The 57,671-nt window shown below is 67.7% G+C and carries 46 protein-coding genes (1 of these 46 running past the window's edge); 13 read left to right on the top strand and 33 right to left on the bottom strand.

The window, feature by feature from the left end; genetic code table 11:
* Both CSC71_RS10615 and CSC71_RS10610 read left to right on the top strand, forming a co-directional pair.
* Positions 1–527: the final stretch of a sensor domain-containing diguanylate cyclase gene (locus tag CSC71_RS10615; protein WP_211367979.1), read on the top strand. 1,312 nt of this gene lie to the left of the window's left edge; the window shows 527 of its 1,839 coding nt (coding positions 1,313–1,839); the start codon falls outside the window, past its left edge; its stop codon occupies positions 525–527.
* Positions 528–651: 124 nt separating this feature from the next.
* Positions 652–921: a hypothetical protein gene (locus CSC71_RS10610; protein ID WP_162374347.1), complete on the top strand. Its 270-nt coding sequence runs from the start codon at positions 652–654 to the stop codon at positions 919–921.
* 18 nt (positions 922–939) lie between these two features.
* On the opposite strand, the gene purD is transcribed toward CSC71_RS10610, so the two are convergent.
* From purD to CSC71_RS10540, 14 genes are all read right to left on the bottom strand, one after another.
* Positions 940–2,226 (bottom strand): phosphoribosylamine--glycine ligase, encoded by a 1,287-nt coding sequence (gene purD / locus CSC71_RS10605; RefSeq protein ID WP_162374346.1) that lies wholly within the window; start codon positions 2,224–2,226, stop codon positions 940–942.
* Positions 2,223–2,639, bottom strand: a complete 417-nt coding sequence (locus CSC71_RS10600) for a YbbD-related protein (RefSeq protein ID WP_162374345.1) — start codon at positions 2,637–2,639, stop codon at positions 2,223–2,225. Before CSC71_RS10600 ends, purD begins: the two co-directional genes overlap by 4 nt.
* 27 nt (positions 2,640–2,666) lie before the next feature.
* Positions 2,667–4,256 (bottom strand): bifunctional phosphoribosylaminoimidazolecarboxamide formyltransferase/IMP cyclohydrolase, encoded by a 1,590-nt coding sequence (purH, locus tag CSC71_RS10595; protein ID WP_162374344.1) that lies wholly within the window; start codon positions 4,254–4,256, stop codon positions 2,667–2,669.
* Between the two features lie 55 nt (positions 4,257–4,311).
* The gene (gene fis, locus CSC71_RS10590; protein ID WP_162374343.1) at positions 4,312–4,584 is read right to left on the bottom strand and encodes a DNA-binding transcriptional regulator Fis; all 273 of its coding nucleotides are present in this window, start codon (positions 4,582–4,584) and stop codon (positions 4,312–4,314) included.
* 142 nt (positions 4,585–4,726) lie between these two features.
* Complete coding sequence (locus CSC71_RS15570) at positions 4,727–5,644, bottom strand: DUF3426 domain-containing protein (protein WP_246192150.1); 918 nt, start codon at positions 5,642–5,644, stop codon at positions 4,727–4,729.
* A 46-nt stretch (positions 5,645–5,690) separates the two neighbouring features.
* Entirely contained in the window at positions 5,691–6,608 is a 918-nt protein-coding gene (prmA, locus tag CSC71_RS10580; RefSeq protein WP_162374342.1) for a 50S ribosomal protein L11 methyltransferase, read from the bottom strand.
* 68 nt (positions 6,609–6,676) lie between these two features.
* Positions 6,677–7,948 carry a hypothetical protein gene (locus CSC71_RS10575; protein ID WP_162374341.1) on the bottom strand — a complete coding sequence of 424 codons (1,272 nt, stop codon included), beginning with the start codon at positions 7,946–7,948 and terminating at the stop codon, positions 6,677–6,679.
* A gap of 96 nt (positions 7,949–8,044) precedes the next feature.
* Positions 8,045–9,412 (bottom strand): acetyl-CoA carboxylase biotin carboxylase subunit, encoded by a 1,368-nt coding sequence (gene accC / locus CSC71_RS10570; RefSeq protein WP_162374340.1) that lies wholly within the window; start codon positions 9,410–9,412, stop codon positions 8,045–8,047.
* 8 nt (positions 9,413–9,420) lie between these two features.
* Positions 9,421–9,891 carry an acetyl-CoA carboxylase biotin carboxyl carrier protein gene (gene accB / locus CSC71_RS10565; RefSeq protein WP_162374339.1) on the bottom strand — a complete coding sequence of 157 codons (471 nt, stop codon included), beginning with the start codon at positions 9,889–9,891 and terminating at the stop codon, positions 9,421–9,423.
* A 34-nt stretch (positions 9,892–9,925) separates the two neighbouring features.
* Positions 9,926–10,366 carry a type II 3-dehydroquinate dehydratase gene (aroQ, locus tag CSC71_RS10560; RefSeq protein ID WP_162374338.1) on the bottom strand — a complete coding sequence of 147 codons (441 nt, stop codon included), beginning with the start codon at positions 10,364–10,366 and terminating at the stop codon, positions 9,926–9,928.
* Between the two features lie 130 nt (positions 10,367–10,496).
* A complete protein-coding gene (locus CSC71_RS10555) occupies positions 10,497–11,024 on the bottom strand; it encodes a TlpA disulfide reductase family protein (RefSeq protein ID WP_246192148.1) in 528 nt (175 codons plus the stop codon).
* A 26-nt stretch (positions 11,025–11,050) separates the two neighbouring features.
* The gene (locus CSC71_RS10550; RefSeq protein ID WP_162374336.1) at positions 11,051–13,291 is read right to left on the bottom strand and encodes a protein-disulfide reductase DsbD family protein; all 2,241 of its coding nucleotides are present in this window, start codon (positions 13,289–13,291) and stop codon (positions 11,051–11,053) included.
* 4 nt (positions 13,292–13,295) lie between these two features.
* Positions 13,296–13,643 (bottom strand): divalent-cation tolerance protein CutA, encoded by a 348-nt coding sequence (gene cutA / locus CSC71_RS10545; protein WP_162374335.1) that lies wholly within the window; start codon positions 13,641–13,643, stop codon positions 13,296–13,298.
* 66 nt (positions 13,644–13,709) lie between these two features.
* Complete coding sequence (locus CSC71_RS10540; RefSeq protein ID WP_162374334.1) at positions 13,710–14,126, bottom strand: helix-turn-helix domain-containing protein; 417 nt, start codon at positions 14,124–14,126, stop codon at positions 13,710–13,712.
* A 606-nt stretch (positions 14,127–14,732) separates the two neighbouring features.
* Between CSC71_RS10540 and groES the strand changes: the two genes are divergently transcribed.
* Together groES and groL are read left to right on the top strand one after the other, a co-directional pair.
* The gene (groES, locus tag CSC71_RS10535) at positions 14,733–15,023 is read left to right on the top strand and encodes a co-chaperone GroES (protein ID WP_162374333.1); all 291 of its coding nucleotides are present in this window, start codon (positions 14,733–14,735) and stop codon (positions 15,021–15,023) included.
* Positions 15,024–15,081: 58 nt separating this feature from the next.
* Positions 15,082–16,719: a chaperonin GroEL gene (gene groL / locus CSC71_RS10530; RefSeq protein WP_162374332.1), complete on the top strand. Its 1,638-nt coding sequence runs from the start codon at positions 15,082–15,084 to the stop codon at positions 16,717–16,719.
* A gap of 164 nt (positions 16,720–16,883) precedes the next feature.
* Here groL and CSC71_RS10525 read toward each other — a convergent pair whose 3' ends face one another.
* The 5 genes from CSC71_RS10525 to CSC71_RS10505 all read right to left on the bottom strand — a co-directional run bounded on the left by CSC71_RS10525 (position 16,884) and on the right by CSC71_RS10505 (position 28,240).
* Positions 16,884–20,333: a GH92 family glycosyl hydrolase gene (locus tag CSC71_RS10525; protein WP_162374331.1), complete on the bottom strand. Its 3,450-nt coding sequence runs from the start codon at positions 20,331–20,333 to the stop codon at positions 16,884–16,886.
* 102 nt (positions 20,334–20,435) lie between these two features.
* Positions 20,436–21,713: an AGE family epimerase/isomerase gene (locus CSC71_RS10520; RefSeq protein ID WP_162374330.1), complete on the bottom strand. Its 1,278-nt coding sequence runs from the start codon at positions 21,711–21,713 to the stop codon at positions 20,436–20,438.
* A 142-nt stretch (positions 21,714–21,855) separates the two neighbouring features.
* On the bottom strand, positions 21,856–24,528 hold the full coding sequence (locus CSC71_RS10515) for a beta-mannosidase (RefSeq protein WP_162374329.1): 2,673 nt from the start codon (positions 24,526–24,528) through the stop codon (positions 21,856–21,858).
* Positions 24,529–24,674: 146 nt separating this feature from the next.
* Positions 24,675–26,978, bottom strand: coding sequence for a family 20 glycosylhydrolase (locus CSC71_RS10510; RefSeq protein ID WP_162374328.1), 2,304 nt, complete (start codon positions 26,976–26,978; stop codon positions 24,675–24,677).
* Positions 26,975–28,240 carry a glycoside hydrolase family 27 protein gene (locus tag CSC71_RS10505; RefSeq protein ID WP_162374327.1) on the bottom strand — a complete coding sequence of 422 codons (1,266 nt, stop codon included), beginning with the start codon at positions 28,238–28,240 and terminating at the stop codon, positions 26,975–26,977. The genes CSC71_RS10510 and CSC71_RS10505 overlap by 4 nt, the downstream gene beginning before the upstream one ends.
* A 430-nt stretch (positions 28,241–28,670) precedes the next feature.
* Here CSC71_RS10505 and CSC71_RS10500 point away from each other — a divergent pair, with 430 nt between their 5' ends.
* The 3 genes from CSC71_RS10500 to CSC71_RS10490 are packed head-to-tail and all read left to right on the top strand — an operon-like array spanning position 28,671 to position 32,922.
* On the top strand, positions 28,671–29,537 hold the full coding sequence (locus CSC71_RS10500) for a glycoside hydrolase family 16 protein (RefSeq protein WP_162374326.1): 867 nt from the start codon (positions 28,671–28,673) through the stop codon (positions 29,535–29,537).
* Positions 29,534–31,045, top strand: coding sequence for an alpha-L-fucosidase (locus tag CSC71_RS10495; RefSeq protein WP_246192146.1), 1,512 nt, complete (start codon positions 29,534–29,536; stop codon positions 31,043–31,045). The genes CSC71_RS10500 and CSC71_RS10495 overlap by 4 nt, the downstream gene beginning before the upstream one ends.
* 20 nt (positions 31,046–31,065) lie before the next feature.
* Entirely contained in the window at positions 31,066–32,922 is a 1,857-nt protein-coding gene (locus CSC71_RS10490) for a glycoside hydrolase family 35 protein (RefSeq protein ID WP_162374325.1), read from the top strand.
* Positions 32,923–32,985: 63 nt separating this feature from the next.
* Here the strand turns inward: CSC71_RS10490 and CSC71_RS10485 are convergent, their stop codons facing one another.
* Genes CSC71_RS10485 through CSC71_RS10475 form a run of 3 tightly spaced genes read right to left on the bottom strand, consistent with a single transcriptional unit; the run spans position 32,986 to position 37,555 of the window.
* A complete protein-coding gene (locus CSC71_RS10485) occupies positions 32,986–34,671 on the bottom strand; it encodes a peptide-N4-asparagine amidase (RefSeq protein WP_162374324.1) in 1,686 nt (561 codons plus the stop codon).
* A 44-nt stretch (positions 34,672–34,715) separates the two neighbouring features.
* A complete protein-coding gene (locus CSC71_RS10480; RefSeq protein ID WP_162374323.1) occupies positions 34,716–36,185 on the bottom strand; it encodes an alpha-L-fucosidase in 1,470 nt (489 codons plus the stop codon).
* A complete protein-coding gene (locus CSC71_RS10475) occupies positions 36,182–37,555 on the bottom strand; it encodes an alpha-L-fucosidase (RefSeq protein ID WP_162374322.1) in 1,374 nt (457 codons plus the stop codon). Before CSC71_RS10475 ends, CSC71_RS10480 begins: the two co-directional genes overlap by 4 nt.
* A gap of 147 nt (positions 37,556–37,702) precedes the next feature.
* Between CSC71_RS10475 and CSC71_RS10470 the strand changes: the two genes are divergently transcribed.
* Positions 37,703–38,464: a copper homeostasis protein CutC gene (locus CSC71_RS10470; protein ID WP_162374321.1), complete on the top strand. Its 762-nt coding sequence runs from the start codon at positions 37,703–37,705 to the stop codon at positions 38,462–38,464.
* Positions 38,461–39,426 carry a glucokinase gene (locus tag CSC71_RS10465; RefSeq protein WP_162374320.1) on the top strand — a complete coding sequence of 322 codons (966 nt, stop codon included), beginning with the start codon at positions 38,461–38,463 and terminating at the stop codon, positions 39,424–39,426. Before CSC71_RS10470 ends, CSC71_RS10465 begins: the two co-directional genes overlap by 4 nt.
* 102 nt (positions 39,427–39,528) lie before the next feature.
* Here the strand turns inward: CSC71_RS10465 and CSC71_RS10460 are convergent, their stop codons facing one another.
* From CSC71_RS10460 to CSC71_RS10450, 3 genes are all read right to left on the bottom strand, one after another.
* Positions 39,529–40,524 (bottom strand): carbohydrate kinase family protein, encoded by a 996-nt coding sequence (locus CSC71_RS10460; RefSeq protein ID WP_162374319.1) that lies wholly within the window; start codon positions 40,522–40,524, stop codon positions 39,529–39,531.
* A gap of 33 nt (positions 40,525–40,557) precedes the next feature.
* The gene (locus CSC71_RS10455; protein WP_162374318.1) at positions 40,558–41,604 is read right to left on the bottom strand and encodes a LacI family DNA-binding transcriptional regulator; all 1,047 of its coding nucleotides are present in this window, start codon (positions 41,602–41,604) and stop codon (positions 40,558–40,560) included.
* A 76-nt stretch (positions 41,605–41,680) separates the two neighbouring features.
* A complete protein-coding gene (locus CSC71_RS10450; protein WP_162374317.1) occupies positions 41,681–42,718 on the bottom strand; it encodes a glycosylasparaginase in 1,038 nt (345 codons plus the stop codon).
* A 384-nt stretch (positions 42,719–43,102) separates the two neighbouring features.
* On the opposite strand from CSC71_RS10450, the gene CSC71_RS10445 reads away from it, so the two are divergent.
* The 4 genes from CSC71_RS10445 to CSC71_RS10430 all read left to right on the top strand — a co-directional run bounded on the left by CSC71_RS10445 (position 43,103) and on the right by CSC71_RS10430 (position 52,662).
* Positions 43,103–46,102 carry a TonB-dependent receptor plug domain-containing protein gene (locus CSC71_RS10445; protein ID WP_162374316.1) on the top strand — a complete coding sequence of 1,000 codons (3,000 nt, stop codon included), beginning with the start codon at positions 43,103–43,105 and terminating at the stop codon, positions 46,100–46,102.
* Between the two features lie 275 nt (positions 46,103–46,377).
* Positions 46,378–48,834, top strand: a complete 2,457-nt coding sequence (locus CSC71_RS10440; RefSeq protein WP_246192144.1) for a GH92 family glycosyl hydrolase — start codon at positions 46,378–46,380, stop codon at positions 48,832–48,834.
* Between the two features lie 715 nt (positions 48,835–49,549).
* The gene (locus tag CSC71_RS10435; protein ID WP_246192142.1) at positions 49,550–50,434 is read left to right on the top strand and encodes an AAA family ATPase; all 885 of its coding nucleotides are present in this window, start codon (positions 49,550–49,552) and stop codon (positions 50,432–50,434) included.
* A 5-nt stretch (positions 50,435–50,439) separates the two neighbouring features.
* Positions 50,440–52,662, top strand: a complete 2,223-nt coding sequence (locus CSC71_RS10430) for a S8 family peptidase (RefSeq protein WP_162374315.1) — start codon at positions 50,440–50,442, stop codon at positions 52,660–52,662.
* Positions 52,663–52,713: 51 nt separating this feature from the next.
* Here CSC71_RS10430 and CSC71_RS10425 read toward each other — a convergent pair whose 3' ends face one another.
* The 8 genes from CSC71_RS10425 to CSC71_RS10390 all read right to left on the bottom strand — a co-directional run.
* On the bottom strand, positions 52,714–53,808 hold the full coding sequence (locus CSC71_RS10425) for a TrbL/VirB6 family protein (protein ID WP_162374314.1): 1,095 nt from the start codon (positions 53,806–53,808) through the stop codon (positions 52,714–52,716).
* Positions 53,809–53,822: 14 nt separating this feature from the next.
* Positions 53,823–54,143, bottom strand: a complete 321-nt coding sequence (locus CSC71_RS10420) for a hypothetical protein (RefSeq protein ID WP_162374313.1) — start codon at positions 54,141–54,143, stop codon at positions 53,823–53,825.
* Complete coding sequence (locus CSC71_RS10415; RefSeq protein WP_162374312.1) at positions 54,125–54,574, bottom strand: hypothetical protein; 450 nt, start codon at positions 54,572–54,574, stop codon at positions 54,125–54,127. The genes CSC71_RS10420 and CSC71_RS10415 overlap by 19 nt, the downstream gene beginning before the upstream one ends.
* Before the next feature lie 124 nt (positions 54,575–54,698).
* Positions 54,699–55,028, bottom strand: a complete 330-nt coding sequence (locus CSC71_RS10410; RefSeq protein ID WP_162374311.1) for a pyocin activator PrtN family protein — start codon at positions 55,026–55,028, stop codon at positions 54,699–54,701.
* Positions 55,003–55,998 (bottom strand): relaxase/mobilization nuclease domain-containing protein, encoded by a 996-nt coding sequence (locus CSC71_RS10405; RefSeq protein WP_162374310.1) that lies wholly within the window; start codon positions 55,996–55,998, stop codon positions 55,003–55,005. The genes CSC71_RS10410 and CSC71_RS10405 overlap by 26 nt, the downstream gene beginning before the upstream one ends.
* Positions 55,995–56,525 carry a hypothetical protein gene (locus CSC71_RS10400; protein ID WP_162374309.1) on the bottom strand — a complete coding sequence of 177 codons (531 nt, stop codon included), beginning with the start codon at positions 56,523–56,525 and terminating at the stop codon, positions 55,995–55,997. The genes CSC71_RS10405 and CSC71_RS10400 overlap by 4 nt, the downstream gene beginning before the upstream one ends.
* Before the next feature lie 175 nt (positions 56,526–56,700).
* Positions 56,701–57,423, bottom strand: coding sequence for a hypothetical protein (locus tag CSC71_RS10395; RefSeq protein WP_162374308.1), 723 nt, complete (start codon positions 57,421–57,423; stop codon positions 56,701–56,703).
* A 32-nt stretch (positions 57,424–57,455) separates the two neighbouring features.
* Positions 57,456–57,671 (bottom strand): IS3 family transposase (locus CSC71_RS10390; protein WP_162373230.1); only part of this gene is annotated, 216 nt, incomplete at its 5' end.

The raw sequence follows: 57,671 nt of genomic DNA, 5'->3' as shown, positions 1-57,671 counted from the left end.
GCGTGGATGCGCTGACCGGCCTGGCCAACCGCCGCCAGTTCAACGAGCGCCTCGAGCTGTCGTTGCTGCGGCTGAAGCGCCATGGCGCGCCGCTCGCCCTGATGTACCTGGACGTGGACCACTTCAAGGGCATCAACGACACCTGGGGCCATGCCGCCGGCGACCAGGTGCTGCGCACCTTCGCCCGGCGGCTGGCCAAATGCGTTCGCGCCACCGATCTGGTGGCGCGCCTGGGCGGCGACGAATTCGTGGTGGTGATCGAGGACGCCGCGTTGCCCGACGCCGCCGAAACGGTGGCGCGCAAGCTGGTCGCCCAGATGCGCCGCGGCATCGACGCCGGCGGAACCTGGGTCGCGGCCACCACCAGCATCGGCATCGCCTACGCGGACGCGCCCACCGAGGCGACGACGCTGCTGGCCGTGGCCGATGCCGCGCTGTACGCCGCCAAGCAGGCCGGGCGCAACACGTGGCGGATCCGGCCGGTCGCGCCGGCCGTGGAGCGCGCGGACGGGCAGGCGGGCGGCTGAGGCATGGCGCCGTGCGGCGCGGCCCTGCGGCCTTCACGAGGCCTTGATCTTCCGCCGCTTCGTTCGGCTGCCAGCCAGCTTTGCGCGACTACCCTGCGCTCGCGACCGAGGCAGGAGGTTTTCCATGTCCGAGGAGATCGTCAAGACGCCGCTGGACCACGTCAACGACACGCTGACCCAGCTCAAGGAGATGCGGCACTACGCCAAGAACAACGTGGAACTGCTGACCGCGAAGTGGATGCAGTTCGACGGCGAGCTGTCCGCGCTGAAGCGCGCGGGGCGCATCGAGGAGCTGATGCAGCGCCAGGGCGAATTGCACGACGCGCTGGAAACGGCGATCGCCGATTTCGAGGAGCTGGCCGCGTCGCTCCGGCCCGAGGAGCCGGCCGGCTGACCGGCCGAGCCTCCGGGCCTAGCCCTGCTCGCGGGCGATCGCCCGCCAGCCGATGTCGTGGCGGTGGAATTCGCCGTGCCAGGAGATGCCGGCGACTTCGGCGTAGGCCTTGCGCTGCGCGTCGGCGACGCTGTCGCCGAGCGCGCAGACGCACAGCACGCGGCCGCCGCTGGTGACGATGTTGCCGTTCTCCAGCTTCGTGCCGGCGTGGAAGACCTTGGTGCCCTCGACGTCGGGCACGTCCCACGAATCGATCACGTCGCCGCTGCGCGGCGACTCCGGGTAGCCCTCGGCGGCCATCACCACGCCCAGCGACGGGCGCGGGTCCCACTCGGCTTCGACTTCGTGCAGGCGGCCGTCGATCGCCGCTTCGACCAGGTCCACCAGGTCGGAGCGCAGGCGCAGCATCACCGGCTGCGTCTCCGGGTCGCCGAAGCGCACGTTGAACTCGATCACCTTCGGTGCGCCGGCCTTGTCGATCATCAGCCCGGCGTAGAGGAAGCCGGTGAACGGCGTGCCTTCGGCGATCATCCCGGCGACGGTCGGCTCGACCACTTCGCGCATGATCCGCGCGTGCACTTCCGGGGTGACCACCGGCGCCGGCGAATACGCGCCCATGCCGCCGGTGTTGGGGCCGGTGTCGCCGTCGCCGACGCGCTTGTGGTCCTGCGAGGTGGCCATCGGCAGCGCGGTGCGGCCGTCGACCATGCTGATGAAGCTGGCTTCCTCGCCGTCGAGGAATTCCTCGATCACCACGCGCGCGCCGGCATCGCCGAAGGCGTTGCCCGACAGCATGTCGCGCACCGCGGCCTCGGCTTCCCCGATGGTCATTGCCACGATCACGCCCTTGCCCGCGGCCAGGCCGTCGGCCTTGATGACGATCGGCGCGCCCTTCCTGCGCACGTAGTCCAGCGCGGCGTCGACGTCGGTGTGCACCGCGTAGAACGCGGTGGGGATGCCGCGGCGGCGCAGGAAATCCTTGGCGAAGGCCTTGCTGCCTTCCAGCTGCGCGGCGGCGGCGGTCGGTCCGAAGATGCGCAGGCCGGCGGCGCGGAACTTGTCGACGACGCCGGCGACCAGCGGCACTTCCGGGCCGACCACGGTCAGCGCCACCGCCTCGTCCCGCGCCAGCGCCAGCAGTCCGTCGAGGTCGGTGACCTTGACCGCGGCGTTGCGGCACTTCGCTTCGGTCGCGGTGCCGGCGTTGCCGGGCGCGACGATCACTTCGCTCACGCGCGGCGACTGCGCGAGCTTCCAGGCGAGGGCGTGTTCGCGGCCGCCGGAACCGATGACGAGGATTTTCATGGGGTTCTCCAAAAGTATGCAGTTTTGCCATCTGCTGATGCGGCAAGAAACCCTGAATTGTCGTCAGGACAGCGGTACAACAAAGGCATGGCCTTCAGTTGTGCGACTGCCGGCCACCAATGTGCGGTAAGGCGGGGAGCGGAAACGCGCTCGGAATCAGTGGCGACACATTCATTTCCGAAAGGGGGCTCGTCTCCAGATGAGTATTCAAACACGAGTACGGTTGCAATCGTGTCTACCTCGTGCTTTTCCCGGATATTTGTGGCGGAATCCGGTAGCCAACGCGGAATCCACCCTTTTTCAAAATATCCGGACTCCGTTATTTCGTTGCGAGAATCGAACTGCTCGTTCCGTTCTTCCAGTACTAGATCGCAACCGCTCACGGCGATTGACATGAACATCGTGATCGCCATGAAAAATGGACGCTTCATGGCTGCCGACTAATGCCGGAAGTGGCGAATGCCGGTGAACACCATCGCGATGCCGTGCTCGTTGGCCGCGGCGATCACTTCGCTGTCGCGCATCGAGCCGCCGGGCTGGATCACCGCCTTGATGCCGGCCTCGGCCGCGGCGTCGATGCCGTCGCGGAACGGGAAGAACGCATCGGAGGCCATCACCGAGCCGGGCACGACCAGGCCGGCGTCGTTGGCCTTGATCCCGGCGATGCGCGCCGAGTACACCCGGCTCATCTGCCCGGCGCCGACGCCGATCGTGCGCTGCTCCTTGGCGTAGACGATCGCATTCGACTTGACGAACTTGGCGACCTTCCATGCGAACAGCAGATCGGCGAACTGCTGCTCGGTTGGCGCGAGCTTCGTCGCCACCTTCAGTTCGTCGCGGGTCACCACGCGGTCGTCGGCGGTCTGCATCAGCAGGCCGGAGCCGACCCGCTTGGTGTCGATGAAACCCTTCGGCGCCGGCGCCAGCGGGATGCGCAGCACGCGCACGTTGGCCTTCTTCTTCGCGTACTCCAGCGCGCCGTCCTCGTAGTCCGGCGCGATCAGCACCTCGACGAACTGGCGGTCGAGGATGACCTTCGCGGTCGCCGCGTCGAGCTTGCGGTTGAAGGCGATGATGCCGCCGAAGGCGCTGGTCGGGTCGGTGGCGTACGCGAGCTCGTAGGCGTCGCCGCAGGCCGCGCCGACCGCGACGCCGCACGGGTTGGCGTGCTTGACGATCACGCAGGCCGGCGCGTCGAACTGGCGCACGCATTCCCACGCCGCGTCGGAGTCGGCGATGTTGTTGTAGCTCAGCTCCTTGCCCTGCAGCTGGGTGAACGTGGCCAGCGAGCCCGGCGCCGGGTACAGGTCGCGGTAGAACGCGGCCTGCTGGTGCGGGTTCTCGCCGTAGCGCAGGTCCATGACCTTGACGAAGTTGCCGTTGGCCTGCGCCGCGAACTGCGCGCGGCGCTTCGCGCCTTCGTCGGACGGTTCGGCGATCGCCGACAGCACGTCGCTGATCCGCGCGTCGTACTGGGCGACGCGGTTGAACGCGGCCGCGGCCAGGTCGAAGCGGGTCTTCGCGGAGAGCTTGCCGTCGTTGGCCTCGAGTTCCCCGACGACGCCGGCGTATTGCGCCGGGTCGGTGGCGACGGCGACGTAGGCGAAGTTCTTCGCCGCCGCGCGCAGCATCGCCGGGCCGCCGATGTCGATGTTCTCGACGATATCGTCGAACTTCGCGTCGGGATTCGCCGTCACCTTCTCGAACGGGTACAGGTTCAGCACCAGCAGGTCGATCGGCGCGATGCCCTGTTCGGCCATCACCGCGTCGTCGATGCCGCGCCGGCCGAGCAGGCCGCCGTGCACTTTCGGATGCAGGGTCTTGACCCGGCCGTCCATGATTTCCGGGAAGCCGGTGATGTCCGAAACATCTTTCACCGGCAGGCCGGCGTCGCGGATCGCCTTGGCGGTGCCGCCGGTGGAAAGCAGTTCGATGCCGCGGGCGGAAAGGGCGCGGGCCAGTTCGACCAGGCCGGTCTTGTCGGAAACGGACAGCAATGCCCGGCGAACGGGCAGGGAATCGGAAGCCATGGGATGGGGTGCTGCGGGATGGGGGCGCAAATTATAGCGGCCCCGGCGGCGGGCCTCAGGCCAGGCCGTAGTCCTTCAGCTTCTTGCGCAGGGTCGCGCGGTGGATGCCGAGCAGCGCGGCGGCGCGGCTCTGGTTGCCTTCGCAATGGTTCAGCACTTCGATGAACAGCGGGATTTCCATCTCGCGCAGCACGGTCTGGTACACGTCGTCGGCGTCGCTGCCGTTGAGGTCGCGCAGGTAGCGGCGCACGGATTGCGCGACGTGCTCGCGCAACGGCGGGCGGTTCTGGCCACGGCTCGCGTCGTGGCGGGTCTGTGCGGCGTTCAACGATGTGCCCCGTACCAGGATGGGAACTGAAACGATGTTCGAACTTGTAATGCCCGGCGAAGCCGAGCGGCATCGACGGGGGGAGCGAGTCTAGCGCGCGACCGGGGCTTGTGCACGCGTTTCCTGCCGCGCGGCCCGGCCTTTAGCGAAAGTCGAAGGTGAATGCGACGGCCGGCGTCTTCGGTTCGCGCAGGCGGAACGAGACTTGCGCGCTTTGTCCGGGAGACAACTCGGTCTGCGTCACCGACTTGTCCAGGTATTCCTTCGCGGTGAATACGCGCGCGCCGACCACGCGGCCGTCGGCATCGGACAACGTCAGCTGCAGGGCCGGCCACGGCTGCGGCCAGCGCGCATCGTTGCGGAACGTGGCCTGCACCAGCAGCGTGCCGGGTGCGTCCGGCACGGGGCGCACGTCGCGGCTCAGCATCGCGAAGGCCTGCGGTTCGCGCCACGGCGGCAATTTGCAGCCCAGCGTCTCGCACGCCGCGCCCAGTACCGGCCGCCAGTTCGCATCGGCAGCGAAGCGTTCGCGGTCGGCGAGCAGGATCTGCACGCCGAGCAACAGGCCGAGCGCCATCAACGCGGCCCATTGCCATGGGTGGGTGCGCACGCGCACCACGGGCGCGTCGTCGCGGGTGAAGCTGGGCGCGGCGTCGGCGGCGATGGCCGCGGATCCGGCGATCGATTCGGCGACGCCTTCGGCCTGCGCTTCCAGTTCCGGCAGTGGTTCGGCCGCATCGCTGCCGGCTTCGGCCTCGCATTCCTGTTCGATCGCTTCCAGCGCGGCTTCGGTGGCGATCGCGTCGTCGAGCGGGGAGGCTTCGGCGCCGGTTTCATCGAGGGCCGGGCCTTCCACCGTCGCGGTCGCTCCGGTTTCGTCCTTCGCACCGTCCGTCGCGGCTTGTTCCGGCGCGGCGGTTTCGGTGGATGCCGCGGTGACCGGCTCCGCGGTCGCATCGTTGCCGATGTCGCCGCCGCAATCCGGGCACAGCGTCAGCGCCGGATTCGCGCGCAACGCGGCGTCGAGCGAATGCCAGCAGTGGGGACAGATACGGGGCACGGCTTATTCAAGCATGCGGCGGAGCGACGAGGAAGGGCGGTGCGCCTCACTTCCGCACGCCGTCGATCCGCATCCAGTCGCCGTCCTGCGTGGCGACCAGGTCGTCGAACCATTCGGCGTAGCGCGCCAGCAGCTCGCCCTCCTGGCCGTGCAGGATGCCGGACAGGGCGATGCGGCCGCCGCGGGCGACGCGCGCGGCCAGGGTCCCGGCCAGCGCGTCCAGCGCCGAGGCCAGGATGTTGGCGACCACCACCGGATAGGTCGAAACCGGTTCGTCCTGCGGCAGGTACACCGCGAGCCTGTCGCCGACGGCATTGCGTTCGGCGTTGTCGCGGCTGGCGATGAGCGCCTGCGGGTCGTTGTCGACGCCGACCGCGCGCGCCGCGCCCAGCTTCAGCGCGGCGAGGGCGAGAATGCCGCTGCCGCAGCCGAAATCGAGCAGCGTGCGGTCCTGCAATTCGCCGTTCGCCGCGAGCTCGTCCAGCCAGCGCAGGCACAGCGCGGTGGTCGGGTGGGTGCCGGAACCGAAAGCCAGGCCGGGGTCGAGCCGCACCACCGCGGCATCGGCGGCCCGCGCCGCGTCCGGCAGTTCGTGGTTCCACGGCACGATGAAAGTGCGCGCGCCGAAGCGCAGCGGCTGGAACTGGTCCAGCCAGGCGCGTTCCCAATCCTGGTCCTCGACGGCGCGGAACGACGCCTGCGCCCAGTCGAGGCCGGGATCGAAGCTTTCCAGCGCGGCCAGCAGCGCCAGCGCGTTAGCGTCGGCCGGGAACAGCGCGGTCAGCACCAGCGATTTCCACAGTGGCGTTTCGCCGACGCCCGGCTCGAGGATCGCCTTTTCGTTCGTGGTGTCGGCGTCGGCGTCGAGCAGGGTCACCGACAGTGCGCCGACGTCCTCCAGCGCGTTCTCGTAGCGCGGCTGTTCGGCTTCGCTGCAACGCAGGGACAGTTCGAGGTAGGGCATGGGCGGATCGTGCGGGAAAGCGCACATCGTAGCCGAAGCGCCGCGTGCGGCGCGTCGGCGCCACCCCGTCAGAAGTTGCGCAGGATGCCTTTCAGCAGCTTCTTGCCCTTGCTTTCCTGTTCCTGCTTCCGGTCGCCGGAATCGGAGTCCTGATCCACCTGCACGCCGGACAAGTCCATGCCGAGCATTGCGCTGGCGGTGGACTTGGTGCGCACGCGCACGTTCCATTCCGGATCCCATTCCAGCGCTTCCTTCGGGTCGGTCGGTTTCGGCGGCCAGACGAGGTTGGTTTCGGGGCCGTAGGCGATCATGCCGAGCATGCCCATTCCCCCCATGCCGCCCTCGCCGGGCGCGTTGCCGGCGGCGGCGAAGATGCCCTTCGGAATCGTGCAGCTGGTGGCGGACGGCGCCAGCAGCACCTTCTCCTTGAGCCAGCGGTCGATGTACGAACCGGTCAGGTACTGCATCAACCCTTGGCCGGCGCCGCCGGTTTCGGCGCTGCTCCACAGCACGATGGTGCTCTTGTCCTGCATCGCGAAGGCGGTGAGGAAGTAGGCCTTGGCGCGGTCCACCGGCTGCCATTCCACCGTGATCGCGTCGCTGGCCTGGCCCCGGGTGCTCAAGGCGATCTTCGGCATGAAATCGGCGTTCCGGCCCAGTTCGAACTTCAGCGAGGCCGGTACGCCGTCGCCGCTGATCTGGTGCGGGCCGGCCAGCGACGCGCCGTCGGGCACGCGCTTGCCGTGCTTGCGGTTCGGCCACACCGCGAAGGCCGGGGTGGCGTCGATGTCGCGGTCGGGCGCGAATTTGCCGGCCGAGATGCCGCCGCTGGCGGTGATGCTGCCGCCCTTGGACTGCACGGTCAGTTGCTTCGGCTGGCCCGGGCGCACCGCGGCGCCGCAGCCCCAGTATTCGAGTACGGTGATCTGCCCTTCGGGCAATTGCCCGGGGGCGCCCGGTTCGCCGCGCGCGGTCGATTGCGGGGTCGGCGGCACCAGCGGCAGCGATTTGCCCAGTTTCAGCCCCGGTGGGATCGCATCCGCCGCCTCGACGCCCGGCTTGAGGCTGTTGTGCAGGGCAATGTCGAGGTACTGGCCGGTCATGGCCGCGTAACGGGCGCTTGGATAGGTCAATTCGGCGCCCTTGCCGCCCATCATCCCCATCGCGAAGCGGCCGAGGCCGCCCATGTCGGGCATGCCGGCCATGTTGTGGGTGGAAACATCGATCCAGACCTGCGTTTCCGGTCCGGATGGCGGCGCGCTGCTGGCGGGAATGGAGATCGCGGCGGCGATCGCGATGACCGGGGCGCTGGCGCGCAGGGATGGTCGGAGGCGGCGCATGGGACGTACCTGTCGGGGGCGACGTTTCCCATTACGCGTAACCAACCGTCGACCGGTCAGGCGGCGGCGCCGGCGCGCTGCCGCCTCCGGGCCGGCTCACCCCAGCGAGATCGGCTTGTTCTTGCGCTCGGCCAGGCGCTTTTCCAGGTAGTGGATGTTCTGTCCGCCGGCGCGGAAGCCCTGGTCGCGCATGATCCGCTGCTGCAGCGGGATGTTGGTCTTGATGCCGTCGACGATGAATTCGCTCAGCGCCACGTGCATGCGCGCGATCGCGGTCTCGCGGTCCGGGCCGTGCACGATCAGCTTGCCGATCATCGAGTCGTAGTTCGGCGGCACGCGGTAGCCGGTGTAGATGTGCGTGTCGACGCGCACGCCGGGGCCGCCCGGCGGGTAGAAGCCGGTGATCGTGCCGGGACTGGGCGCGAAGGTCTCGGGGTCCTCGGCGTTGATCCGGCATTCGATCGCGTGGCCCTCGATGACGATGTCCTCCTGCTTCAGCGTCAGCTTCTGCCCGGCGGCGATGCGCAACTGCTCGACCACCAGGTCGACGCCGGTGATGCGCTCGGTCACCGGGTGCTCGACCTGGATGCGGGTGTTCATCTCGATGAAGTAGAAGCGGCCGTTCTCGTACAGGAACTCGAAGGTGCCGGCGCCGCGGTAGCCGATGCGGATGCAGGCTTCGACGCAGACGCGGCCGATCTCGGCGCGCTGTTCGGGCGTGATGCCCGGCGCCGGCGCCTCCTCGACCACCTTCTGGTGGCGGCGCTGCATCGAGCAGTCGCGCTCGCCCAGGTGGATCGCGTTGCCCTGGCCGTCGGCGAGTACCTGGATCTCGATGTGGCGCGGGTTCTCCAGGAATTTCTCCATGTAGACCTCGCCGTTGCCGAACGCGGCCTTGGCCTCGGACTTGGTGGTGGCGATGGCGTTGCCGAGCGCGCCTTCGGCGTGGACCACGCGCATGCCGCGCCCGCCGCCGCCGCCGGCCGCCTTGATGATCACCGGGTAGCCGATCTCGCGCGCGATCTTGGTGTTCTCGACGATGTCCTCGCCGAGCGGGCCGCCGCTGCCGGGCACGCACGGCACGCCGGCGGCCTTCATCGCGCGGATCGCCTCGACCTTGTCGCCCATCAGGCGGATCGTGTCGGCCTTCGGCCCGATGAAGATGAAGCCGCTCTGCTCCACGCGCTCGGCGAAGTCGGCGTTCTCGCTGAGGAAGCCGTAGCCGGGATGGATGGCCTGCGCGTCGGTGACCTCGGCCGCGGCGATGATCGCCGGGATGTTGAGGTAGCTTTCCGCCGACGGCGCCGGGCCGATGCACACCGACTCGTCGGCCATCGCCACGTGCTTGAGGTTGCGGTCGACGGTGGAGTGCACCGCGACCGTGCGGATGCCCAGCGTGTGGCACGCACGCAGGATGCGCAGGGCGATTTCGCCGCGGTTCGCAATTACGACCTTGTCGAGCATCACGCGCCTCAGTTGATCACGAACAGCGGCTGGTCGAATTCCACCGGGTGGCCGTTCTCGCCGAGGATGGCGACGACGGTGCCGGAGACGTCGGCCTCGATCGGGTTGAACATCTTCATCGCCTCGATGATGGCCAGCGTGTCGCCGGCCTTGACCGCCTGGCCGACGCTGACGAACGGCGGCTTGTCCGGCGACGAGCTGGCGTAGAAGGTGCCGACCATCGGCGCGCGCACCACGTGGCCGTCGGGCAGGGCGTTGCCGGGCTTGGCGCTGCCGCCGGTGGCGGCCTCGACCGGCGAGTTCATCGGCATCGGCGCGGCCGGGGCCGCCGGCGCGGCGTACTGCGGCGCGGCCACGGCCACGCCGCCCTTGGGCACGCGCGCCAGGCGCACGGATTCCTCGCCTTCCTTGATTTCGATTTCGGCGAGGTTGGATTCTTCCAGCAGGTCGATGAGTTTCTTGATCTTGCGCAGGTCCATGGTGGGCCTCTTTGGAGCGGAAAGGTGGAGGGGTTCAGGCGGACAGCCGCTTGATCGCGGCGTCCAGCGCGTAGCGGTAGCTGTCCGCGCCGAAGCCGCAGACCACGCCGACGGCCAGGTCGCTGAAATAGCCGTGGCGGCGGAACGGTTCGCGGGCGTGCGGGTTGGACAAGTGGATCTCGATGAAGGGCAGGGCCACGGCTGCCAGCGCGTCGCGCAGCGCCACCGAGGTGTGGGTGAACGCGGCGGGGTTGATCAGCACGAAGGCGGTGCCGTCGCCGCGCGCGGCCTGGACCCGGTCGACCAGGGCGTGCTCGGCGTTGGACTGGAAGCTCTCCAGCGCATGGCCGGCGGCCTGCGCGCGGGCGGCGAGGTCGGCATCGATCTCGGCCAGCGTGGTGCGGCCGTAGACTTCCGGCTCGCGGGTGCCGAGCAGGTTGAGGTTGGGGCCGTGCAGGACCAGCAGCTTCGCCATCGGGGGCTTGGGAACGGAAAGGGCGGCAGTGTGCGGGAAGCCGGTGTTGCTGTCCAGTTCGCCGAAGTTTATGACGTTTTAATCGGGCGTTTGAATCGAGAGTCGGGGCCGGGGCCGTGTTTGAACGGGTTCACGGATCGGGATTCCGCCCCCATCCGGCCAGCTCGCCGGCCGCAAACGGGCCGGCCTTCTGCGCGACGATGCGCCCGTCGGCCCCGACCAGCACGCTGTAGGGAAGAACGCCGCGGGCATTGCCCAGCCGCACGCTGGCGTCCGCGCCACCGGGTGTGTCGAGCAGGATCGGGTAGCCGACCGGTACCTGCGCGAGGAAACGGTCCACCGCTTCCGGCGTGTCCAGGGCAATGCCGATGACCTGCACGCCGTTGCCCGCCTGTTCGCGGGAATAGCGGTCCAGTTCCGGCATTTCCCGCAGGCACGGCGCGCACCAGCTGGCCCAGAAGTTGACCAGCAGCGGGCGGCGGGCGAAATCGGCCGGCAATCGCACGGTTTTGCCGTCGCGGCCGGGCAGGGCGAGGGCCGGCATCGGATCGCCGGGCCGCGAGGCGGAAGCGGGCGCGCCCGCGACCGGGAATGGCGTGCGGGGCCGGTGCAGGTGGCGCTCGGCGAACAGCCCCAGCAGGCCGGCGGCCAAGGCCATGGCCAGTACCAGCGGCGTCGACAGCCTCACCGCGCCGCCCGCGCCAGCGCGTCGCGGACGACGGCCTCGGTCAGCACGGTCGGCAGCACTTCGCCTTCGCCGCCGCCACGCGGGAACACCACGTACAGCGGTACGCCGACCGCCTTGTACTTGTCGAGGAAGGCGGTGATCGCCGGGTCGGTGTTGGTCCAGTCGCCGACCATGTACACGCCGTCGGCGTCGCGCAGCGCGTTGCGGAACGGCTCGCGTTCCAGCACCGCCTTCTCGTTGGCCTTGCAGGTCACGCACCAGTCGGCGGTGACGTCGACGAAGACCACGCGGCCCTGGCCGCGCAGCGCCTGCAGTTTTTCCGCCGAATAGGCGACGCGGTCTTCGCTTTCGGCGAAGTGTTGCGCCGCCGCCGGCAGTTTCGCCACCTTCCATGCCGGCCACAGCGCGAGCACGGCCAGCAGCAGCGCGGCCACGCGCCACGCCGCCGCGCCGTTCCAGCGCTTGCGTTCGAACCACCACAGCGCCAGCGCGAACACGGCCAGCCCCGCCGCGACCAGCGCCATCGCGTCGGCGCCGCGCTGCTTGCCCAGCACCCACAGCAGCCAGACCGCGGTCAGGTACATCGGGAAGGCGAGCAGCTGCTTCAGCGTCTGCATCCACGCGCCCGGTTTGGGCAGCTTGTCGGCCAGCGCCGGCACGAAGCCGATCAGCAGCATCGGCAAGGCCAGGCCCAGGCCGAGCGCGAGGAACACCACGATGCCGCCCAGCGCCGACGACGCGAACGCATAGGCCAGCGCGCCGCCCATGAACGGCGCGATGCACGGGCTGGCGATGACGCAGGCGAGCACGCCGGTGAAGAAATCGCCGGCGGGGCCGCTCTTCGACGCGAGCTTGTTGCCGACGTTGCCGATGCCGCCGCCCAGGGTGAACACGCCGGACAGGCTCAGGCCCAGGGCGAACAGCAGGTAGACCAGCGCGGCGACGAACCACGGCTGCTGCAGCTGGAAACCCCAGCCCAGCGCCTGTCCGCTGGCGCGCAGCGCAACCGCGAGCGCGCCGACCGCGGTGAACGAAACCAGCACGCCCAGCGTGTACCACAGCGCATGGCGGCGCGCGTGCTCGCGGCTTTCGCCGGCCTGCGCCAGTCCCAGCGCCTTCAGCGACAGGATCGGCAGCACGCATGGCATCAGGTTCAGCACCAGCCCGCCGAGCAGGGCCAGCAGCACTGCGCGCAGCAGGCCGCCGTTCGCGGCGGAGGGCGGTCGTGTGCGATTGGCGTTCCCGGCGGAAGCGTCGGCGGGCGCCGTGGTTGGCCCGCTTGCGGCCGCGTCCGTCGTGGCGCCGGAAATGGGATTCGAACCTGCGTCGTTGACGGAATCGACCTTGCCCGCTGGCAGCGCGACCTGCACCGTGCGGGTCATCGGCGGATAGCAGATGCCATCGGTCTGGCAGCCCTGGAAGGTCGCGACGACGTCGACGTCCGCCGCATCGGCGCGGCTGCGCAGCAGCGGTAGCGGTACGTCGGCCTGGTCGAAATAGACCACCTGGTCGCCGAAATGCTCGTCGTGGTGATTGGTGCCCGGCGGCCACCGCGGCGCGCCGGCGGCGATGCCGGGCGCGCCCTCGACCTTGAAGCTGCTGCGGTCGCGGTACAGGTAATAGCCCTTGGCCGGGGTGAAGCGCAGCAGGACGGTGTTGCCGTCGCCGGCGATGGCCTCGAAGGCGAAGGCGCGCTCCGGCGGCAGCGGCAGCGCATCGACGGCCGCCGTGCCGCCGAACAGCGGCAGTCCGCCGCGGGAAGGCGCGCCCGGCAGCGATGCGCCGGCGGCTTCCGCCGGCAGCGCGACCGTCACCGTGCGCGTCTGTGGCGGATAGCAGATGCCGGCATCGGCGCAGCCCTGGTACCTGACCTTCAGCGCGACCGTGTCGACGCCGGCATCGGCGGTGCCTTCGAGCACGCCGACGAGTTCGTGGCGGTAGGTCTCGACGTCGCCGAAGAATTCGTCGTGGTGCGGTTCGCCCGGCGGCAGCTGCAGCTCGCCGGCGGCGAAACCCGCGCCCTCGACGGTCGCCCCGGTGCGATGCCGGTACAGGTAGTAGCCGTCCTCGATCTTCCAGCGCAGTTCGATGCGGTCGCGGCTGGGCGCGCTGGCGCTGAGCACATAGGCCTGGTCGACCGGCAGCAGGTCGTCGGCGCCCTGGTTGTCCGCCCGTGCCGGCAACGCGGCGCAGGCGCAGGCGGCCAGCAGCAGGGCAAGACGGAAGATCGACGGCATCGGCTCAGGTTTCCAGTCGCGGCGGTTCTTCGGCGGTTTCGGCGCGCACCCAGTCCAGCCAGCCGGACAGGCCCGCACTCGCTTCGACCGCGACCGCCTCGGGCAGTTCATACGGGTGCAATTCGCGCAGCCGGGCGATCGCCGCGTCCAGTCGCGCCGACGTGGTCTTGACCAGCAGCTGCACCTCGTCGGCCTGTTCGATCGCGCCCTGCCAGCGGTACAGCGAACGCGCGCCGGGCAGCCGGGTCACGCAGGCGGCCAGGCGTTCTTCGACCAGCGCGCGCGCGATGCGCTCGGCGCTGTCGGCATCGGGGCAGGTGCTGAGCAGCAGATGGACGGAAGGGCCGGGCATGCGCCGGCCAGTATAGGGCTTGCCGGCTTTTCCCTTCGCTCCCGCGGGTCCGGGAAATATGCCCGATCAGCCGCCGTTGCCGCGTGCCGCGCCGCGCCGCGCGCGGTGGTGGCCGGTGCGTTGCGCGGCCAGTTCCTCCAGCACGTCCAGCAGCGACAGGCGCGCGCGCAGCGGCGCATCGCGGAAAGCCGCGACCAGGCGCAATTCCTGCGGATCCTCGACCAGTAGCGCCTCGGCGGTGGCGATGGAGTCGAGCTGTTCCTCGCGCGACAGGCCCATGCTGCCGCGGCCGGTGGCCAGCCATTCGAACTGGGTGCCGGTCGCCAGCGCCACCTCGCGCAGGTGCGAGACGCTGGGATGCTTGCCCTCCGGCGCCTCCCAGTGGCTGACCGCGCTGCGTTGCACGCCGACCAGGCGCGCCAGCTGCGATTGCGACATGCCGGCGGCGCGGCGGGCCATGCGGATCCGTTCTTGCGAAGTCATTGCGCCCACCTCCTGCGGGCCAACCGAATGCTTCACGTGAAATTAACCAAACCACGTGTGGTCGGGAACCCGTTTTGGATACCTAAAGTAACTAGGTGAAAAACAATAGCGGGCATATGTGCGCTTTCAGTAGCCATGCTTTGCTTTTCTACCATAAACAAAGGAGTTAATCCCTTGAGCGCTACCGGAAGTGGCCGATTTTCCATGGCCGTGACTCTTCACATTCCCGGGGCGGCGTAGTTATCTGTGCAGGCCGGCGGGATGCTGGTTTTGTTCCGGCTGGACGGGAGAGTCGCCAGCCGGCGCACGCACGAGGCGACCACCCCTCCCTCTCCCATGGAGCGCGCATGCCCCCTGTCATGCGCGCTCTTTTTTTTGCGGCCGTCCGCGGCGGCAACCCGTCGGGCCGGTGCCGGCGCGATGCCGGGGAATGTTCCCGGCGATTTTTTGCGGGTACGCCCTTGAAAGCGTGGGTCGTGCCCCAATCTGCCCCCCAGCCCCGGTCCGCCGGGGTTTTCATGCCCGCGTCGTTGGCACTCTCGGGCCGAGACTGCCAACCGGCGCCAACCGTTCCCAGTGCAACCCATCACCAGCAGAGGCAATGCAATGAGCAATCTCAAGCCGCTTTACGACCGCGTCGTGATCAAGCGTACCGAGGAAGAGAAGGTGTCCGCCGGCGGCATCGTGATCCCGGATTCGGCCACCGAGAAGCCGATCAAGGGCGAAGTCGTCGCCGTCGGCGAGGGCAAGGTGTTCGACAACGGCAATGTCCGCGCGCCGAAGGTCAAGGTCGGCGACAAGGTGCTGTTCGGCAAGTACAGCGGCACCGAGGTCAAGCTCGACGGCGTCGAGTACCTGGTGGTGAAGGAAGACGACATCTTCGCGATCCTCGCCTGATCGCGTCCTTCCGTTCCCGAATTCCCCAACAAAAATCCCTAGCTAAGGAACTACAGCAATGGCTGCCAAAGACATCCGTTTCGGTGAAGACGCCCGTTCGCGCATGGTGCGCGGCGTCAACATCCTCGCCAACGCCGTGAAGGCCACCCTCGGCCCGAAGGGCCGCAACGTCGTGCTCGAGAAGAGCTACGGCGCGCCGACGATCACCAAGGACGGCGTGTCCGTCGCCAAGGAGATCGAACTGGCCGACAAGTTCGAGAACATGGGCGCGCAGATGGTCAAGGAAGTCGCTTCCAAGACCAGCGACAACGCCGGCGACGGCACCACCACCGCCACCGTGCTGGCGCAGGCGCTGATCCGCGAGGGTTCCAAGGCGGTCGCCGCCGGCATGAACCCGATGGACCTCAAGCGCGGCATCGACCAGGCGGTGAAGGCCGCGGTCGAGGAGCTGAAGAAGATCAGCAAGCCGACCGCCGACGACAAGGCGATCGCCCAGGTCGGCACCATCTCGGCCAACAGCGACGAGTCGATCGGCAACATCATCGCCGAGGCGATGAAGAAGGTCGGCAAGGAAGGCGTGATCACCGTCGAGGAAGGCTCGGGCCTGGAGAACGAGCTCGACGTCGTCGAGGGCATGCAGTTCGACCGCGGCTACCTGTCGCCGTACTTCATCAACAACCAGCAGTCGCAGCAGGTCGAGTTCGACGACCCGTACATCCTGATCCACGACAAGAAGATCTCGAACGTGCGCGAGCTGCTGCCGGTGCTGGAAGGCGTGGCCAAGGCCGGCAAGCCGCTGCTGATCGTCGCCGAGGAAGTCGAAGGCGAAGCGCTGGCGACCCTCGTCGTCAACACCATCCGCGGCATCGTCAAGGTCGCCGCCGTGAAGGCCCCGGGCTTCGGCGACCGCCGCAAGGCCATCCTCGAGGACATCGCCGTGCTGACCGGCGGCACCGTGGTGTCGGAAGAAGTCGGCCTGTCGCTGGAGAAGGCGACCATCGCCGACCTCGGCCGCGCCAAGAAGATCCAGGTGTCGAAGGAAAACACCACCATCATCGACGGCGCCGGCGACACCGGTGCGATCGAGTCGCGCATCAAGCAGATCAAGGCGCAGATCGAGGAAACCACTTCGGACTACGACCGCGAGAAGCTGCAGGAGCGCGTGGCCAAGCTGGCCGGCGGCGTGGCCGTCATCAAGGTCGGCGCTTCGACCGAGATCGAGATGAAGGAAAAGAAGGCGCGCGTCGAAGACGCCCTGCACGCGACCCGTGCGGCGGTGGAAGAAGGCGTTGTGCCGGGCGGCGGCGTCGCCCTGCTGCGCGCCAAGGCCGCGATCGAAGGCCTGAAGGGCATCAACGAAGACCAGAACCACGGCATCCAGATCGCCCTGCGCGCGATGGAAGCCCCGCTGCGCGAGATCGTCACCAACGCCGGCGAGGAGCCGTCGGTGATCCTCAACAAGGTGAAGGACGGTTCGGGCAACTTCGGCTACAACGCCGCCAACGGCGAGTACGGCGACATGGTGTCCTTCGGCATCCTCGATCCGACCAAGGTCACCCGCACCGCGCTGCAGAACGCCGCCTCGATCGCGGGCCTGATGATTACCACCGAAGCGATGGTGGCCGAGGCTCCGAAGAAGGAAGAGCCGGCGATGCCGCCGGGCGGCATGGGTGGCATGGGCGGCATGGATTTCTGATCCGCCGCCCGTCCTGGGCGTAGGCCCGCAGGGCCGAAGTCGAAGGACACCGCGACACGAGAAACCCCGCCAGCAATGGCGGGGTTTTTCTTTGGCCGCGCTACCGATGGACGAAGGGCCTCCCTCCCGCCGCGGGCGGAGGGAGGAAAACCCGGCGTTGCGCGTCAGCGCGCGCCGAGCAGCTCGATCTCGGCCAGCGACGACTGCCGCGCATCGCTGCTTGCGGTGACGACCAGACGGTACTGGCGGTACCTGGCCGGGCTGGCGAGGCGGAACGGGCGGGTATAGCGGCGCCATTCGAAATTCTCGCCGGCGCGCCTGTCCACTTCCTTCCATGCCTTGCCGTCGTCGGAGCCTTCCAGCGTCCACGCGGTCGGATGGCCGCCGGTGCTGCCGGAGGTCAGCGTGTAGAAGCGCACTTCGGCGCCCGGCTTGCCGAAGGCGTACGCCACCGTCGTCGTGCCGGGGAAAACCGCTTCGGTGCGCGAAGTGTCGTCGAACAGCGCGTCGGCCTTTGCATTGCCGGCCGAAGCGGTGCCGCGACCCGCGCCGGTGAGGTCGGCGAGCGGCACGGGGATCGTGGGGCCCGCGGTCAACGAAGGCGGCAGCGCCGATGCGTCCGCATCGCCGCCCCAGGCGGCGGGCTTCGACGACATCTTGAACTCGATCCTCCCGCCCCGGGCGAGCAGCCGGTGCGGGATCGCGGTGGAGTCCCAGGGCTTGCCGTTCACGCTGACGCCGGCGACATACACGCGGTCGCGGCTGTTGCCCGGCGCGCTGATCACCAGCTCCTTGCCGTTCTGCAGATGCACGGTGGCCTTGGTGAACAGCGGCGAGCCGATCACCAGGTTCTCGCTGCCCATCTGCAGCGGGTAGAAGCCCAGCGCCGCGAACAGCCACCACGCCGACGATTCGCCGTTGTCCTCGTCGCCGGGGTAGCCCTGGCCGATCTCCGAGCCGACGTACATCCGCGCCAGCACTTCGCGCACGATCTCCTGCGTGCGCCATGGCCGGCCGGCGTACAGGTACATCCACGGCACGTGGTGCGCCACCTGGTTGGAGAAACCCCACTGGCCCAGGCGCACGTCGCGCGCTTCGACCATCTCGTGGATCACGCCGCCGTACGAACCGGGATGGCCGGCGGTTTCCGGCGTGGCGAAGTATTCGTCCAGCTTGCGCGCCAGCGCGTCGCGGCCGCCGTAGAGGTTGGCCAGTCCCTGGCCGTCGTGCGGCACCAGGAAGGCGAAGCCCCAGCCGTTGGTTTCGGTGTAGTCGTGGTCGTGGCCCCAGACTTCCGGCCGGTAGTCGGCGGCGGCGGATTTCCACTTGCCGTCGGCGGCGCGGCCCTGGAAGAAGCCGATGGCCGGGTCGAACATGCGCACGTAATCCAGCGCGCGGTTGCGGTAGTACGCGCTTTCCTCTTCGAGTCGCATGCGCGGGATCGTCGCTGCCGGATCCTTCGCCATCGCCGCCAGCATGTTGGCGATGCCGTAGTCGTTGATGTAGCCCTCCAGCGCCCACGACACGCCTTCGCCGACCGAACTGGGCGTGTAGCCGATGAACGGCGCCACGTCCATGCCCTTGCGGCCGATGTTGTCGTTCGGCGGCGCGACCGCGGCGTTCCTGATCGCCGCCGCGTACAGCGCGGCGGTGTCGAGGCCGGGCACGCCCTTCACGTAGGCATCGGCGAAGGAAGCGTCGGAGCTGGTGCCGGTCATCAGGTTGGCGTAGCCCGGCGAGGACCAGCGCGGCACCCAGCCGCCGTCGCGGTAGTGCTGCAGGAAGCCGTTGACCATTTCCGTGGCCTGGCGCGGCGCGAGCAGCGATTGCGCCGCCCACACCGTGCGGTAGGTGTCCCAGAAGCCGTTGTTGACGTAGACCTTGCCGTCGGCAACGGCCGCGCCGGTCCGCGTTTCGGTCGTGCCCGCCGGGATGTCGTTGCTGGCGGAGGACTGCACCGCGTGCTTCCACGCCGGCGCCGCGTTGCTGCCGGTGTTCTCGTGCGCCGAGTTCGGGTACAGGAACAGCCGGTACAGGTTGGAGTACAGCGTGGTCAGCTGGTCCGGCGTGGCGCCTTCGACTTCGATCACGCCGAGCTTGTCGTCCCACGCGCGCTGCGCGCGCTCGCGCACGTCGTCGAAGCCGTCCTTGTCGGAAATTTCCAGCGCGAGGTTGTGTTTCGCCTGGTCGACGCTGATCAGCGAAGTGGCGATGCGCATGGTCACCGTGCGCCGCTTGCCGGCATCGAAGCGGAAATAGCCGGCGTTGTTGCGCGGCCTGGCGTCCTTGCCGCCATCGCTGCCGACCAGCATGCCGCTGGCGGTCACCGGGCGGTCGAACTTCGCGTAGACGAACATGCGGCCGGCGCCGTTGGACAGCCCGCTGCGGGTATCGGTGTAGCCGGTCAGTTCGCCGCGGTCGGGCGACAGGAACAGGCCGCCGCGGTCGTCGACGTTGTCGAAGACCAGGCTCGCGTCGTCGCCGGGGAAGGTGAAGCGGAACATCGCCGCGTGGTCGGTCGGCGCGATCTCGGCGACGATGCCGTTGTCGAGGCGGACGCCGTAGTAATGGGCGCGGGCGGTCTCGTTCTCGTGGCGGAACGTCGCGGCGCGGTCCTTGCGGTCGACGCCGGGTTCGCCGCTGGCGATCGACGGCATGACCTGGAAGGTCTGCCGGTCGCCCATCCACGGGCTGGTTTCGTGGCTCAGCGCCAGCGCTTCCAGCCGCGGCAGGTTCTGCGCGTCGTTGCGCCTGGCGTATTCGTAGAACCAGCTCAGCGAGCCGGCGTCGGTGACCGGCGCCCAGAAGTTGAAGCCGTGCGGCATCGCCGTGGCGGGGATGTTGTTGCCGCGCGAGAAGGCGCCGCTGGAATTGGTGCCGCGGGTGGTCAGCACGTGGTCGCTGGGGCGTTTCGATGGCGCGGCGGCCGGCGCATCGGCGATGCGGATGTCGTCCAGCCAGCCGCGGAAGTCCGCCGCGCCGGACGGACCCTGGTACGCGACCAGGATCCGGTCGATGGTCTTGCCCGCGGCGACGTCGCCGATGCGCGACTGCTTGTGGTTCCACTGGTTGGTGTAGAGCGATTTCGAATCGCCTTGCCCGCGCGGCGACAGCACGAAGCCGTGCTGGTCGCGCGCGCCGAGTCCGGACAGCCGGGTGCCGTCGGTGAACAACAGGTCGATGGCGACGAAGGTGCCGGGGTAGCGAAGGTCGTCGTTGAATCGCGGGAAGACGCGGTACGACAGCTCGGTCGCCGCCGTGACCGGGATGTCGACGTCGAACAGTTCCGCCGATGCCGCGCCGCCGTCCGACTTTCCGGCGTATTCCAGCGAATGCACGCCGGTGAAGCCGACCCGCGTGCGGGCCGTGTAGGCGGCGTCGGGGCCGTCGGCAACGCGCAGGTCGATGCGCGTGCCCGCGGCCTGCGTGCCCTCGGCTTCACCCGGCTGCGGCTCGCCGGCCTCGAAGGACGACCAGAACGGCGCGGGCGCGGCGGGCGACGGGGTTCGTTCCGGCGCGGCGGGTTGCGGGCCGCAGCCCGACAGCGCGATGGCGGCGAGGAGGGCGCCGGTGGGGAAGCGCCGGCGCAGCGGCGATGAAGGCATGTGGGTCATGACGGCGGAATCTTGCAGGGAGGAAACGACGAAAACCCGGCACGGTGGTCCGCGCCGGGGCAGAAGCGGAGCGAAGGGCGCGGCATGCGCGCCCGCGACGGCTCAGCGGCCCCGGCGCAACACGTGCAGCACGTCGTGGCAGGCGCCCATGGTGTGGTAGTCGGTCTTGCCGGCGGGGCTCTTCTCGTCGTCGTACTTGCGGTTCTGGCGATCGAGGATCCGGTACCACGCGCCGTATCGATGGTCGACCATGTGTTGCCAGGCGTAATCCCACAAGCGGTCGTACCAGTCCCAGTACGAAGCGTCCGCGGCGACGGCCAGGCGCGCGGCGGTGGCGATCGACTCGGCCTGCACCCAGAAATACTTGTCCTCGTCGCAGACGAAGTTCTCGCCGTCGGGCAGCGAACGGCCGGGGATGTCCTTGCGCAGCTTCTCCGGCGCGAAGCCGTAGACCAGTCCGCCGAATTCCTCGTCCCACGCCGCGGCGACCGCGCGGTCGAACAGTTCGCGCGCCTTCGGCACCAGCCACGCGACCACCGGCATGCCCGCCCGGCGCAGGTGGCCGTCGAGGATCAGCAGCAGCTTCGCCCATTCGGTCTGGTGGCCGGGCTGGAAGCCCCACGGCCGGAACAGGTGGCGCGGATCGTCGCGGTGGTAGTCGGTGTCGATGTTCCAGTCCTGGTCGTAGTGTTCCCACACCAGGCCGCCGGCGTGCGCGGCCTGGCGCTGGGTCATGTTGTCGGCCAGCAGCAGCGCGCGGATCAGGTAGCGCAGGTCGTCGCTGGCCTCGTACGCGGCCAGCATCGCCTCGCACATGTGCATGTTCGCGTTCTGCCCGCGGTAGCTGGAGAAGTTCCAGTCGCGGTCGGCCTCGTCGCGGTACAGGCCGGCGTCCTCGTCCCAGTAGCGCCGTTCCAGCAGGTCCCAGGTCTCGTCCATCCACGGCTTCGCTTCCGCGATGCCGGCCTTGAGCGCGGTCGAATACGCCAGCAGCACGAACGCCGCGCCATAGCAGTGCTGCATGGTGTCTTCCGGCTGGCCGTCGCGCAGGGTCCAGAAGTAGCCGCCGCTCTGCGGGTCGCGATGCCTGTCGCGCAGGAAGGCCAGGCCGTGGCGAACCGCCTGCAGGTATTCGTCGCGCAGCGCGGCATCCTCGCCGCCGAACTCGTTCGCGGCCGTCGCGTAGTTGAAGACGAAGCGCGTGCTGCTGACCAGGTGGCGGTGCGCGGCGTCGTAGACCGTGCCGTCGTCCTTGAAATAGTGGAAGAAGCCGCCCGCCGGGTCGATGCAGCGCGGGTGGTAGAAGGCCATCGTCTTGCGGACGTGTTCGCGCAGGAAGGCTTCGCTGCGGAAGTCGTCGTGGTCGGGTATCGCGGTCATCGGTTCAACTCCAGATTGTTGCGTAGGGCGGGTCCTGACCCGCCGTCGTGGTGATTCCGGTTGCGACGGCAATGATCGTGGCTGTCGCCTTCGATGATCGCCGCCGCGGATCGGGCAAGGCAATGGCGGGTCAGGACCCGCCCTACAGGGCATCGGCCAGCGTGCGCACTTTCAATGCGGCACGCAGGTCGTCGAGGCTGGCGGCGGAATCCACGCGCAGGGTGGCGCTTTCGCCGGGCAGCAGGGTCAGCGCGTTGTCGGACGGTTCGGCGTCCAGGTCGCCGAAGTCGATCCACACCGCACGCGCCAGCTTCGTCGCGTGCAGATCGAGCGCATAATGATGATGACCATCGCGGCGAAGTTCAGCATGCAGGCCCGGGTCGGCCCACGCCATGTCCTTGGCGGCCCTGAAGTACACCACGTCGCGCGATGCCGGCTCGCCTTCGACCTCGAGCTCGAACACCGCGACCGTCGTCGCCGGATCGGCGCCAGCGAGCAGTTCGGCGTCGGCGTAGTCGGCGATCCTCGTCGATGACAGCGGCGCCAGTTCCACCGCCTTGCGCTCGTCGCGCAGCACTTTCCCGTCCAGCGACATCACGCGCAGGCGCAATTCGCCGCGGCGCGCGTCGACGCGGTCATTGAGCAGGCTGACTTGTGTCTTGCCTTCGGCGTTGCGCAGCGCGGCCACCGCGACCGGGGCGAAGAAGCGGCGCGCATGGAACTGCAGCGCCTTCCAGCGCCCGAACCAGTCGATGCCCGACCACGAGGCGCCCGGCCACACGTCGTTGAGCTGCCAGTACAGCGAGCCCATCGTGTACGGGCGGCTGGCGCGATGGTGCAGCGCGGCCAGCTCGATGCCCTCGGCCTGCGCGGCCTGGCTCAGGTAGACGAAGTCGGCGAAGTCCTTCGGTTCGCCGAATTCGTAGTCCACGTACTTCATCAGCCGCTCGTTGCCCTTGCCGGCGAGGAACTTCTGGTGCGCCTCGATCACCGGCGAATCGATGGCCTGCTCGTCGCGCCGGGCGAATGCGTCGATCGTGCGCTGCACCGGCCATGCCTGCAGGCCGTATTCGGACATGAAGCGCGGGGTGATCTCCAGGTACTTCACCGGCGGATGCGCGGGATTGCCCCACACTTCCCAGTAGTGCATGTCGCCGCTGGCCGGCGTGTTCGCGACCTCGGCCAGGTCGTCGCTGGGCGAACTGGCCCAGTAGGCGATGCCGCCGGCTTCCTCGGCCACGACCTTGCGCAGGTCGGTGCCGAACAACTGCACGTAGCCGTTCCAGACCTTCTCGGCGAACGCCGGGTCCTTCGCCTTCAGGGCCTGGCCGTAATCGCCACCGCCCCAGTATTTCCAGGCGATCTCTTCCTCGTTGTTGCCGCACCACAGGACGATGCTGGGATGGTCGCGCAGGCGGCGCACGTTGTCGCGCGCCTCGGCGATGACGTTGTCGCGGAAGGCGTCCTCGTACGCCGGTTGCATGCCGCCGCCGAACATGAAGTCCTGCCAGACCAGCAGGCCGAGTTCGTCGGCGATGTCGAAGAAGTCGTCGCTCTCGTAATAGCCGCCGCCCCAGCTGCGGATCATGTTCATGTTGGCCGCGACCGCCGACTCCAGCACGCGGCGCAGCTGCGCCTTGGTCACCCGCGGCTGGAACATGTCGAACGGGATCGAATTCGCGCCCTTGGCGAACACCGGGATGCCGTTGATTTCGAAATGGAAGCTGCGGCCCCTGGCGTCCGGCGTGCGGACCAGGGCGACGCTGCGCAGGCCGGTGCGTTCACTGGCGCTGGCCACGGTCTTGCGACCGGCGCGGATCTCCACGTCGAAGCGGTACAGCGGCTGCGCGCCGTAGCCGGCCGGGAACCAGCGCTGCGGCTTGTCGATCGCCACCGGTACCTCGATGGTGCTGGTGCCGGCGGCGACGTCGATGTCCTGCTTCGCCGCTTGCGTGCGCTTGCCGTCCGGCGCGGTCCGCCACAGGCGCAATTCGTATTTGCCGGCGCGCGCGGCATCCACGCCGACGCGCACGGCGACGTCCGCGCGTTCGGCGTCGACCTTGTCCTGGCGCAACTGCACGTCGTCGATGCGCAGCGCGTCCCAGCGCTGCAGCTTCACCGGCTTCCACACGCCGGCGGTGACGTAGCGCGGGCCCCAGTCCCAGCCGTAGTGGTAGCCGGGCTTGCGCACGAAGTTGGCGGTCATCGCGTCCTTCGGCTCGTCGCCGTAGGGCGAGGGATAGTTGCCGGCGATCTTGGTCGGCATCGCCTGCACCTTCGGCAGCAGGGTTGCGATCGGCGAATGGAACACGATGCGCAGTTCGTTGCCGCCTTCGCGCAGCCGGCCCTGCACCGGCGCGCGCCAGGTGCGGAAGAAGTTGTCGGCGTCGAGCAGCTTCTCGCCGTTGAGGAATACCTCGGCCAGCGTGTCCAGGCCTTCGAACACCAGGTCGCTGCGCGCGTCGTCCAGCGCATCGCGCGGCGCATCGAAGGTGGTCCGGTATTCCCAGTCGGCCAGGCCGATCCACTGCAGCCCGGCTTCCGGCGCGCCGACGTAGGGGTCGAGGATCAGCCGGTTCGCGAACAGGTCGGTGTGCACCGTGCCCGGGACCGTGGCCGCGTGCCAGGCGACGGCTTCGGGGTGCGCCGCCGCCTGTGCGCTGCCGGGGGCCAGGCGGAACTGCCAGCCGCCGTCGAGCGTGGTTTCGGCGAAGGCCTGCGCCAGTACGCCGGGCGACGCCACGGCGCAGGCCAGCCACAGGACGAGTTTCAGGGCGAAGCGGGGGTGGGCCGGGGGCGCGGGACGGGCGGGCATCGGTGGCAGCTCTCGGTTCTGTGGGGAATTCCGCGCATGGCGGAATTTCCCGGGATTTGATCGATCTAATTCGCCCAAGCTTAACCCGGAAGGCCGGTCCCGCGGTGCTGCTGCGCAGCAAGCGCGGGACCGGCCCGTCCGGCGGCTCAATGCCGCAGCCAGTCGCCGGGAATCGCCCGCGCCGGCTGGCCGTCGGTTTCGACCTGCAGTTGCAGTGCGCTGCCGCCGCCGCCCTGGAAATAGCGCAGTTCGATGCGGTGCAGGCCGGCCTCCAGGCCGATGCTGCCGATGCTGCGGTCCGCGCCGCGGAAGCCGTCGCGTTCGATCACTTCCCTGCCGTCGACCAGCAGGCGCGCGCCGTCGTCCGACACCAGGCCGAAGCGGTACACGCCGTCCTCCGGCGCGTCCAGCCAGCCGTGGAAGCGCAGGCCGAACTCGGCCGGCCGCGCATCGGCGGGAATGCCGATGGCGTCGGCGTAGTCGCTGCGCACCGGCTTCAGCGCCGGCAACTCGCCGGTATCCGACACGGCGGCTTCGTAGTAGTCGCGCTGCAGGCCGGCGCCCAGGCGCGGCCGGGCCTTTTCCGCGGGCAGCAGCCGGACCTGTTCGAAGTTCGCGCGGCTGATCGGGCCCAGGCGGCCGTCGGCCAGTTGCAGGCGCGCACTGACGGCGACCCGGTTGCGCACGTCGAGCGTCCGCGGGCCGGCGTAGGCCGGCGACTGCGCGGTCGGGTCGCTGCCGTCCAGCGTGTACAGGATCCTCGCGCCGGGAATGCCGGTGCGCAGCGACAGCGGCGCGCTTGCGTCGCGGGTGGCGAAGTCGGCTTCCAGGCCTTCGACTTCGGGAATCCGGTAGTTGACGCCGGCCTTGTCCAGCGCCGCGAGCTGCGGGCCGAGGCGCTGCTGGAAGCCGTCCCAGTCGCGGCGCCCGCGCGGCGACCACAGCACTTCGCTCATCGCCAGCGCGCGCGGCCACAGCATGTATTCCAGGCTTTCCGGCGTCTTCAGGTATTCGGTCCACAGGTTGGCCTGGCCGCCGAGGATGTGCTTCGCCTGTCCGGCGGTCAGCGCGTCGGGCACCGGTTCGAAGCCGTAGACCTTGCGCAGCGGCAGGAAGTTGCCGATGCAGATCGGCTCGCGCTTCGGGTCGCCCTGGCAGTAGTCGAAGTAGGCGTAGTCGACCGGCGACATGATCACGTCGTGGCCCAGTTGCGCGGCCTTGATCCCGCCGGCCATGCCGCGCCACGACATCACCGTGGCGGTGGGCGAGGGCGAACCGTCGAGGATCTCGTCCCAGCCGATGATCTTGCGGCCCTTCGAATTGACGAAGGCCTCGACCCGGCGCAGGAACCAGCCCTGCAGCGCGTGCTCGTCCTTCAGGCCTTCGCGCCTGATGATGCCCTGCGCAAGTTCGCTCTGTTCCCAGCGGACGGTCGGCGCTTCGTCGCCGCCGACGTGGATGTACGGCGACGGGAAGATGTCGATGACTTCGTCCAGCACGTCGGTGACGAAGCCGAAGGTCTTTTCGCTGGGGCACAGGATGTCGTCGGCGACGCCCCAGATGGTGAGCACCTCGAACGGTCCCGGCGTGCAGCCCAGTTCCGGGTAGGCAGCCAGCGCGGCGACCATGTGCCCGGGCATGTCGATCTCGGGGATCACGTCGATGTGCAGCTTCTTCGCATAGGCCACGATCTCGCGCGCCTGCGCCTGGGTGTAGAAGCCGCCGTAGGGCTTGCCGTCGCCGACGTAGGGCGTGAAGTGGCGATCGAGCATCGTCTCCCGCCGGTACGCGCCGACCGTGGTCAGCTTCGGCCAGCGCTTGATCTGCAGGCGCCAGCCCTGGTCGTCGGTCAGGTGCCAGTGGAAGGTGTTGAACTTGTAGCGGGCCATCAGCTCGAGCTGGCGCTTGATGTAGTCCAGCGGCTGCAGGTGGCGCGCCGAATCCAGGTGCAGGCCGCGGTAGCCGAAGCGCGGCGCGTCGTCGACCTGCAGCGCGGCGATGCCGTCCTGCGCGTCGTCCTGCTCGACGATCTGGCGCAGGGTCTGCAGGCCGTAGAACAGGCCGGCGGTGCTCGGCGCGGCGATGCGGATGCCGTCGGCGTCGATGCGCAGGCGGTACGACTCGCGGTTCGCGGCCGCGTCGGGTTCGAGCGAAAGCCGCACGTCGGCGCGCTTGCCTTCGGCGTCGCGGGCGACCGTCGCCGGCGCCTTCCAGTTCGCCTCGACGATGTCCTTCGCCAGCTTGCCCAGTTCGCGCATCTCGCGGTCGTACGGCGCCAGCGCGATGCGCGGTTTCGCCGCCGGCGTGTAGCCGCCGTCGAGCGCCTGCATTCGCGCCGGCGCCGGCAGGATCGATGGCAGTTCCGTCGCCGCGCTGGCCTGGCCGGCCATGAGCAGCAGGCCGATGGCCAGGAGGCGCGCGGCGCGCGGGGCAGGGGAAGCGGGAATCATCTGTCGGTCACCTCGTCGTTACGGAATCGATGGGACTGGCTGGATGCCGCACCGGAACAGGCGATGCGCAGCATCGCCACGTCGCGGGCGGCCACGCGGCGCCGCAGGGTGGCGGCCAGCCTGCGGGTCCGGCCGTGCCACAGGTCCCGCGCCTTGCAGCGGGCCGCGGCCGGCAGGCCGAGTTCGGCGCGGCCGACGGCGATGTCCGCGGCCGCATCGCCGCGATTCAGCAGCACCACCGCGACGCCGCCGCCGGACATCGGCTTGGCCCAGACCTCGCGTTCGCCGTCGTCGCGCAGGCGTTCGCCCTGGCGGCCGCCCCAGTCCTGGTCGACCGCGATCACTTCGCGGTTGGTCAGAATGCGGCGCGTGGCTTCGTCCATGCCGGCCAGGTCGTTCCCGGCCATCAGCGGCGCGTTGAGCAGCGCCCACAGGCTGAAGTGCGCGCGGCTTTCGTTCTCCGCCAGGCCGCGGTTGCCGACCTGCAGCATGTCCGGGTCGTTCCAGGCGCCCGGCGCGGAATACGGCGACAGCGCCGCCTGCCGGTCGATGATCTTCATCAACGATTCCCAGGTGGGCCGGATGTCCTCGGTGGTGCGCCACAGGTTGGCGATGGGCGCGGCCCAGGTCCATGGCCTTGTATGGCCGTACTCGCTGATTCCGTAGACGATGGGCCGGCCGGTCGCGGCCAGCAGGTCGCGCATCTTCGCGAAGGCCTCGGGCCGGGCCAGGCCTTCGGTTTCGTCGGCGCGGCACCAGTCGTACTTCAGGTAATCGACGCCCCAGCCGGCGAAGGTTGCGGCATCGATGGCTTCGTGGCCGAACGAGCCGATGCCGCGCGCCGGGTACCTGTCCCAGTGCATCGCGCAGGTCTCGCTGCCGGGCACCGCGTACAGGCCGAAGCGCAGGCCGCGCGCGTGCACGTAGTCGGCCAGCGCTTCGATCCCGGAAGGGAAGCGCCGCGGGTCGGCCTGCAGCCGGCCGTCGGCATCGCGCGCCGGCGCCTGCCAGCAGTCGTCGAGCACGACGTAGCGGTAGCCGGCATCGCGCATGCCGCTGGCGACCATCGCGTCGGCGGCGGCGCGGACCACGGCTTCGTTCACGCCGTTGCAGCGGAAATGGTTCCAGCTGTTCCAGCCCATCGGCGGCGTGCGCGCCAGGCCGTTGTCGAGCGCCTGCAGCGGGGCGGCCGGCGTGGACAGGCAGGCCAGCACGAACGCTGCCGCGATGCACGGGCGGGAAATCGGGCGGGACAGCTCCATGGGCGGCGTATCAGGCTGCGGCCCCGGCGTGGTGGGGTCGCGGCCGATTCCCTCGCCGGATGGCCGCCCGCCCCGCGTGCGTCCCGGATGGCCGATCACGATCTGCCGTTCCTGCCCATGCTCTGTCCATTTCCGGAAGCGATCCCCAAGCTGCGAATCGGCGGTTGCGCAAGGCCCGTGCGTGCTTCTCCCGAAGGAAGGCGCGGTCGACCGGTGCGGATGCGGTTGCCATTCCGCGCATCTCGACTTAGTTTGGTACAAAGGTTGGACCAATGCCAGCCGTCCGCCGATGGCAAGGGGAGCGCCGGGCGTTCCACGCCGTCGCCAAACGCAATGGAGACTGGCCCGTGAAGCCAATGAAATACCTGTACGCGGCAGCGTTGCCGCCGCCGCCGTTCGTCCGGCCCGCCCCGGTGCCGGCGCAAGCGCCATGAAGGGTGGATTCCGCCGGCGGGACGGGCGGTTCCCGGCGCCGCTGCGGCGCGGGCTGGCGTGGTCGTTGGCCGCGCTTGGCCTGTCGCTGGCTTGCGTCGATGCCGCGACGGCGGCCGCGCAGTGGAAGCTGGTCTGGTCCGACGAGTTCGACTACCGCGGCCTGCCCGATCCGGCGAAGTGGAACTACGAGGAAGGTTTCGTCCGCAACAACGAGGCGCAGTACTACACCCGCGCGCGCAAGGAGAACGCGTGGGTCGAGGACGGCATGCTGGTGATCGAGACGCGCAGGGAACGCTACCGCGGCGCGCAGTACACCTCCGCCAGCGTAACCACCGAGGCGCGCGCGAGCTGGCGCTACGGCCGCGTCGAGGTGCGCGCCAGGCTGCCGACCGGCCGCGGCCTGTGGCCGGCGATCTGGATGATGGGCAGCGACCGCCCGCAGGTCGGCTGGCCGGCCTGCGGCGAGATCGACATCATGGAGAACGTCGGCTTCGACCCCGACCGCGTGCACGCCACCATCCACACGCCGGCGTTCAACGGCGGCAAGGGCACGCAGAAGAGCGGGAACGCCGTGGTCGCCGCGCCGTACCGCGAATTCCACGTGTATGCGCTGGAATGGTTCCCGGACCGGCTCGACTTCTTCGTCGACGGGCAGAAGATCCACGGCTACGCCAACAGCGGCAAGGGCAGCGACGAATGGCCCTACGACAAGCCGTTCTACCTGTTGATCAACACCGCGCTGGGCGGCGGCTGGGGCGGCCAGCAGGGCATCGACGACGCGGCGCTGCCGCAGCGCTACTACATCGATTACGTCAGGGTCTACCGACGCGCCGGTAGCGGACCGGAGGGAGATCGCGAATGACGATGGAAGGATCGCCGCGCTGGACGCGGCGCGGCGTGCTCGGCGCGGGCGCGGCCGGGTTGGCGGGCGCGCTGGCGCCCGCGGCGCGTGCCGGGGCCGCGGCGACCGCAGGCGCGGCCACCCCGCCGGCCGCGCGCCCGCGCCCCAGCGCCGCACAACTGGCGTGGCAGCGCGAACGGCTGGCGATGTTCGTGCACTTCACGGTGAACACCTTCACCGGCAGGGAGTGGGGCGACGGCAGCGAAAGCCCGCGCGTCTTCGATCCGTCCGCGCTGGACGCGCGGCAGTGGGCGCGCACGGCCAGGGAATGCGGCTTCGGCAGCATGATCCTCACCGCCAAGCACCACGACGGCTTCTGCCTGTGGCCGACGAAGACCACCGCGCACTCGGTCGCCGGCAGCCCGTGGCGCGGCGGCAAGGGCGACGTGGTGCGCGAGTTCGCCGATGCCTGCCGCGCCGAAGGGCTGGGCGTCGGCTTCTACCTGTCGCCATGGGACCGCAACGCGAAGGTCTACGGCGAAGGCAAGGCCTACGACGATTTCTACATCGCGCAATTGACCGAACTGCTGACCGGCTACGGCCCGGTGGTCGAAGTGTGGTTCGACGGCGCCAACGGCGAAGGCCCGAGCGGCAAACGCCAGCGTTACGACTGGCCGCGCATCCACCGCACCGTGCGCGCGCTGCAACCGCAGGCGCTGATGTTCTCCGACGCCGGCCCCGACCTGCGCTGGATCGGCAACGAGAGCGGCAGCGCCGGCAGCACCTGCTGGGCCAGCGTCGACCCGGCGCGGGTGCCGCGCCCCGGCGCCAACGATCCGTGGACGCACGAGGCGCTGCAGCAGGGCGACCCGTACGGCTACGCCTGGCGCCCGGGCGAAACCGACGTGTCGATCCGCCCCGGCTGGTTCTGGCACGCGGAGCAGGACGGCCAGGTGCGCAGCGCCGACAACCTGCTGGGCCTGTACTTCACCTCGGTCGGCCGCAACAGCAAGCTGCTGCTGAACGTGCCGCCGACGCGCGATGGCCGCTTCCACCAACGCGACGTCGAGAGCCTGCGCGGCTTCGCCGGGTTGCGCGCGGCGATGCTGGCGAACGACTTCGCCGCAGGCGCCACGGTGCGCGCCAGCGCGGCGCAACGCGACGCGGCCAACGTGCTGGTCGACGATCCCGCGCGTTCCTGGACCCCCGGTGCCGATGCGCGCGCCGGCTGGATCGAACTGGAACTCCCGCGGGACGCCGAGTTCGACGTGATCCGCCTGGAGGAAGCGATCGAGCACGGCCAGCACATCGCCAACTACCGCGTCGACGTCGATGCCGGCGAGGGTTGGAAACCGCTGGCGTGGGGCACGACGATCGGCCACTGCAAGCTCGACCGGATACCGCCGACGCGCGCGCGCAAGCTCCGCGTGGCGATCGAATTCGCCTACGCCGCGCCGCGCCTGGCGCGCGTGGCCCTGCATCGCGCGCCGGACAGCGGGTGGAAGCGCCCCGACTACCACGGCGAATGAACGCCATCGACGGAATCGACATGACCCATTCTTCGCATTGGAACCAGGGTTTCCGGCGCATCGCCGGCGCGCTGGCCCTGCTCGGCGCGCTGGCGGCGGCGCCGGCCATGGCGCAGCCGGCCGCGGCCACGCACAGCTTCGGCTGGAAGGGCGAGCAGTTCCTGCTCGACGGCAAGCCCTTCGTGATCCGCGGCGGCGAGATGCATTTCAGCCGCGTGCCGCGCGAGCACTGGCGCGACCGCCTGCGCATGATGAAGGCGATGGGCCTGAACACGGTCGGCACCTACCTGTTCTGGAACCTGCACGAGCCGCGCCCGGGCCAGTTCGACTTCAGCGGCCAGAACGACATCGCCGAATTCGTGCGCATCGCGCAGGAGGAAGGCCTGTGGGTGATCCTGCGCCCCGGGCCCTACGCCTGCGCGGAGTGGGAATTGGGCGGCTTCCCGGCGTGGCTGCTGAAGACGCCGGACCTGCGCATCCGCACTTCCGATCCGCGCTACGTCGCCGCGGCCACGCGCTTCCTGGGCGAGGTCGGCAAGCGCCTGGCGCCGCTGCAGGTCGCGCACGGCGGCCCGATCCTGATGGTGCAGGTGGAGAACGAATACGGCTCGTTCGGCGCCGACCACGGCTACATGGCCAGCATCCGCGACGCGCTGCGCGCCGCCGGCTTCGACGGCCTGCTGTACACCGCCGACGGCCCCACCCCGCAGATGCTCGGTGGCGGCACGCTGCCGGACGTGCTCCCGGTGGTGAATTTCGGCGGGGATCCGGCCGGGGCATTCGCCGAACTGGAGAAGTTCCGCGGCAGGACGCCGCGCATGGCGGGCGAGTACTACCCCGGCTGGTTCGACCACTGGGGCGAGCAGCACCACACCGGCCAGGTCGACAACATCCTCAAGGACATCGGCTGGATGCTGGAGCGCGACGTGTCCTTCAGCCTGTACATGTTCCATGGCGGCACCACCTTCGGCTTCATGAACGGCGCCAACTACAGCGATCAGGAAAACCGGCCGTACCAGCCCGACACCAGCAGCTACGACTACGGCGCGCCGCTGGACGAGGCCGGGCGCCCGACGCCGGCGTACCATGCGCTGCGCAAGCTGATCGCGCGGCACCTCAAGCCCGGCGAGACCCTGCCGGAGGTGCCGCCGTCGCCGCCGATGATCGCCATTCCGCGCATCGGGCTGACCCAGTCCGCGGCACTGGCTTCGCTGCTCGCCGAGCCGGTGCGCGCGGTGCGCCCGCTGGCGATGGAGCAGCTGGACCAGTCCTACGGCTTCGTCTGGTACCGCACGCGCGTGCCCGCGGCGAAGGCGACGCTGGAAGCCGGCGACGTGCGCGACATGGCGCTGCTCTACCAGGACGGCAAGCCGCTGGGAGCGATGGACCGCCGCCTCGGCCAGCGCAGCATCGAACTCGACGTCGACGCAGGGCAGCTCGACCTGCTGGTCGAGAACATGGGCCGCATCAACTACGGTCGGCGCCTGGTCGACGAACGCAAGGGCCTGCTGGGGCCGGTGCGGTTCGCGGGCAAGCCGCTGCTGGAGTGGGAGATGTTTCGGCTGCCGCTGGACGACCTGTCGCGGCTGTCCTTCGCCGACGGCTGGCTCGAAGCGCCCGCGTTCCATCGCGGCACGTTCCGGCTGCGCAGGCTTGGCGACAGCTACATCGACATGCGCGGCTGGGGCCGCGGGCACGTGTGGATCAACGGCCACCACCTTGGCCGCTACTGGCGCATCGGCCCGCAGCAGACCCTGCTGGTGCCGGCGCAGTGGCTGCGCCGCGGCGACAACGAGATCGTCGTGCTGGAACTGGAAGCCGCGGCGCGCGGGCGCAGCGTGCAGGGCCTGACCGACCCGGTGTTCGACACCCCGTAGCGCGGGGCCTGCCCGCTGCATCCGCGCCCGCGGAAAACCCGCGCGGGCGCGGTGCGCCCGGCCCTACGGCGCGGATTCCCCGCAACCGGTCTCGTCTTCGACGAAGCGGCCGTTGCGGGTCGCGATGCGGCGCTGGAAGCAGGCGCCGGATTCGTCTTCGGTGCGATGGACCTGCCGGGTGTCGGCCACCGCGATGCGTTGCTCGCGCGGCACGCCGCGGTCGTACGAAGCGCTGCCGACGAAGTGGTCGCGCGTGCGCCGCGTCGACAGCGGCCGGCCGTCGCGCGCAAGCACGGTCTCGGCATCGTCGTGGATGCGGATGTCGGTGGTCAGGCGGACCTTCGGGTCGGTCTTCTCGGTGGCGTCGCCCTTCTCGCCGGGCTTGCCGGCGGAGCCGCCGTCCAGCGCCACCATGCCGATGCCGCCGTCGAAGCCGAAGTTCTGCTCGATGGTTTCCGATTCCGTGCCGGACTCGTCCTTGCGCGTCACCACGGCGCGATCGCGCCAGTCGGCGAGCATGCGGTCGTCGTTGTCGTCCATCGAACCCCAGCGATGGTGCACGTCGGCGACGAGCGTGCGCTCCACCGTGGTTTCGACCTTGCCCTTCGAGCCGCGCACCTCGCCGCGGGCGACGAAGCGGTGCGTGCCGCGATGGTGCAACGACTGGTCGTTCGCATCCAGCGTGTCCAGCCGCATGTCCTGCGACGGCTGGCCGGCGTCGTAATCCAGCAGCTTCGCCCGGGTGCGTTGCACGCCGGCATCGCGCCAGACCTGGATGTTCGGCAGCAGCTTCCAGCCTTCGCGGCCGTCGGGCACGCCGGCCACGTGCAGGCGCACTTCGTGCGGCTTGCCGTCGTTGAGCAGGCCGATGAACGGGGTCAGGTCGTAGCGGACCGGGCGGATGTCGAAGGCGCGCGGCGCGGGGATCGCGTACCACAGGAATGGGTTCGACCAGCCGCCGGTGTAGATGTGCGGGTAGGGCGCGGCGATGCCGGCGACGCGGCCGTCCAGCAGCACCTGCACCTCGCGATGCGGCCCCTGCGGGTTCTGGCACCAGTAGCCGTCCAGCGGCACGGCGTAGTACCAGAACTCCTCGCAGCCGCCGCCGGAGCCGGTGGCGTAGACCTCGGCGAGCAGGCGCTCGGTGTTGGCGGGGATGGTGGCCCTGCCGACGGTGTCGGCGCCGTCCTCGCGCAGCGCGTCCAGCGGCATCACGATGTCGGCGGTCCGCGCGGCCGGATGGTTGGCGTCGGCGCGGAAGAACAGCAACGTCAGCCTGACGTCGAACACGCCGGTGTAGGTCTCGTTGACCACGTTGCCGAGGAACATCTCCGCGTCCTGCGGCTGCGCGAACAGCGGTGCGTAGGCGGTCACGTCCTTCTCCACGCGCCATTCGATGCCGTCGCGCGACGGTTCCGGCGAGCTGGTGCGGAAGAGGGTGACGCCGCCGACCGAGAACTGGCCGATGCGGTCGTACTGGCGGCCCTTCACCGCGCCGTCGAGGCGCAGCACGATCCTGTGCCACGGGCCGGGGCACTGCTTCGCCGCCTCGATCTTCGCGCGCGCCGGCTCGAAGCTGTCGAAGCCGTGGCGCAGCACCTCGACTTCGCAGGCCGGCATGCCTGCAGGAACCGGCGACGGATAGGCGGTGCGCGGATCGTCGTGGTCGCTGCCGAATTTCTGCGGGGGCTCGGCGGCGTGGAGGGTTGCCGAGAGCGCGGCGAGGACGGCGAAGGCGAGGGTTTTCATGGCGGTCGGGTCCGGCAGGGAAATTCGGGGGGCGGAGGCCCGGGTCATTGCGCCGCCGCCGCGCCGGGCAGGCGGAACGCCCAGGCGTAGGCGCCGGCGGCGGAATTGCGCAGCGCCGCGGGAACCTCGACCACGGTGGCCTCGCCATCGCGATGCCACCGCAGTGCGGCGTCGTTGCCGAGCAGCGTGACCTGCGCGCCAGCGGCCGGCGCGGGCCCGGGGATGCGCAAGGTCTTCGGCAGCTTCGATTCCGTTTCGTCCGGCAGGTAGATCGCGTACACCGTGCCGTCCTTCAGCCGGGTGTAGCGGAACTTGCCGTCGCGGTACGGCGCGACCGCGCGGCTGGCGTAGATCGCCTCGCCGTTGACGCGCATCCACCGGCCGATCTGGTGCAGGCGTTCGACGGCCTCGGCCGGCAGTTCGCCGTTGCCGTCGGGGCCGACGTTGAGCAGGTAGTTGCCGCCCTTGGCGACCACGTCGACCAGCATCTGCACCACGCTGCGCGCGCTCTTGTAGTTGTCGTTCGGCACGTACGACCACGAATCGCCCAGGGTCATGCAGGTTTCCCACGGATACGGCAGCGGCTCGTCGGGGATCTTCTGCTCCGGCGTGCGGTAGTTCTCGTAGCGGCCGCCGACCGCGCGGTCGACGACGATCAGGCCGGGCTGGTTCTTCCTGGCCAGCGCCGCCAGGCCCGGCATGTCGATGTCCTGCGTCCAGGGCACGCCGGCGATGCCGTGCGCGGTGTCGTCCATCGTGTCGCGCGCGCGCACCCAGCCGCCGTCCAGCCACAGGATGTCGATCGGGCCGTATTGCGAGGTGATTTCGCCGATCTGCGCGTGGGTGTAGTCGACGAAGCGCTTCCAGATGTCCGGGTGCTTGCGCGTGTCGTAGTTGGTGTGGCGGTTTGGCGTGGCCCAGCGCGGCGACCAGTAGTCGTCGCTGTGCCAGTCGGGCTTGGAGAAATAGGCGCCGATGCCGAAGCCCTGCGCGCGGAACGCGTCGAACACTTCCTTCGTCACGTTCGCGCGCGGATTGGAATGGAACGGCACGCTGGCCGCGGTGATCTTGTAGTCGCTCTGCTGCGTGTCGAACATCGCGAAGCCGTCGTGGTGCTTGGTGGTGAAGACCACGTACTTCGTGCCCGCGTCCTTCGCGACCTCGGCCCATCTCTCCGGGTCGAATTTCACCGGATTGAAGGTGGTCGGCAACTGCTCGTAGGCCTTGACGTAGCCGACGTAGTCGTTGGCGTACCGCTTCGTGTGCTCGTTGCTCTTCGACGGCCCGCACCAGTCCACGTCCTCGGAGCAGATCGACCACGACTCGACGATGCCCCACTGGCTGTACGCGCCCCAGTGCATCATGAAGCCGAACTTCCAGTCCTGCCATTGCTCGAGCTTGCGCACGACCAGCGGGTCGGTTTCCGGCACGTAGGGGTCCTTGCCTTCGGCTTGCGCGGAAAGCGGCGCCGCCGCGCACAGCAGCGCGGCGATGGCGAGTCGTAGCGGTTTCATCCGTTGCTCTCGATCGGTTTGGATTCTTCGCGGTACAGCTTGATCGGTTCGGCCAGTTCCAGCGCGACCACGGTGATGTCGGCGTCGAGCGCGTCGTCCGGCAGCGGCACGTACAGCAGGCCGGGCACCTTGCTCCAGTCGTACTTGCCGCTGACGTAGGGCTTCAGCTCGCGGCCGTCGCCGACCACGCGCGCGCGCAGCACCCGGGTGTCGATGCCCTTCAGCATCAGTTCGCCTCCGCCGGGGCGGCCGTCGACGAACAGGTACAGGGTCTTGCCGTCCTTCGACAGCGTGCTTGGCCCGGCGTAGTGGTCGAGCGGGATGCCGGCGACGCTGCCGAAGATCGCCTCGGCGTGCTTGCGGGTCCAGCGGCCCATCTTCTCGAGGATCCCGACCTGGCGCTCGTCGATGCTGCCATCCTCGCGCGGGCCGATGTCGAGCAGCAGGTTGCCGCCCATGCTGGCGGTCTGGGCGAGGATGCGGATCAGCTGGTGCGGCGTCTTGTAGTCGTTGTCGCGCGGCTGGTAGCCCCACGAGCGGTTCATGGTCAGGCATAGCTCCCACCACTTCGCGTCGGGGCGGACCACCGGCAGGCCGAGTTCGGGCGTGGCGTAGTCGCCGTATTCGTTGAGGCGCGAATTGACGATGACGCCCGGATTGCGCGACAGCAGGTCGCGCTTGGTCTTCGCCGACTGCCATTCCTCCGCGTTGTGCTCCCAGTCGCCGTCGAACCAGATCAGGTCGGGGCGGTAGCGCCGCTGCAAGTCCGCGAGCTGGCCCTGGTAGTAGGACAGGAAACGCCGCCAGCGCTGCGGCTCGTCCTTCAGTTCGTAGCGCTTTTCCTTGCGGGTGAACACGTCGTAGTCGGCGTACGACCAGTCCGGCAGCGAGTAGTACAGGCCGACCTTCAGCCCGTCCTTGCGCAGCGCGTCGACGAAGGGGCCGACCAGGTCGCGCTTCGCCGGCGTGTCGCGGACCACGTTGACGCCCTGCCGGCTGTCCCAGAGCGCGACGCCGTCGTGGTGGCGGGTGGTCAGCACCGCGTAGCGCGCGCCGCTGCGCCGGATCAGGTCGGCCCAGGCCTGCGGGTCGTAGCGTTTCGCGGTGAAGCCGTCGAGCTGCTTCATGTAGTCGGCGTGGCTCATCTTGCCGTTGAAGAACGACCACGACTCGTCGACGCCGTCGACCGCGTAGATGCCCCAGTGGATGAACACGCCGAATTTCGCGTCGGCGAACCACTGCATGCGTTCGGCCTTTTGCGCCTCGGTTTCGGCTGCGGGCGCGCCGGCTGGCGCGGCGGCGGCCGGCAATGCTGCGACAATGGCGGCCAGCAGCGGCGCCAGCAAACGGGGGAGCGGGGAAAGTTTCATCGCGGTCACCGGTTTCATGGCCATACGGTATGGTCCAATGGTTGGACCAATGCTAACGTGCATGCGCCTGCACGGAAAGTGCGCCCGGCCACATCCCGCCGCCGGACATTCGGAAAACTGGAGCAAGCAACGCATGAGGCAATACCCGTGAACCGGCCATTCCCGAACCCGGGGCCGGTCCTGGAAATCGCCGCCAATTCGCTGGCCTCGGCGCTGGCCGCGCAGGAAGGCGGCGCGGCGCGCATCGAGCTGTGCGCTGCGCTGGAGCTGGGCGGGCTGACCCCGTCGCCGGCGCAGATCGCGCTGGTGCGCGAAAGCCTGTCGATCCCGGTGCACGTGCTGGTGCGGCCGCGCGCCGGCGACTTCGCCTACAGCGACGAGGAGCACCGGACCATGCTGGCCGACATCGCGCACTGCGCCGCCGCCGGTTGCGACGGCGTGGTGGTCGGCGCGTTGACCGCGGATGGCGACGTCGACGTCGCGCGCTGCCGCGAGCTGGTCGCCGTCGCCGACGGACTCGACCTCACTTTCCCCCGCGCCATCGACGTTTGCCGCGATCCGGCCGCGGCGCTCGAGGCGGCCATCGAACTCGGCTTCGCGCGCGTGCTCAGTTCCGGCGGCGCGGCCAGCGCACCGGCGGGCAGCGCCCGACTGCGCAGACTGGTCGAACAGGCCGGCGACCGCATCGCGGTGATGCCGGGCGCGGGCATCGATGCCGGCAACATTGCCGCGCTGGCGGCCGCGACCGGCGCCCGCGAGTTCCATGCCTCGGCCAAGCGCGTGCTGCCGTCGCGGATGCGGTTCGCGCCGGCGGACGCGCTGGGCATGGCCGGCGGCGAGACCCGCAGCGATGCCGCCGAAGTGCGCCGCATCGTCGAGGCGCTGCGCCGCGCCGCGGAGGCCGCATGAGCGCCGCCTTCCTCGCCGCCGACGTCGGCGGCACCAACGCGCGGCTGGCGCTGGTCCGCGACCGCGGCGGCGTCGTCGTCGAACTGCTCGAGCAGCGCCGCTACCTGTGCGCCGAGCATCCGTCGCTGGCCGCGATCGCTGCCGACTTCCTCGCCGTCACCGGTGCGCGCGTCGATGCGATGGCGATCGGCATCGCCGGCGTGGTGCGGGGCGATGCGATCATCAGCCGCAACGTCCCGTGGCCGGTTTCGCTGGCGCAGATCCGCGCGCTGGGCATCGCCGAGGTCGCCGCGGTCAACGATTTCGTCGCGGTCGCGCATGCCGAGCAGTGCATGAACGACACCGACACCACGCTGCTGACGCCCGGTGTCGCCGGGCATGCGCCCGGACCGACCCTGGTGGTCGGCCCCGGTACCGGCCTCGGCGCCGCGCTGCGCGTGCCGGTCGGCGAGGGCACGCTGGTGCTGCCGAGCGAACCGCAACAGGTCACGCTGGCGCCGGGCAACGCGCGCGAACTGGCGGTGCTGCAGCACTGGATGCGGCACGGCGCCGCGCACGTCGGCATCGGCCACGCGGTGTCGGGGCCGGGCCTGTCGAACCTGTATCGCGCGCTGTGCGAGCTCGATGGCGCGCCGCCGCGCCTGCGCTCCTCCGCCGAAGTGACGGCCGCGGCGGAACAGGGCGACGATCCGCATGCGCGCGAGGCGGTGGCCGTGTTCTGCGGCCTGTTCGGCAGCCTGGTCGGCGACCTCGTGATGGTGACCGGCGCGACCGGCGTGTTCGTCGCCGGCGGCGTGCCGCTGAAGGTGAAGGCGCAGTTGCTCGCCAGCGATTTCGCCGCGCGCATGGTCGACAAGGACGTGATGCGCCCGGTGCTGGAACGCGTGCCGGTGCGCCTGGTCGACGATCCCGACATGGGCCTGATCGGCGCCGCAGCGTGGTATCTGGCGCGGAAGCTGTAGGAGCGGCGTAAGCCGCGACCGGGAACAACCCGGGTCTGCGAAACTGACCGCAAAGCGCCCGGCGATGGCAGTCGCGGCTTACGCCGCTCCCACAGAAATCAGTCACGCCGCCACGGGTTCGCCCAGCAGCGCCATCGCCTCCGCGTGCGTCGGCAGCGCGACGAACGCGCCGTGCCGGGTCACCGCCAGCGCGCCGCAGGCCGAGGCATAGCGCAGGCAACGCTCCAGTTCCGTCGGATGCGCGAGGAAGTCGTCGAACGCGCGCGCATCGACGCCTTCGCGCTGCAACTGCGACAGCAGGCCGCCGATGAAGGCGTCGCCGGCGGCGGTGGAATCGACCATCGGCACCCGGATCGTCGGCAACTGGCCGCCGCGCGCGCGCGCGTACCAGCGCATCGGCGCGGCGCCGTCGGTGACCAGCACCAGCCTGGCCGTGCGCAGCAGGCGGGCGACGATCTCGTCGTCGCCGTACCGGCCTTCCTTCAGGTACTCGAGTTCCTCGCGCGCCAGCTTGATGAGGTCGGCGGCCTCGAGCGCGCGCCACAGCACCGGCAGCGACGGCGTGGCGTCCGGCCACAGCACCGGGCGCAGGTTCAGGTCGATGCTGACCAGCGCGCCGGCGGCGCGCGCGCGCGCCATCCCCGACAGCGTGGCCGCGGCGATGTCGGCGTCGGTCAGGCTGTTGCTGCAGACATGGAACACGCTGGCCCCGGCGAAACACGCGGCATCGAAGTCGGCGTCGCGGAACAACAGGTCGGCGGCGGGCGGGCGGTAGAAGCTGAAGCTGCGTTCGCCGCCCGGATCGAGCGAGACGAAGGCCAGCGCGGTCTTCGCCGCGGCGGTGCGGCGCACGTAGCGGGTGCCGGCGCCGTGTTCGCGCAGGCTGTCGAGCAGGAAGTCGCCGAACATGTCTTCGCCGAGCATGCCGACGAATTCGCAGCGTCCGCCCAGTTTCGCCACCGCGACCGCGGCGTTGGCCGGGGCGCCGCCGGCGAACTGGCGGAACGTGCGCGTTTCGCCCGCGGCCGGCGTGCTGGCGAGGAAATCGATCAGTGCTTCGCCGAAACAGACGATGGTGTTGCGGGTGGCGGTGCTCATCGGCGCGCGTCCTCGCGGCCGTGGGGGAAGGCTTCAGGCGCTGGGCGCATGCGGTGTGCTCTCTCGTTCGGTCAGCAGCACGGGCACGATCACGGAACGGCGCGGGAGCGACGGCGTGGCGGTGCGCTGCAAAAGCAGTTCGGCGGCCTGGCGGCCACGTGCGCGCGGATCCGCGTTCAGCGTGGTCAGCGGCGGAATCCCGACCGCGGCCTCGGGGATGTCGTCGAAGCCGGTGACGGCGAAATCGACGCCGGGATGGCGGCCCAGCCGTGCCAGGCCCAGCATCAGGCCCAGCGCGACCGCGTCGTTGTAGCAGACCGCGGCGGTCGGCGCCGGCGCGTCGGCGAACAGCGCATCGGCGTGCGCGTTCGCCTCGATGCGGGTCGGCGCGGTTTCGATCATCCAGCGCGGATCGACCGCGATGCCGGCTCCGCGCAGCGCGTCCTCGTAACCGAGGCGGCGTTCGCGGCAGGAACTGGAATCGGCGTGGCCGCCGTAGAAGGCGATGCCCCGGTGGCCGAGCGCCAGCAGGCGTTCGGTCGCGGTGCGCGCGCCGGCGCGGTTGTCGAGGCCGAGGAAGTCGTAGTCGAAGCCCGCGGCCTGGTTCTCGACCAGTTGGCGGTTGAACACCAGCAGCGGCGTGTTGCGGCCGATCGCCAGTTCGATGTCGGCCGCGTCGCTGGCTTCGGCCGGCGACAGGATGATGCCGGCCGGATGGTGCTCCATCAGCGAACCCAGCACCTGGCGCTGCCGCGCCGGCGATTCGTTGCTGCTGCCGAGCAGGGTGACGTAGCCCTTCGCGCCGAGCGCCTCGTCGACGCCGGCGGCGAATTCGGCGAAGAACGGGTTGGACAGGTCGTTGATGACCAGGGCGACGGCGGAGGACACGCGCTGGCGCAGGTTGGCGGCGGCGCGGTTGTAGACGTAGCCCTGGCGCTGCATCTCCGCCTCGACCCGGCGCCGGGTGTCGGCGTGGACCAGCGGGCTGCCGCGCAGCACCAGCGACACAGTCGCGCGCGATACCCCGCAGGCGCGTGCGATGTCGTTCAGGGTAATCCTGCGTGGTCTATCCAAAGCCATTCCCCAGCCCGATTAGATCGATCTAATTCCCTTATCCTGCGACAAGCGAAGCTTGTCCGCAAGCCGCACTGCAACGTCAGGTCGCACCGAGCAGGCTGGGGGCTTCCACCTGGCGTACGCCCTCGGCCGTGGTGACCGCATAGCTGAACCCCGGTTGCAAAGCATAGCCGCCGAAGCGGCCGTCGCGGTGCAGGGCGACGAAAGCCATCTGCAGGTCCTTGCGCGGGGTCGGGTAGCGGCGGGCGATGCGTTCGATCGCTTCCTTGCAGGCTTGTTCCGGCGCACGCCCCTGGCGCATCAGTTCGACCACGGTATGCGAACCGCACACGCGCAGGCATTCCTCGCCGACGCCGGTGGCGCTGGCCGCGCCGACCTCGCCGTCGACGAACAGCCCCGCGCCGCTGATCGGCGAGTCGCCGACGCGGCCGCGCAGCTTGAACGCCATGCCGCTGGTGGTGCAGGCCCCGGCCAGGTGCCTGTCGTGGTCCAGCGCCAGGATGCCGATGGTGTCGTGGTTGCGCTCGCCGCCGGGCACGCTGCCAGGTATCGTGTAATGGTTGAGGCGCTCGATGTTCGGCTGCGGCCGGTACTCGGCGGTCTTCAGCCACTCGCGCCAGGCCTTCTCCGCTTCCGCGGTCAGCAGGTTCTGCCGCGGGAAGCCCTCGGACAGCGCGAACTGCAGCGCGCCTTCGCCGACCAGCAGCACGTGCGGGGTCTTTTCCATCACCCGCCTTGCCACCGAAACCGCGTGGACGATGTCCTCGAGGCAGGCCACCGAGCCCAGGTTGCCGAGGTGGTCCATGATGCAGGCGTCGAGGGTCACGTGGCCGTCGCGGTCGGGGTAGCCGCCCAGGCCCACCGAATGGTTGTCCGGGTCCGCCTCCGGCACCCGCGCGCCGGCTTCGACCGCATCCAGCGCACGGCCGCGCCGGGCAAGGATTTCCCACGCCGCCGCATTGGCGGCTTCGCCGAAGTTCCAGGTCGAAATCACCACCGGGCCGGCGCTCGCAGAAGCGGGGGCAGCCTGGTCGCCCGCGTGGGCGGAACGTGGACCCAGTCCCAGGGTGGCGGCGGTCAGGCCGAGCAACTGCAGGAAATTGCGGCGGGGAAGCATGGGATCGGAGCGCTCCGTGGTCGGTTTCCGCTCGTCGGAGGGGGAGCGGAGGGTGGGCTGGACAGTCGCGCCATTGGTTGGACAGGTCAACCTTTGTAAACGATTACTGTCTGGCATTTGGAATTAGATCGTTTCAGTATGTGACGAATATCACATTTTTATGAGTTCTTAGCGTCTATGTTTCGTCCTGAAACGCGGTCGGAGTGCCTGCCCAACACCAATGCGGGCAGTTTTTTTGATCGTTGTGGTTGGACCATTGGACCATTGGACCAGCCGGTTTCAAGTGTCGCCCCGCGCGGGGCTGTTCCGGGATTCCTTGCGCGGACGGGGGCAACAAGGGTGTTCAAACCAAACCACCGATTTCTTGGAGAGAGGGAATCCGCAATGACCTGCCGTAAATCGCCCAACCGCACCGTGCTGGCCTGCGCGCTGTCGCTGGCCCTGTGCGCCCCGTACGCCGTACTTGCGCAGGACGCGCAAACCGAGGAGAGCACGGAGCAGAAGGCCCAGGACGAGGCCAGCGACTCGAAATCGAAGACCCTCGACACGGTCACCGTCACCGGTTCGCGCATCAAGCGCGCCGAGATCGAAGGCCCGTCGCCGGTCACCGTGATCACTTCCGAGCAGATCAAGAAGGAAGGCTTCGCCACCGTCTACGACGCGCTGCTGACCCTGACCGAAAACCTGGGTGGCGTGCAGAACGACTACGACTGGGGCCAATCCAGCGTCAACGCCTCGCCGCTGAACCTGCGCGCGCTGGGTCCGGGCCGCACGCTGCTGATGATCAACGGCCATCGCGTCACCGACTATCCGATGCCCTACCAGGGCCAGAGCAACTTCGCCAACTTCAACAACATCCCCACCGGCATCGTCGAGCGCATCGAAGTGCTGACCGGCGCCGCGTCGGCCATCTACGGTTCCGACGCGATGGGCGGCGTGGTCAACGTGATCCTCAAGGAACACGCCGACGAGCAGCAGTTGCGCGTTCGCCTGGGCACGACCACGCGCGGCGGCCGCGATGATGCCGACATCGTGTTCTCCGGCGGCGCCAGCGGCGACCGCTGGAATGTCGTGTACAACCTGCAGCATTTCGACCGCTCCGAGTTCCTGGCCAAGGAGCGCCCGTTCATGGACGCCGAGGACGACAGGGATTACGCGACCTGGGGCGTGGCCGAGCGCGCGCTTGGCATCGCGAAGTTGACCCCGTATCCCGGCATCCGCGTGCGCCAGCCCGGCAGCGTGGAGTCCGTTCCCGGCGTCGGCGGCGTGACCCGCACGGTGGCTCCGCCGGCCGGCGCCTGCGAACAGTACGGCGAGCTGTTCTATACCTTCCAATACATGGGTTACGACCTGGCGACCAGCCAGCCGTACGCATCGGCCAGCACCATCTGCGCCCAGCGCGTGTTCCAGAACTGGGCGCTGCGCACCGGCAGCAAGGACGATTCGGGCTACCTGCGCGGCACTTACGATTTCACCGACAGCCTGCAGGGCTGGGCCAGCGTGGGCGTGTGGAGCTCCACGGGCAAGTTCAACAGCTTCCTGGACGGCTTCGGCAGCGGCACCTACTGGGATCCGCGCGCGACCAACCTGGAGACCGGCGCCACGGGCGGCGCCCCCCGCGAAATCCTGAAGTTCATTTCGCCGGAGGAAATGGGCGGCCAGGCCGACATCCTGACCCTGTCCAAGGAGCTGGCCACCGACATCAGCGTTGGCTTGAAGGGCACCCTCGCCGATCGCTTCGACTGGGAAGCCTCGTTGGGCCGCGCCGATTACGAAGTGAAGGAAAGCTTCCCGACCCTGAACCAGGGCGACATGTTCGACTTCTTCATGGGTCCGCAGCTGGGCACGGTCGACGGACTGCCGGTCTACACGCCGGACTACGACAAGGTCTGGAACCCGCTGACGCCGGGTGAGGTCGATGTGTTCTCGCGCCGCGGCGAGAAGAAGGCCGAGTCCTGGCTGACCCAGGCGCAGTTCGTCCTGTCGGGCGACCTGTTCGAAGGCTGGGCGGGCCCGATCGGTTTCGCGGCCGTGCTGGAAGCGGCCAAACAGGGCTACAAGCTGACCCCGGATCCGAAGACCCTGGAATGCGATGCGGACTGCTGGTACACCCCGTTCGGCAATATCGAGCAGGGCGGTGGCGAGCGCAACCGCTATGCGGCCGGCCTGGAGCTGCGCGCGCCGCTGCTGGAAGAATCGTCGCCGCTCGGCTCGCTGACCGCTGACGTCGCCGGTCGCTACGACAAGTACGACGCCGTGCGTGACGGCGCCAAGACCACCTGGCAGGCGGGCATGGAATGGCGTCCGTTCAAGAGCCTGCTGGTCCGCGGCACCTTCGGCACCACCTTCCGCGCGCCGGACATGCACTACGTCTACGCCAAGCCCAGCTCGGGCATCTCGGATGCCACCGACTACGTGGCCTGCTCCAACGACCCGAACCGGGTGGAGAATTTCTGCTCGCGCGACACCTACAAGATCGAGGACGCCACGGTCAATTTCGGCGGCACCCCCAACCTGAAGTACGAGGAAGGCGAGGGCACGACGGTCGGCCTGGTGTGGGACGCCTTCAAGAACTTCTCGACGTCGCTGGATTACTGGAAGGTGACGATCAACAACGAAATCCGTCCCACGTCCATCGATGAACTGCTGTACTACGAAGCCGTTTGCGCCAAGCCCGGCTGGACCCCGGACGGCGCCACGCTGGCCAACCCGCCGACCAGCGAATGGTGCGAACTGGCGAGCGAGCGCATCATCCGCAACGGCCCGGCCAACGTGGCGGGCAACGTCATCATCAACACCCAGCCGATCAACCGTGCCGAGAAGCAGGTCAGCGGCTTCGACTACACCGCGCGCTATGCCTTGCCGGAAACCCGCATCGGCAGCTTCAACTTCGGCCTGAACTACACCTACATGCTGACGTACAAGGAGCGCAACCTGCCGACCGAGAAGCTGGTCGACAACCAGAAGTACCAAACGCGCAGCAAGATCACCGCCAGCGTGAACTGGAACTGGGAGAAGTGGAACGCGACGCTGATGATGTACCAGAAGTCCGGCGGCCGCGACAACCGCTGGGGCGGCTGCCTGCCGTTCGAAGACGGCACCGTTCCCAGCACCCGCGTTAACGACGAGATCTGCCGCGAGGACAATGAGGACAACGTCCACTTCGGCGAAACCACGGCCCGCCACTACGCGCGCCGCGAGCCGCGCCGCTACTTCAACGGCAGCGTGGGTTATGCGTTCACCGACGACATCAAGCTGAACCTGTACGTCAACAACATCTTCGACAAGATCTACGGCGACAAGTGGTGCGGCGACTTCGCGTACTGCATCGACGATCCGACCGGTCGCGACGTGGCCCTGGAGATCGTCTACAAGATCAAGTAAGTAAAGATCGCGGCCCTCCACGTGATCGCACGAAGCCCGGCTCTGCCGGGCTTCGTGTTTCCGGGCGGTGCGGCCACTCCGGCGCATCGGCACCGCCGCGGACCAGTCAACGAAACTCCCTTTTAGATCGTTCTAAATTGTGATACACAACATCCCCCAGCGGCTTGCCGGCGACCGTCGGCTGCGGGTCGCACGATGGGAAGGAGACGGCTGCCGCGGTGCGGCGGCCGGGCCATGCACGGGCCACGCGGCCCACGAAATCCGAGTTGGAGCGTATGGGTAAATTCGGCCTGTCCGCCGTCGCCGGCGAATGCAAGGCGATGGTCCGCACCGCGGCGCTGGCCGCGGCCTTGTTCGCAGCACCGCAAGCGATCGCCGCCGAGGGCGCGGATCCCGCGGCGCTGGTCAATACCTTCATCGGCACGCAGGACGAGGGCAACACCTTCCCCGGCGCATCGGCGCCGTTCGGGATGATCCAGGTCAGCCCGATCGGCTCGCACTACGCCGGCTGGCGCAACGGTGACGAGAAGATCCGCGGCTTCGGCCGCAACTTCCTGTCCGGCGCCGGCTGCTGGGAACAGGGCGGGCAGGCGTCGGTGCTGCCGGTCACCGGCGTGATCGGCCCCGGCGGCGACTTCGACACCACGGACGCGAAGAACTTCGACCACAGGAAGTACGGTTCGCGCTACACCCACGACGGCGGCGCCGGCCAGGCCGGCTACTACAAGGTGCGGCTGACCGACTACGGCGGCATCGACGTCGAGGCCACCGCGCTGACCCGCGCCGCGGCCGAGCGCTACACCTTCGCCGCCGATGCGAAGACCGGCCACGTGTTGGTCAACGTGGCGCAGGCCAACGAGAAGCACCGCGTGATCGGCAGCCAGGTGCGCGTGGTCGGCGACCGCGCGGTCGAGGGCAAGATCACCACGCTCAGCTTCTGCGGCGGCCACCAGTACGCGACCTGGTTCCGCATCGAGTTCGACCGCCCGTTCAAGGCCTTCGGCGTCTGGGGCCAGGCCGGCGGCACGCCGGGCGCGCGTTTCAGCATGGAAAGCGAGTACGAGCCGTACAACGGCGCTTGGCTCAGCTTCGACCTCGGCAAGAACCGCAGCGTCACCGCGGTCAGCGCGATCTCGCACGTCGACGCCGAGGGCGCGCGCAACAACCTGCGCGCCGAAGGCATGAAGAACGGCAAGCTGCTGTCGTTCGACGCGATGCGCAAGGCCGCGCAGCAGGCGTGGCGCGGCGAACTGTCGAAGGTGCGCATCGAAGGCGGCAGCCACGACGACCGCGCCGTGTTCTACACCGCGCTGTACCACGCGCTGCTGCAGCCGCTGACCGGCAGCGACGCCGACGGCCGCTACCGCGGCTACGACGACGAAATCCACGTCGCCGATGGCTGGACCTACTACGAGTTCTGGTCGCTGTGGGACACCTATCGCTCGCAGAACCAGTTGCTGGCGCTGCTGGAACCGCAGCGCGCGCACGACATCGGCCGCAGCCTGCTGGCGATCGACGCGCAGGGCGGCTGGTTGCCGAAGTGGGGTTACGCGAATTTCGACACCAACACGATGAGCGGCGACCCGGTGACGCCGTTCCTGGTCGACCTGTGGCGCTATGGCGCGCTGAAGGGCCTCGAGGCCGACGCGTGGAAGGCGTTGCGCAAGAACGCCTGGGGCGTGCCGCCGCTGGAATCGCGCCACGAAGGCCGCGCCGGCAATGCGAACTACCTGAAGGAAGGTTTCGTGTTCTTCGACCGCACCTTCCCGGCCAAGGGCATGGACACGGATCCGGCCAACGGCGGTTCGGCGACGCTGGAGTACGCGCTGGCCGACTGCTCGCTGGCGCTGATGGCCGGCGCGCTCGGCCACGAGGACGACGCGGCGGCGCTGCGCGCGCGCGGCGGCAACTGGCGCAAGGTCTGGGATGCGCAGCTGACGGAGAAGGAATCCGGCTTCACCGGCTTCCCGCGGCCGCGCATCGAGGGCGGCGACTGGTTCACCCCGCCGACCGGCAGCTACAGCCCGCGCTCGCACTACGGCTTCCACGAAGGCACGGCGTGGCAGTACCAGTGGCTGGTGCCGCAGGACCTGCCGGGCCTGGAGAAGGCGATGGGCGGACGCGAGAACATGCTGCGCCGCCTCGACGAGTTCTTCGCCTACGACGACGTGCAGGGCGATCCGCAGGGCGGGGCGCGCAAGGCCTGGGTCAGCGGCGCGTACTCGTACTACGGCCAGCATCGCTACAACCCGAACAACGAACCGACCATGCACGTGCCCACGCTGTACAGCCTGCTCGGCCAGCCGTGGAAGACCGCGACCGTGCTCAACGCGGTGCAGACGCTGTTCACCAACGCGCCCAACGGCGTCACCGGCAACGACGATCTCGGCACGATGTCGGCGTTCTACCTGTTCGGCGCGATGGGCTTCTCGCCGCTGATGCCGGGCAGCGGGCAGATGCTGTTGCACCCGCCGCGCTTCGACCGCGTCGAGATCGACCTGGCCGGGGGCAAGCGGCTGGTCGTCGTGGCCGACGGCGCCGCCACGCAGCGCCCGGGGTACATCGCCGCCGCCAGTTTCGACGGCCAGCCGCAAACCGCGGTGTGGCTGGACATCGACCGGCTGAAGCAGGGCGGTACGCTGGAATACGAGCTGGCCGCCGAACCCGACACCGCCGGCTGGGGCACCCGCGAACAGGATGCGCCGCCGCCGGCGTGCCCGGTCGCGCCGTAACCGCCCGCGCAGGCGCCGCCGCGAAAAACCCCGCCGCAAGGCGGGGTTTTTCGTCGGCCGCTACAATGCGTGGATGTCCCCCGCCCGCGCCCATGCCGAATCGATCCAGCTGTCCGTCGCGCCGATGATGGACTGGACATTGTAGTCATAATTCTTCTTCAAGATCATGGTGTTACGTAGGTCTCTACGTGGTACGTAGCAAAGAAGCTGCGTCCAAATCTGTTGACCGATCTGATCAATACACGTCGCTTCGGTGTAATCGGCTGCCCTGTCATGCCAAGTGCCTGCGCGTAGACCTGACTGCGGCGGCATAAAACACCCCCTCGTTCCATGTTGCTTGACCTTGGCGGCGGTAGCCGTCAGGGGAAGGGTGGCAATTGCTGCTTGCATCTGAGCAAACTTGTGAGACTATATATCTCGCCCACTTAGACATGTTTTAATATTCAATATGAATCAATATGTTACGGAAAAAATGGGCGAACTGGAGACGCTGCCTGACGAATTAGTCCAGCTTGCGAGGCTGGCCCTTACGGATCAACCGGAAGATGCGCGCCTGTACTTGGCACGACTCGTCCGTCGGTACAGGACGAAGCGGCCTGAGCTTGCGCGTGAGATCGAAGGACTTTTGAGGGCTCAACCAACAAGGGCCGGTGGAGCACTCAGGCGCGCAAGCGCTGTTGAGTCGCCAGTGCTCCCAGTAGACGGGGAGTCGCGTATGCCTCTTTTGAAGGTGTACCAGGACGCCCCCACCCTTGAGGCGCCGATGCTTGCGGATAACGTGCAGGCGTCACTGCGTCAACTGATCGATGAGCGCATCCACGTTCAGAGGCTTACCAAGGTAGGTCTGACTCCAACGCGCTCCGCGATCTTCGTTGGTAGTCCAGGTATTGGAAAGACTCTGTCTGCGCGCTGGCTTGCTGCTCAGATGCGGCAGCCGCTCTATGTGCTCGACCTAACTACTGTGATGAGCAGTCTACTGGGTAAAAGCGGCAGCAACTTACGAGCTGCGCTGGACTTTGCAAAAGCTCAGCGGGCCGTATTGTTACTGGATGAAATCGATGCGATAGCTAAACGTCGTGGCGACGATAGCGATGTCGGCGAGCTGAAGCGACTAGTGACAGTCATGCTCCAAGAGGTGGAAAGCTGGCCGGCGGATGGCCTTCTCCTCGCAGCAACCAATCACCCAGAGTTGATTGATCCTGCGATGTGGCGCCGTTTCGATCTGGTAGTGAATTTCGGTATGCCATCACCGTCAGCGGTTGAGGCGGCTATTGAAAGATTTCTGGAGCAGGATCGCTTGGCCTTCTCCAAGTGGGTAGAGGTTCTTTCGTTTGTTCTAAGGAACGATTCCTTTAGCGACATCGAAAGAAGCATCCAAGCGCTCCGTCGACGAAAAGCGCTTGGCGCCTCCGCAGAATTGGTAATGGAAGAGTTTGTTTCAGCGCGTGCGACGGATCACTTGGATCATGAAGAGAGAAAGGAACTGGCTGTTCTGTTGTCGAACGAAACACGCCTGTCCCAGCACACAATAGCCCAGCTCACCGGGGTGAGCCGGGACACCATTCGCAAGCGAATTCGGGCCCAAACCTCTGAAAGGTAATCAAGATGAGTGCGACTAACTTCCTCATTGGTCGAGCGGAACTGCTGACGCGTGATATCAAGGGGCCAAGGCGTGGCCCGCCGCCTGCACCCGTATACGGCTTCGAGGAGGCGTTGGGCTATATTCGACCCCAGTTTCAGCAGACTGCGCAGGATTTGGCGCGTCTGCCAAGCCAAGCTTGTCCGGAAGATTACGCAGTCGCAAAGCTCACCTTGAATCCTGCGTATATAGCGAAGTCCTACTTTCCACGGGCTATGCTGGTGTCGGCTGGGTTGGAGTCGATAGGCAGTCGCCGGGTCCGCGAGAAGCCTCGAAAGTGGCGCAAGAAGGCAACACCGACCGAGACGGATACAACCCAGATATTCGTCGCGGGAAAGCGATCTTCTTTTCTGAGGTTGGCTGATTGGGCTGGCTTGCAAGCGGAAGGTACGGACGAGGCTCTACAACTGGCGCAAGTGGAAGCCTTTGCTCCTTTGATGCCTGGTGACCGCATTAAGGGTGTCGCGGACCCAACTCGATCCGTTTATGAGGTGGCTCTGCATCTTCTGCCTGATGACGATTCGGGGTTCATTCAAGAGGCCTTCTTCAACTACGTTCATGAGCTTGGTGGGCACGCTCATACTGAACTTGCTCTCACCAGTGGAAACTTGTACTTCATCCCTGTTGAGATGGAAAAGGCCGCGCTTACAGCGCTGGCGCAGTTCAGTTTTGTGCGCGTTGTACGGCCAATGCCGAAGTTGCGTGCTATGCGCCCTTTCCCACGAGTGGGAAAGAATGCAGTAGGCTGCAAGTTGCCTAATGTGCAGCCTCTTTCGGCGGAACCCCGCGTCGCAATCTTGGATGGCGGACTGCCGGAAGCGCATCCGCTGGGACCGTGGCTTAAGGACTACCAGAAGGGAGATCCGAGCGCCGCAGATGATCCTGATGGGCTGGACCATGGCCTCGCGGTTACATCAGCATTCTTGTTTGGCCCAATTAGGCCAGAGGATGTGGCTGAACGTCCCTATTCGTACGTCACTCATCGACGGGTGCTCGATGCAGCGATTGAGCAAGAGGATCCTCTCGAACTGTACCGAACGCTTGGACTTATCGAGGAAGTTCTTCTCAGTCGGAGCTATGAGTTCATCAATCTCAGTTTGGGTCCTGACCTTCCTATCGTCGATGATGACGTTCATGCTTGGACATCCGTCATAGACGATCATCTGAAAGACGGTGCCACCTTCATGGTGGTTGCGGCTGGGAATAACGGTCAAGCAGATCACGAGTCTGGGAACTCTCGTGTGATGGTGCCATCAGACTGTGTTAATGCAATCGCAGTGGGAGCGGCTGACGGGCAGGCGCCTGATTGGAAGCGTGCCAATTACAGTGCGATCGGGCCAGGTAGAAGGCCCGGCTTTGTGAAGCCGGATATGGTGGCGTTTGGTGGTTCGCCTTCTACGCAGTACTTCCATGTGTTGGCGGAAGGGAGCAAGCCAGCGCTCGCGCCAATCTATGGAACCAGCTTCGCGAGTCCTTACGTGCTGCGCACGGCCGTCGGCATCCGCTCGGTTTTGGGTACAGATCTGAGGCCCCTTGCCATCAAGGCCCTACTGATCCACTCAGCTGATCGCGGAGAGCGAGCCCAGCGAGAAGTTGGTTGGGGACAAATACCGCCTGATCTTGCGTCAATCATCACGTGTGGACCGGGTGTTGCACGTATCGTTTATCAGGGAGAGTTGAAGCCGGGCAAGTATCTACGCGCACCGCTTCCATTGCCTAAGGATGGCTTAAAAGGGCGAGTCAGGCTTAAGGCAACATTCTGCTATGCGTCTCCCACTGACCCACAAGATGCGTGCTCGTATACACAGGCCGGTCTTGAAGTGACTTTCCGTCCTCATTCTGGCAAGAGTGCGAAAGAGGATGCGCAGGATCCAAATACACGCAGCTTCTTTAAGACTGCCAAGTATGCCGACGAGAATCAGCGTAGATCTGATGATGGGAAGTGGGAAACCGTCCTTCATGATGCGGATAACATGCTTGGCTCTTCGTTAAACGAACCGGCTTTCGATATCCATTACAATGCCAGAGCTGGCGGAGACGCAGCTAAGCGTGCAGGCAAGATACCCTACGCTCTCGTTATTACTATCGAAGCGCACCGGCATCCTGATCTGTACAACGACATCCTGCGTGCATATGCCTCGGTTCTATCGCCAATCGAGCCGCAAGTGTCGTTGCCAATCCGGATTTGAGCCTCGCCGGCGTCGTTTCGCGGCGCCGGCGAACTCAACCAAATAGAAGGATCAGCCGGCCGTGACGGTGTTGCGAGGCGTGGCACGCCTTCGTGCCATCTCAAGCCCCTTCTTCACGACGTAGTTGGTCGCTCGGCTGGCACCGGTGGCGGTCGCCCCCACGGCCTTTCCGATCACATTGTTGCTGGAGGTCAGTGCCCGCTTTGAATGGCCTGTAGCGAGCATCCTGCCAGCCCCTGCGCCAATTGATGCGAGTCGTCCGATGGCTCCGCCCGCGCTTGCAGCAGCACCACCGCCGAGCGCCGCAGCGACGGCACTCATCTGGCACATCACACCTATAACCACAGCTGCCATGGCGATCGCCTTGATCGATGCCATCAACAGTTCCGCCGTGCCCATCGTCGTCATGTACTCGAAGAATTTTTCGAGGAACTTGAACATCAGTGCGGCCGACAGAACGACAAGGATGACCTTGAAAGCGTAATTCACTACTTGGCCAAGCCAGGCCTCGAACCATCGCTGGGTTGCAGGAAGAAGGGCGAACAGAATGAACAACGGCCCGACGGCGAGGAGAACCGTCAATAGCAGGCTGGCAACCAGGATCAGGAAAGCCGCGACACCGACGGTGAGCACGACGATCGTAGCGAGCAGGATTGCGATGCCCTGATACAGGAGTCCCTCGCTGCTGACGCCCATCAGGGACTTCGAGTTCATGACAACGCCCTCTTGCCACGGCCTCTGCGCTACATCGAAGCCGCGAGCTGCCGCCTCATCGAGCATGGTGGACATGGAATTGACGTCGTCCCCGATCGGGTTGCTTCCAGGAAGAACGATCTGACCAGCAATCTCCATCGGGGCCTGCATGAAGAACTCGCCGACCACGCCTTGGTAGATCCCCGCCGTAAGCGCGAGGCCGACGATGATGCACATGCGGATGATCCGCCTCATGCCGTCGGTGAAAGGCTCGCTGATCTGCCCGGAAGCCATCGCCACGCCCCAGAACAGGACGTAGATCGTCAGGCAGGCAACGGCGGGCCCGGCGATGATTGCGATGATGTTGGTGCTACCCTCGACCATGAAGTTTTGCAGCGCGGGTTGTATGTACTCGAAGAGGAATCCCGCGATTCTCAGAGCATCTGGTTCCATGTTTCCCTCCAGCGTTAATGGCGCCGGGCTTCGGCGGTTTCGGCCAGCGCCTGGGCGGCGTCATAGCCGTTGGCCTGGGCCTCTTTCGTTGTCATGCAGCGGCCCAGCTCTTGCTGCACCAGGCAGGCCTTCGACTTCATGCGAGCATCTAGCGACGGTTGCGCCAGGCACTCGCGCTCTGCAGCGATTCGGTACTCTCGGTTCTTCGGGGCCGTCAGGGTGAGGCAGTCGGCGATAGGCCCATTTGAGGTATCAGATGTCTCCGGGTCAGGCTTCGAGCAGCTGGTGACGCCGGTGACGAATAGGATGAAAACGATCAGAGTGCGGTAGCGCATGGCGGCTCCCCTCCCTTGAAAAGACCCATGGCATGGGCGATCCAGCCGATTCCCAGACCGACGTTGAGCACGGCAAGGAGGAAGATGAAGGTCGGGTCGATGGCGCGAAGCTGCGCCAGAAGCATGAGAATCGCCGGCAGCAGGAGGGCGCCCAGGACGAGCACTGCACCTACGATGCGATTGAAGATCAAGCCTGCCCGCAGCAATTCGCGGTAGAACACTGTGCCCATGGCGAGCATTGCGAGTGCGGCGATCCAGAAGCTGATGCCACTGGTCAACCAAGCGCCAACGGACATCGTCGCGGCGATGACGATCGGGCGCGTGAATCGACTGTGCCAAACGTCGAGATCACTGGGACCAGGTTTGCCGGTACTGATGATGGTCGGCCTGACCGTGATGACGACAGGCTCGGATTTCTTATCCAGGGACATAGGTCCGCTCCTTGTGCAGTGAGATGCCGGCTGAATGCGGCCGGGGTCGCAATGGAGGGATGCCTGGAAGCTTTGACCTTGTGGTCGGGCGTGACCCTTCACCCGTCATGCAACTGCTGGTGGATCAAGACAGCTGATAGGAGGGGCCGTTGACCTTCCGCCATTCCTGGAGCGCTTGGCGCCGCTGGTTTTCGAGGTAATCGGCCAGGTCTTCCACATTGACCAGCCACGGCGACTTCTGGCTTCCACAGCGGAAGGCCGGCACCGGAAGCGCGGCGCGCGCCGCGCGTTTGGCAGCTTCGTCCGGCGAGTAGCCGAATAGCTCCGCGCAGCGGGCGAGCGGCACCGTCGTGCTGCCGTATTCGATGGCAATGAGGAACATCCTCATCGCGCGGCCGGATTCCCCTGACTGGAGACCGGCCAGGTCTTCAAACCGTCCTTTCGGGGTTCGCATGGTCCTGGTCCTTCTGTTGTTGGAGGTGTTGGCGTAACTGCTTCTGGAGCTGCATCCGTTCGGTCTCGGGCGCTGGTATCCGTGCCAGGAACTGATGGATCTGGCGTGCGAGGCTTGGCCCAGCTTCTGCTGTCGAACGCGCGAGATCATCGGCAAGCTGCTTCCAGTCCTTGCGGGTCTGCAGCTGCATGCCTGTGACGGACTGATCGAACTTGCTCGCTGCCTCATTCGATCGAGTCACGGCCATCAGGGCTTCGCGCACCTTCGCTCTCTGCACGGATGACCGCTTGGCCTTGTCGGCGTGCAAGACGGCCTGTTTCTTTGGCTTGCGGACCACGCCACGGACGCGCCTGGGCGTGGCCTCGGCTGCGATGCCGCGTTGCCTACAGGCCGAGGCGAAGGCGACGCGCCAAGCCTGCAGGTCGTCCCGCTTAGGGTTCAGACGCTGTCCGGCGAACCCGAGCGAACGAACCGTCAGGTGGCAATGCGGGTGGTCCGTGTCGTCGTGCCGAACCAGCAAGTAGGAGTAGCAGTCGCCAAAGGTTTCCCGGCCGAACTGGCGTGCAGCATCCAGGAGCTTGTCTCGATCCGTCCCCGGCGGCATGGACAGGACGATGTTCACCGTATCCCGGCTATTGCGGCGCCGATTGAGCGCGCTGCCTTCCATCCATGCCGCGGCGGTTTCCTTGACCATCCGCCGACCGATGACCAGTCGGCCGCTTTCGTCTTCGGCCGTCAGCTCGCCGTTACGGGTGATGTAGCGCAGGTGTTCTTCCACATGCTTTGCGCCCTTGGCCTTGCCCGAGATCCGCACCATCACTTCCGGAGTGCGAGCAGTGACCCGGGCGATGGTCTGCAGGTCGTCAGCCAGGGACGAGCGCCGCCGCTTGCCGTTGGGGTCGGGTGCGCTTTTCCGCCAGCGGACAGGGCCGCGCAGCAGGCGGTCCAGGGATTCGAGCGGCTGGCTCATTCCCAGCCCTCCTTCGGTCCCCAACGTACGGTAGCCGTCTCGATCAGGCGCCGGATTTGTTGGGTCAACGCATCGACTGCGATCGCCGTCTCCCCCACTGTTTGTTGGCAGTCGGCGAGGTGGAGGTGGTGGCCTTGGTGAAGCGAGCGGACGAGCTGATTGAGATTGATGCCGACCATGCCGACTTCATAGGTGGCCCTGGACACGGCCTCGAACTCGACCGGAAGCAGTGTCGGCGCATCGAGGAAGCGCGACCGCAACGTTCCAAGAACGATGCTCGGCCGACTGGTATGGGCATTCCGGGCCGCTTGGGTGACGGCTTCGTAGAGGCCTGGCGTCACTCCGACGGAGATGCGCAACGAGCGTCGATCCTCCACGTCCTTGTTGACGGGCCCGCTGGGGTTCATCCGAACCAGGGTCGCAATGACCCGCCGAAGCAGGGCTGCCTCCGTCACTCCAGATCGCTTGGCCAGAGCGTGAAAGGCTTCCTTTGTGAAGCCGTCGAGCGTGGTTTCTACACGAGGCATGTCTGGCCCTCATGCAGTCGCGGAGCATGTGGGGAGTGGGGGCACCGGGAGGAATCCCGGGGAATCGCACACGATTCCCTATCCTGCCCTAGCCCCCACAGATGCTTTCGAGTCCAGCATGCTGGACTCGCCTGAATGATATGGCCGCATGCGACCTGCTGGATGCGAGACCTCTTCACGCAGTGCTCCTTGCGCGGAGCAGTGCCGCAACCGTTTCCATATGCTTCTTGGCAGTGCTAGGGTCGGCGGGCTTAAGGCAAGCACGGGCGGCGGCGCGATCGGCAGCTTCACGGGCGTCACGGATGCGTCGTTCCCGTTCACGGGCAATGTCGATGCCGTGGTTGCTCTCGAAGGTCCCCTGACTCTTGGCGACCCGAATGAAGCTTTGAAGTAGGCGTAGTGGATCGCGGCTCTTTCGCAATCCCTTTCGCTCGTAACCCTCAGCTTCGTCCAGCACTTTCTGATCGAGTGGGGCATCAAGGCAAGCGACAAGCGCCAGGGCCGTTTCCTGCTCTTCTGGCGTGTAGCTCCGAGGTGGGATCAGATCATCGACGTGCGGTGTGCCACCGCTGTCACACCGTTTGGTTGTTGAACTAACAACAACAGCTTTTGTGGTTTCCTCTGCCAAACTGGCAGCCCGCCCTGTCATCTCACGGTCTGCCAAGTTGGCAGGGCATCTGGTTTCAGGACTATCCCGCTCGTAGATGCCACGGGCTGCCAACTTGGCAGAGCGTTTCGTGGCCAGTTGGTCATCTGGCACGGCGCCTTTGTAGTGAGCGGCCAGGTTCAGCCTGTACTCGCTCGCGACCTGCCTTCCGCCTTGGAACCGCTTCGTGCGCGTGACGAGCCCATACTCCTCCAACTGCTGCAGCAGGCGGAAGACGGTTCTCTCGCCCATGCAGCACTTGTAGGAGAAGTGGGAGACGGGTTCTACCCCGAAATCACGGACGGTTGTAAAAGGGCTGAGAACTTCTGGTCTTGCCTGGCGACCCTTCGTCGCATCCTCGGGTTGTGGAACCGCTCGATGTATTCGAACACATCAGCCCTCGCGGCATCGAGCGTTGGGTAGGTCATGCGGTAGACCCGCTCGCGCTTGAGCAGGCCGAAGAAGCCTTCGCACGCGGCGTTGTCACCGCAGTGGCCCAC

It is taken from the genome of Pseudoxanthomonas sangjuensis (assembly GCF_010211755.1).
Classification (GTDB): domain Bacteria; phylum Pseudomonadota; class Gammaproteobacteria; order Xanthomonadales; family Xanthomonadaceae; genus Pseudoxanthomonas_A; species Pseudoxanthomonas_A sangjuensis.
The sequence above is the reverse complement of the archived record's forward strand: the minus strand, read 5'-3'. Positions and strand labels throughout refer to the sequence as shown.

Coding starts and splice junctions, on each gene's coding strand:
- CSC71_RS10610 (WP_162374347.1), top strand. CDS start 652: ATGTCCGAGGAGATCGTCAAGACGCCGCTGGACCACGTCAACGACACG.
- purD (WP_162374346.1), bottom strand. CDS start 2,226: ATGAAAATCCTCGTCATCGGTTCCGGCGGCCGCGAACACGCCCTCGCC.
- CSC71_RS10600 (WP_162374345.1), bottom strand. CDS start 2,639: ATGGCGATCACGATGTTCATGTCAATCGCCGTGAGCGGTTGCGATCTA.
- purH (WP_162374344.1), bottom strand. CDS start 4,256: ATGGCTTCCGATTCCCTGCCCGTTCGCCGGGCATTGCTGTCCGTTTCC.
- prmA (WP_162374342.1), bottom strand. CDS start 6,608: ATGCCCTACCTCGAACTGTCCCTGCGTTGCAGCGAAGCCGAACAGCCG.
- CSC71_RS10575 (WP_162374341.1), bottom strand. CDS start 7,948: ATGCGCCGCCTCCGACCATCCCTGCGCGCCAGCGCCCCGGTCATCGCG.
- accC (WP_162374340.1), bottom strand. CDS start 9,412: ATGCTCGACAAGGTCGTAATTGCGAACCGCGGCGAAATCGCCCTGCGC.
- accB (WP_162374339.1), bottom strand. CDS start 9,891: ATGGACCTGCGCAAGATCAAGAAACTCATCGACCTGCTGGAAGAATCC.
- aroQ (WP_162374338.1), bottom strand. CDS start 10,366: ATGGCGAAGCTGCTGGTCCTGCACGGCCCCAACCTCAACCTGCTCGGC.
- CSC71_RS10555 (WP_246192148.1), bottom strand. CDS start 11,024: ATGGCCTTGGCCGCCGGCCTGCTGGGGCTGTTCGCCGAGCGCCACCTG.
- CSC71_RS10550 (WP_162374336.1), bottom strand. CDS start 13,291: ATGCCGTCGATCTTCCGTCTTGCCCTGCTGCTGGCCGCCTGCGCCTGC.
- cutA (WP_162374335.1), bottom strand. CDS start 13,643: ATGCCCGGCCCTTCCGTCCATCTGCTGCTCAGCACCTGCCCCGATGCC.
- CSC71_RS10540 (WP_162374334.1), bottom strand. CDS start 14,126: ATGACTTCGCAAGAACGGATCCGCATGGCCCGCCGCGCCGCCGGCATG.
- groES (WP_162374333.1), top strand. CDS start 14,733: ATGAGCAATCTCAAGCCGCTTTACGACCGCGTCGTGATCAAGCGTACC.
- groL (WP_162374332.1), top strand. CDS start 15,082: ATGGCTGCCAAAGACATCCGTTTCGGTGAAGACGCCCGTTCGCGCATG.
- CSC71_RS10525 (WP_162374331.1), bottom strand. CDS start 20,333: ATGACCCACATGCCTTCATCGCCGCTGCGCCGGCGCTTCCCCACCGGC.
- CSC71_RS10520 (WP_162374330.1), bottom strand. CDS start 21,713: ATGACCGCGATACCCGACCACGACGACTTCCGCAGCGAAGCCTTCCTG.
- CSC71_RS10515 (WP_162374329.1), bottom strand. CDS start 24,528: ATGCCCGCCCGTCCCGCGCCCCCGGCCCACCCCCGCTTCGCCCTGAAA.
- CSC71_RS10510 (WP_162374328.1), bottom strand. CDS start 26,978: ATGATTCCCGCTTCCCCTGCCCCGCGCGCCGCGCGCCTCCTGGCCATC.
- CSC71_RS10505 (WP_162374327.1), bottom strand. CDS start 28,240: ATGGAGCTGTCCCGCCCGATTTCCCGCCCGTGCATCGCGGCAGCGTTC.
- CSC71_RS10500 (WP_162374326.1), top strand. CDS start 28,671: ATGAAGGGTGGATTCCGCCGGCGGGACGGGCGGTTCCCGGCGCCGCTG.
- CSC71_RS10495 (WP_246192146.1), top strand. CDS start 29,534: ATGACGATGGAAGGATCGCCGCGCTGGACGCGGCGCGGCGTGCTCGGC.
- CSC71_RS10490 (WP_162374325.1), top strand. CDS start 31,066: ATGACCCATTCTTCGCATTGGAACCAGGGTTTCCGGCGCATCGCCGGC.
- CSC71_RS10485 (WP_162374324.1), bottom strand. CDS start 34,671: ATGAAAACCCTCGCCTTCGCCGTCCTCGCCGCGCTCTCGGCAACCCTC.
- CSC71_RS10480 (WP_162374323.1), bottom strand. CDS start 36,185: ATGAAACCGCTACGACTCGCCATCGCCGCGCTGCTGTGCGCGGCGGCG.
- CSC71_RS10475 (WP_162374322.1), bottom strand. CDS start 37,555: ATGAAACTTTCCCCGCTCCCCCGTTTGCTGGCGCCGCTGCTGGCCGCC.
- CSC71_RS10465 (WP_162374320.1), top strand. CDS start 38,461: ATGAGCGCCGCCTTCCTCGCCGCCGACGTCGGCGGCACCAACGCGCGG.
- CSC71_RS10460 (WP_162374319.1), bottom strand. CDS start 40,524: ATGAGCACCGCCACCCGCAACACCATCGTCTGTTTCGGCGAAGCACTG.
- CSC71_RS10455 (WP_162374318.1), bottom strand. CDS start 41,604: ATGGCTTTGGATAGACCACGCAGGATTACCCTGAACGACATCGCACGC.
- CSC71_RS10450 (WP_162374317.1), bottom strand. CDS start 42,718: ATGCTTCCCCGCCGCAATTTCCTGCAGTTGCTCGGCCTGACCGCCGCC.
- CSC71_RS10445 (WP_162374316.1), top strand. CDS start 43,103: ATGACCTGCCGTAAATCGCCCAACCGCACCGTGCTGGCCTGCGCGCTG.
- CSC71_RS10440 (WP_246192144.1), top strand. CDS start 46,378: ATGGGTAAATTCGGCCTGTCCGCCGTCGCCGGCGAATGCAAGGCGATG.
- CSC71_RS10435 (WP_246192142.1), top strand. CDS start 49,550: ATGCCTCTTTTGAAGGTGTACCAGGACGCCCCCACCCTTGAGGCGCCG.
- CSC71_RS10430 (WP_162374315.1), top strand. CDS start 50,440: ATGAGTGCGACTAACTTCCTCATTGGTCGAGCGGAACTGCTGACGCGT.
- CSC71_RS10425 (WP_162374314.1), bottom strand. CDS start 53,808: ATGGAACCAGATGCTCTGAGAATCGCGGGATTCCTCTTCGAGTACATA.
- CSC71_RS10420 (WP_162374313.1), bottom strand. CDS start 54,143: ATGCGCTACCGCACTCTGATCGTTTTCATCCTATTCGTCACCGGCGTC.
- CSC71_RS10415 (WP_162374312.1), bottom strand. CDS start 54,574: ATGTCCCTGGATAAGAAATCCGAGCCTGTCGTCATCACGGTCAGGCCG.
- CSC71_RS10410 (WP_162374311.1), bottom strand. CDS start 55,028: ATGCGAACCCCGAAAGGACGGTTTGAAGACCTGGCCGGTCTCCAGTCA.
- CSC71_RS10405 (WP_162374310.1), bottom strand. CDS start 55,998: ATGAGCCAGCCGCTCGAATCCCTGGACCGCCTGCTGCGCGGCCCTGTC.
- CSC71_RS10400 (WP_162374309.1), bottom strand. CDS start 56,525: ATGCCTCGTGTAGAAACCACGCTCGACGGCTTCACAAAGGAAGCCTTT.
- CSC71_RS10395 (WP_162374308.1), bottom strand. CDS start 57,423: ATGGGCGAGAGAACCGTCTTCCGCCTGCTGCAGCAGTTGGAGGAGTAT.